The organism is Lentzea rhizosphaerae, from assembly GCF_042649515.1.
Lineage (GTDB): Bacteria > Actinomycetota > Actinomycetes > Mycobacteriales > Pseudonocardiaceae > Lentzea > Lentzea aerocolonigenes.
The window spans coordinates 170,652-226,892 of sequence record NZ_JBHRZI010000003.1; the positions used below are offsets into that span (position 1 = coordinate 170,652).

The following is a 56,241-nucleotide window of genomic DNA, read 5'->3' on the forward strand; positions in this document are numbered from 1 at the left end:
TGGCCGCGGCGGCACTGGAGTTCTTCGCGCCGGGCAACTTCACCGGTGTGCTCGTCGGTGACGCCGAGCAGCTCAAGCCGAAGCTCGCCGCGCTGGGCGGGGTCTCGTTCCAGTGACCTTCGACCTGGCATCGCTGCCCGCGCTGTCGCGGTTCGTGGTCGACCGGTGTGAGCCGTTGCGCGGCGACGACGAGAAGCTCGCCGCGCTCTGGCCCAAGGCCCGGATGATCGTTGTCGACACGCGTGGCCGCACGCTGGTCGCGGACCGGGGCACGCGGCTGGCCGACCGGCCGGCCGTGGACTTCGGCGACCAGCCGCCCGTGAACGCCGTCCTGCTGGGTGAGCAGGACGGCGTGGCGTACTTCGCCGTGCTGATGCCCGCCGAGTCCGACGACCAGGTTCCGGTCGGTCGTTCGTGGGTCGCGCCGGAGCTGACGGACGAGCCGCAGTGGCTCGACCTGCGGCAGGCCGGTGCGACGCTGGACGACATGTCGGCCGGGTTGTTCACGACCGCGGCGGCGTTGTTCCAGTGGCACCGGCTCGGCAAGTACTGCGCCAAGTGCGGCGCCAGGACCGTGCTGGAGAAGTCGGGCTGGCTGAGTGTCTGCTCCGGGTGCGGGCGGGAGGAGTACCCGCGGACCGACTCCGCGGTGATCTGCCTCGTGCACGACGGGGCCGACCAGGTGCTCGTCGCTCGCGGGCCGGAGTGGCCGGAAGGCCGGTTCTCGGTGCTCGCCGGGTTCGTCGAGGCCGGGGAGTCCCTGGAGGCCTGTGTCGCGCGCGAGATCTTCGAAGAGGTCGGCGTGACCGTGAAGGACATCCGCTACCTCGGTTCGCAGCCGTGGCCGTTCCCGCGGTCGTTGATGATCGGCTTCGAGGCCGTCGCGGATCCGGCCGAGCCGTTGCGGCCCGCGGAGGGCGAGATCGCCGAGGCCAAGTGGGTGTCGCGGGCCGACGTCCGCAAGGCGATCGAGGAACCGGGGAGCGTTCCCGGGCTCGGGCTCGCGGGTGGCGCGTCGATCGCGTTCCGCATGCTGCAGAGCTGGTCCGGCGCGGCCTAGGGTCACGGCACCGGGTTGCGCCGAACGGCCTAATCCGGTGTGGTCTGGGTATGAGCAACCCGGAGCTGGAGGCGCGCAACGCGGCGTTGCGCGGCCAGGTCGACACGATGCTGGCGAACCTCGAACGGCAGACCGCCGAGCTGAAACAGGCGCAGGCCGAGGCCATGGCCAAGGTCGGCCGCGCGACCTCGCAGGACGGCCTCGTCGAGGTCACGGTCAACGCCGGTGGCATCGTCACCGGCGTCACGTTCGCCCCGGCCGCGTTCGAACGCAGCACCCCGGAGAAACTGGGGCAGAGCGTCGTGGCGACGATCCAGCGGGCCGCCCTGGTCGCGCGCGAGCAGGCCGACGCCGTGCTCGCGCCCTACCAGGAGAACGTTCCCGACCTGCCGGACCTCTTCCCCGGCATGCCGTCCCTCAAGGACCTCATCCCGGCGCCGCCGCCCGTCGTGCCGCCGGCCGCGCCGCGCCAGGACGACGACGAGCCGCCGGAGTCCTTCATGGACCGTCGCGGGAGCCAGTGGTGACGGGCTTCGAGGTAGACCCGACGGCGTTGCGCTCGGCGTCACCGAAGTTCTCGGCGGCGGGCGACAAGCTCCAGACGGCGTGGGAGGCGCTGCGCGGCGTGCTCGACGCGAACAACGGCTGCTGGGGCGGCGACGACGCGGGCAAGGAGTTCGAGAAGTCGTACGTGCCGATCGCGGACAAGGCGCGGCAGGCTTTTCCCGCGCTCGCCGAGGGCATTCACTCGATCCGGGAAGGTCTGGACGCCTCCGCGGACACCTGGGAAGCCGCCGACAAGGGTGGCGCTCGGTCGCTGGGAGGGAAGTGAGCCGTGGGCATCGAGATTCCAGGTGCCGTCCAGTGGCTCACGCCGATCGTGGTCGGCGCGGACTGGCCCGAGGGCGACGAGACGAAGCTGTGGGCGATGCGGGACGCGTGGGCAGCGGCCGCGAAGGCCGTCGGCGAGGTGCTCGGTGACGGCAACAGCGCGTCGACGGCCGCACTGGGCTGCATGAGCGGGCAGACCGCGGAGAAGTTCGAGGAGTACTGGAAGAAATACACCGAGGGCGACGCCTACCTGGTCACCCTGCAGCAGATCTGCACCGACCTCGCCGCTGGGTGTGACAACGCGGCACTGGGCATCGAGTACACGAAGCTCAGCATCATCGCCGCCCTGATCATCCTGGCCGCGCAGATCGCCGCGATGATCGCCTCGGCGGTGGCCACGTTCGGCGCGTCCACCGCGGGCATTCCGATTGCGCAGGCCGCCACCCAGATCACCGTCCGAATGATCTTCCAGCAGCTCGTCCGGCAGATCATCATCAACGTGATCATGAACGTCGGCGTCGACGCGCTCATCCAGGGTGGTCAGCTGGTCTTCGGCGAGCGGAAGTCGTGGGACGTCAGCAAGACCGTCGACGCGGGCATCGCGGGTGTCGCCGCGGGTGTCGCGGGTGGACTGGTCGGTGCGGGCAGCTCCGCGCTCGGCAACACGTCGAAGAACTTCTTGCAGGCCGCAGGCCGTGGTGCGGTGGAGGGTGCCATCTCTGGTGCGGGTGGCAACGTGCTGAACAACGTGGCGCACGGCAAGGTCTCCGCCGAGGACTTCGGCTCGGCGATCCTGTCCGGCGGTGTCTCCGGCAGCGTCGGTGGTGCGGTGGGCGGCATGCAGAACAGGCACGAAGGCCTGTCGAACACCTGGGACACCGGCACTCACACCGATCCCGACACCGGCGTCGTCACGACGAGCGGGCAGAACACGCAGGGGCACACCTACACCACGCCCGAAGGGTCGACCACGCGCGCCAACACCGAGGGCAACCCGTACCACGGCGGATGGGGCTCGGAGAACGCGAGCAAGATCCCCGGCGACGGCGGACCGAACAACGTCAACGACCCCGAGGACAGCGACTACCAGGTCAAGTCCTCGGCGAACCCACCGCGCATGGTCGGGCGGCTCGACCTGCCCGATCCTCCGAAGCAGGGCTAGCGCCAGGGCCGCCAGCCGGGAATCGGGGCGTGATCGGCGCGGGTCTCACCCCAGTCCCGGCTGCCCGGCGGCAGCGCGTTGTGCTCCGCGACCCGCATCCGGCCGCGCACCCGCCACCAGTCGGCCAGCAGCCACGCGGTCAGCGTCACCGAGATCAGGATTCCGATCCACGCATCGGCGCCGACGGCGAGGAACATCCAGGCGTACTGGCCGGTGAACGCCGCTGCGAACAGCCGCCACCCGATGCCGGCGGGCGCGTAGGTGCCCCTGCCCATTCCGACTGTCCGCCGCACTGCCCACTGACGCAGCACTCGCCACTCGTCGACCGAGGTCAGGGTGGGCAGCGTCGGCGTTCCTCGCCTGGAGCGGATCAGCTCGGCGAGCTCACCGGCCCGCGTCACCGGCAGGATCCACTGCTGCGGCCGCGCCACCAGACGCAGCAGCGGGTTCTGGCCGACGAACGCCGTGGCGCCAGTGGGTGCAGGCCACTGGTACACATCCGGCGCAGAGCCTGGCTGCGCGAGCGTGACGTCACCGAGCCACACGGCTTGAGCGGGGACACCGGGCGCCTGCGCCCTGCTCGGCCTGTGCACCAGGCGATCCCGCTGCACGTACAGCGACGCGCCGTCGCGCAACGGCACCCGCACCTCGACGCTGCGGCCGAGGTTGGCGCCCAGCCGGAACATCCGCCCGCCGAGGTGACCGAGCACCGGACACAGCACGAGCAGAACGGGGATCCAGAGGAATCTGCCCATGCCGATCAACCAGACCACGCTGACGGGCACCGAGAGCAGAGCCACCCGGCCCCAGGTCCGCGGCACGTTCCGGTTGAGCACCCACACCAGCCCGGCGACACCTGGGACGGTGACCACGATCCACGGCACACCGGGCGTCGTGATCAGTGCAACCGCAGGCAGGACAACGGTTCCTGCCAGCGCGAGCGTTGCGCCGACCAGCCAGCGCACCGCGAGTGGTGGCCCGGTGAGCGACACGGCCGGCCCGTCGACCGGGGTGGTCCGCTCCCCGGCCGGCGGTGGGGCCTCGCCGACCTCGTCGAGGTGGCCGGCGGTCTGCACGGCGGGGGTGGAGTGGACCTCGGGCAGGCCGGAGACCCGTGATCGCACGAGGGCGACGAACTTCTGCGGGGTCTCGACCGGCAGGACCTGTTCACCCGTCGTCGTCCGCAGCACCACGACGTCACCGGACGGCACGGGAAGCCCGCGTCCGTCGGTGAGCGTGATCCACGGCGCCTCGCCGGGCACCGCCTGCCGCGTGCTGATGCCGAGGAGGTCGGTGAACCCGTAGGAGAGCCTGGTCGGTCCGCCCGACGCCATCCGCCCGCCGCCGGACGACGCCGTGATCTCCAGGCCGCTGCCCGTCACCTCGACGGCGTCGTTGTACCAGCTCGGCCTCGGGTCGACGCGGAACTCGAACAACACCTTGCCCGGTGCGCGCTTCGACACCAGGTGCGCCAGGTACGTCGCGGCGAACGGAAGTCCGAACAGGATCGGCACGTTGACCGCGGGCGACTTGCTGCCCACGACGATCACGGCGGTGATCGCGGCGACGGCCGACACGGCCAGCGCGACGAATGGCCAGTGGTGCGGTTTCACGGCCCCATCCTGGCGAGGACGCCCGCCGGACGCATCACGTGGTGATCCTGGAGATGTAGCCGTCCGGGCGGACGTCTGCTTCGAGGCCGTCCAGCACGATGCTGGTGCCCAAGCCGGCGGACAGGTCGAGGCCGGGAACGAAGGTGCCCGCGAGCGGGTGGTCGCAGCCCGTCTCGTAACGGATGTCGGTGCCCTGGACCATCGCGGAGATGCGGCGTCTGACCTCCGGCAGCTCCAGCAGGTCGCTGAAGAGCGAGTACAGCTCGCGGGCCTGCGGGTCGGGGCGGGTGAGGGCGACCTGGGCCATGGTGTTGCGCAGCACGCGTTCCGCGACCGGGTGGCGTTCGGTGGTGTAGGTGTCGATCAGCTCGGAGTCGCCGGTCGCGAGCTTCCAGCCGAGGTTCAGCGCGTCGTGCAGGCCGAGGTTCAGGCCCTGGCCGCCGAACGGGGAGTGCACGTGGGCCGCGTCGCCCGCGAGCAGGACGTTGCCGCGGCGGTAGGTGGCGGCCTGGCGGGTGTTGTCGGTCCAGACCGTGGCGGTGTGGACGGCGGTGATGCGGACGTCGCGGCCGCTGACCCGGCGCAGCGACGCTTCCAGCACCTCGCGGGTGGGTTCGCGGGTCTCGGGAGGACCGTCGTACTCGATCATCATGATCCGGCCCTGGAGCGGACCGGAGGCGTAGACGCCGGTGGGCGTGCGGTTCCAGCCGCGGTCGAGCTCGCCGTCGAGGTCGACGATCGCCTGGTAGCCGGTGAGGCTCGGGCCGGTGCCGGGGAAGTCGATGCCGGCGAGCTTGCGGACGGTGCTGCGGCCGCCGTCGCAGCCGACGACGTAGTCCGAGTCGAAGTCGAGGCTGGTCACCTCGACACCGCGGTGGATCGTCACGCCCAGTTCCAGGGCGTGGGCTTCGAGAACGCGTTCCAGGGCCTGCTGGCTCAGCACGACCAGGTCTTGACCGTCCAGTTTGAACAGTCCCGCGAAGTGGCCGGTGCTGGCGCGGTACCAGGCGAGGCGGGAGGTCTCGGCCTCGCTCGCGGCGGTGATGGCCGGGCCGAGGCCGCGCATCGCGAGCATGTCGAACGTGCGGCCGCTGATCATGTGGGCCTTGATGGTGTCGGCCTGAGTGGTGAGGCGTTCGAGCACGGTGGTGCGGACGCCCTGCAGCGCCAGTTCGCAGGCGAGCAGGAGACCGACAGGGCCGGCGCCGACGACGGTGACGTCGGATGATGTTTTCATGCACAACATTTGATGATGAAAACATCGCGGTGTCAAACCTGTTTTAGGATGAGGTGGTGACGGAGCCGATCTACTCGTGGCTGTACGTGCAGCAGGGCGTCGACGCGGTGAGGGCCGCGATGGGACGCCGCATGGAGGCCGACGCCGGGTGCTCGCTGCTGGAGCACGTGGCGCTCTACCAGCTGCACCACAACGGCGGGCGGCTGAAGATGCTGGAGCTCGCCGAGCTGCTGGACGTGAGCCCGTCCGGAGTCACGCGGCTGATCGAACGGCTGGTGAAGCGCGGCTGGGTGACGCGCGAGCAGCCGCCGGACAACCGGCGGCTCGTCTACGCCGTGCTCACCGAGGAGGGCGAGGAAGCGTGTCTCGGCACCACGGCGCGCGTGTACCGGGCGTCGCTCGCCGAGGAGTTCACCGGGTTGCTGAACGACCGCGACCTCGCCGACCTGCGCCGGATCGGGCGCAAGCTGCTCGAGGGGCACGGACGGTGGGACGTGAAGCGGTTCGCGCCGTCAGAGGAGTGACGGCAGCACGTGCTCCTCGGTGACCATCAGGCCGGTCGTGGCCATCGTCTCGGCCAGGTCCGGGTCCCAGCTCGCGTTCTCCGGGCGTGAGTTGAGGGTCGGCAGCTCCACGCCGCGGGCGATCAGCGTGGCCACGGCCTCGCGGTAGTCGTTCGCCGACATCCGCCACGCCGTTCCGCCCGTCCAGGCGAGGACCTCGTTGGTGGTGCGGATGCCGTCCGGCGTGAAGTCGTTGTGGCACCGGACGATCTTGCCGTCGAGGTGGTGCTTCGCCTGTGCCGTCAGGCCGTTCGGCAGCACCACCAACGGTCCGGGTACACCGGACTCGAGCAGGCGCGGGCTGCGGACGACCGTGATCTCCCGTGCTTGCAGGGTGTCGTTCAACGTCAGGTAGCCCTGGGAGGTCAGCACCGGGTGGCTGTACGCGTCCGGCAGCACCCCGGCGCGTTCCCAGTCGGTGCCGGCGAGCCGCAACGCCTGCCGCACGACGCGGGTGAGCGGACGGCCGTCGTCGAGATCGTTGCCCGCCAAGGCGAACCGGGTCGTCCACTGCCGTGGTTCACCCGTCAGCCTCGCCAGGATCGACGCCGCCTGGTTCGCGATCATCGGCAACGCGGGCTGCGGGATCTTGCCGTACCTGCGCACGTGCTCGATCCACTCGGCCGCCCAGGGCGCGTGCAGCAGGCCGTGCTCGCGCAGGGCGAACCTCAGCACGGCGTCCGCGGTGGACGCCTCCTCGGTGCTGGACATCCCGACCGGCTTGCCGTGCACGGACTCCAGGACCTCGGGCAGGGTGCTGCCGTGCGCGCGAACGTGTTCGTCGAGACGTGCCAGTGAGATCTGGCGACGCGCCGGGTGCGCGACCGGTTTGCGGAGGAGCTCGCCGAGCGCGGTCGCGGTGCGGGCGTCCTCGACGCGGAAGCTGAACGCCGAGCGGCCGCCGCCCTCCATCGTCTCGCGGGCGAGGCGCCAGAACTCTGCCAGCTCAGGGCGGTCGAACTCAGTCACGACCTCAACTTAGGCCTTGACTTCCCGTCGCCGTGAGCGGACCGTACCTAACCATGAGCGCCGCACCTAATCGTGATAGGCAAGCCGAACGGCGTGAGGCCACCCGAAGAGAGATAGTCGACGCCGCGTGGGAGATCGCGCGCCGCGACGGGCTGGCCGCCGTGACGTTGCGCGAGGTCGCGGCCATGATCGGCATGCGCTCGCCGTCGCTGTACTCGCACTTCGACTCGAAGAACGCGATCTACGACGCGATGTTCGGCCAGGCCTGGACGCTGTTCCTGGCCGAGGCCGAGAAGAACTTCCGCGACCTGCCGGAAGCGCCGCGCGAGGCGTTGCTGGCGATCGTCCGCCACTTCTACGACTTCTCGGTCACCGACGTGGCCCGCTACCAGCTGATGAACCAGCGCTCGATCCCCGGCTTCGTGCCGTCCGAGGCTGCCTACGCGCCGTCGGTGCAGGTCATCGATCTGCTGCAGCGGACGTTCCACCGGCTCGGCATCACCGACGGCGCTGACGTCGACCTCTTCCTCGCCCTCGGCGGCGGGTTGCTGGAACGGCAGCTCGCCAACGAGCCCGGTGGCGACCGCTGGCTCCGTCAGCTGCCGCGCGTGATCGACATGTTCGCTGACGACCTCGACCTTCCCGGACCTCCGCTGAGGAGCACGACATGACTTCCGCACTCGCCACCAGACCCAGAAGCTCCGCGCTCGACCGCGACATCGCGGTGCGCCTCGCCGAAACCGAGTACGGACGGGTCGTCGCGCTGCTCGACGACCTCGGGCCTCAGGACTGGGCCAGGCCCACCGACTGCCCGGGGTGGGACGTGCGCGCGATGGCCGCGCACATGCTGGGCATGGCGGAGATGTCCGCGTCCATCCGCGAGAGCCTGCGCCAGGTCAAGGCGGCGGAGAAACGCGGCGGCGTGTTCATCGACGCGCTGACCGAGCTCCAGGTGGCCGAGCGCACGGACATGTCCCCGGCCGGCATCACCGCCCGCTACGCCGAGGTGGCCCCGCGCGCGGTCAAGGGACGGCGCCGCATGCCGTGGTTCGTGCGCAAGCAGAAGATGGGCCAGGCGCAGCAGATCAACGGCCGCGACGAGACGTGGACGCTCGGCTTCCTCGGTGACGTGATCATGACTCGCGACCCGTGGATGCACCGGGTCGACATCTCGCGGGCCGTCGGGGCACCGCTGGTGCTCACCGCCGACCACGACGGCGTGCTCGTCGACGACGTCGTGCGCGAGTGGGCGCAGCGGCACGGCAGGCCGTTCACCCTGCACCTGACCGGTCCGGCGGGCGGCACGTGGGGCGAGGGCGGCCCGGTGCTGGAGTTCGACGCGGTCGAGTTCTGCCGCGCGCTCTCCGGACGCGGCAGCGCCCCGCTGGACACCGAGGTGCCGTTCTAGGGAACGATCCACTCAGGACGGCCGTACCCATCGGTCGCGAATACGGGCATCCGGGGCATCCTCGGCGACACGTGAGGCGTCTACTGGGACATGAAGAAAATTCGACTGCTCGCCGCAGGGGTCACGGCGGCGGTCACGGCAACTTTCCTGGCGCCGCTGCCCGCAAATGCCGACCCCCGGGCTGAGATCGCCTCGGACGCCCAGGCGGCGTTCGCCGTGTTCGACCGCAAGACCGGACGTACGACGATCGCCTGGGACGAGCACAAGCAGTACCGCTCGGCGTCGGTGGTCAAGATCCTCATCGCGCTCGACTACCTGGAAAAGCGCGGCCCTGACGCCGAGATCCCGCAGGCCGACCTGGTGCGGCTGGAGCCGATGCTGAGGTCGAGCGACGACAACGCGGCTTCGGAGCTCTGGGTCCAGGAGGGCTGGGAGAAGATCGTCGAACGCATGGTCGTGAAGCTGGGGCTCGAGGACACCGCACCGCCGGTCAACGTCGGGTTCTGGGGCTACACGGCGCTCAGCGCGGCCGACGTCGTCAAGATCTACCGATACGTGCTCGACCAGGCACACCCGAAGTTCCGCGATTTCATCATGGGCAACCTGCACCAGGCGACGAAGTGCGCGACCGACGGCTTCGACCAGTCGTTCGGCCTGCCGAGCGTCGTTCACGGCGAGGTCGCCTACAAGCAGGGGTGGTCGCGCTTCGGTGACACGCCGCCCAGGCCGTGCGTCGAATCGCGGAAGCCGCAGAAGACCTACCCCGGTGTCGCCAAGGACGGTCCGGTGGGCGAGGGCCTGCGTTCGGCCGCCGACGTCGACCTGACGCGTCCGGCGATGCACACCACCGGCACCTACGGGCGCCACGACCGCAAGATCATGGTCGTGCTCACGCTGGAGCCGGTGGGCACCACCTGGGACGTCTCCGCCGATCGGATCACCAGGCTCACGCGCGCCGTGCACCTGGCGGACCGCATCCTCGACTGATCCGGTTGAAACGATGAACGGCGCTTTTGTCCACCTCAGGTGCACAAAAGCGCCGTTCATCGCGGGCGTCTAGGGGTCGATTCGGTCCAGGGCGGCGCCGTCCCAGGTGGTTTGGGTGCAGGCGACGCCGCGGCCGTTCTTGGGCCGCAGCACGTCGAAGATGTGCATGCGCGGGATCTTGTCGGACACGCCCCAGCCGCTCGGCCAGGTGATCACCCAGTCCATGTCGAGGTCGACCAGCAGGCCCAGCATGCGCGCGATGGTCGGGTCGTCGAGCCGTTCGAAGGCCTCGTCCAGCAGTACCAGGCGCAACGGGTCGAACTCGTCGCTCACCGCGTCGTAGAAACTCGCCGCCGCCGCGAACAGCGTCACGTACGAGATCAGCCGGGTCTCACCGGACGACAGCTGGCGCAGTCGCCGTTCGCGCGGGTTGCCGTCGGGGCCGGTGTCGGCGACGGTCACCGTGAACTGGTGCCACGTCCGGTAGTCCAGCGCCCGCGACAGGATCTCCGCGTAACCGCCGGAGTGCGTGTCGCGCTCGTTCTCGATCCGCTCGGTGAAGACGCGGCGCAGCGTCGCGTCCTGCTCGGGCGTGCGTTCGCCGAACGGCAGCCGCACGAGCGCAAGCGCTTGCCTCGTCTGGTCGTCGAGCGCGCTGGACGACTTCCAGGCGAGCTTCACGTGCACGCCCTGGCTGGACCGGGCCTGCGAGAGCACCTCGTTCATGCGCTTGGTGAGGTCCTCGGCGACGGTGATCTGGCCGCGCAGCCACTCGGCGAGGTCTCGGATCAGGTAGTCGGCGAAGATGCCCTGGTACTGCTCGTCGAGGAACCCGCGCTGCTCGGCCAGCTTCGTCGTGACCTGACGGGCGGCGACGGCGACGGGTTTCGCGCCCTCCTCGCCGGTCACCGTCACGGTGAGCAGGCCTGCGTGCTGCTCGGCGGCGATGTCGTGGCTGCCGGCGAGCGCGGTCTGGAGGGCCTGCAGCTTGGCGATGACGGTGGCCTCGGTGCCGCCGCGCCGATCAGGAGTCTCCGCGATGGCTTGGCGCGCCAGAGCTTCCTCGGGAGCCTCGGGGAACGCCGCTGCCAGCAGGCCAGGTGCGCGCACCGTGGCCTGGAAGTTCGCGGAAGCGCGTTCCAACGCCTCGGAGGCGTCGGCGATCTGCGTGGAGTTGGTCTCCAGCAACGCTTCCAGCTTCGCCGCCTGCTCCCGCGCGGTCGTGATGCTCTCGCGCACACCCTTGAGGTCCTCGCGCATCTTCTTGCGCGACTTCTCCAGCTGCGTGAGCTGCTCGCTGATCTCCTTGGCCTCACCTCCGACCGCGTCGGTCAGCTCGGCGAGCGTCCCGGCCTGGGCCGCGTAGTCGACGCACCGGGTGTCGGCGTCGGCCTCGGCGGTCTGCCGGTCGGCGACGGCCTCGTGGTAGCGGTGCGAGGCGTCGGTGAGGTCGGAGATCGTGCCCTGGCAACGCCTCTTCACGGCGTCGCCGAGCAGGTCCGCGGTCCGCTGCGCCTCGCTCGCGGCCGCCTGGGCCTGCCGGAGTGCCTCGGTGTCCGAGGGCAGTCCGGCGTCGCCTGCTTGGCGGGTCAGCTCGCTTCGCGCCGCTTCCAGCCGTGCGTTCGCGTTCTCCAGGGCGTCCCGCAGCTCGAACGTGCGCTGCTGCGCCCGTGCCGCGGACTCCTCGGCGGCCTGGACGCGGCTGTGCTTCGCGATCAGCTCGCCGTCACCGGGGAACGCCGCGAGGTGCGCCTCCCACGTGGCGACGTGCTCGTGGGCGCGGGCCAGCTCGTCCTCCGCGGTGCCGAGCTGCGCGCGCAGCTCGGCCAGTTCCTCTTCCAGAGCCGCGATTCGACGACCGCGGGCGGCCTCTCGCGCGCCCGCACCGATGAACTCGGCCTCGGGCTTGACCCAGCGGCCGGTCAGCACGCCCGTGCGCCAGTCGCCCGTGGTGGTCATGTCGTCCAGCGACACCGCGCGCAACAGGTCGGCGACGAGCGACTCCGGCACCGGCGACCCTTCCACCGCCGGCACCAGGAACTCGGCAAGCGTTGGGCCTTCAACGGCTTCCCGCGGAACGGCCAGCACGTCGTCGAGCTCGCCGCCGTGCGCCGTCACCCACGCGTCGAGCAGGCCGCTCGCCTGCAACGCCGCCTCCAGCCCCGCGCGTTCCGGATCGGTCAGCGAAGGTGCGAAGTCCACCAGCCGGTAGAACGGGGCGCCCTTGGTGGTGTCGCGGGATGCCGACGTGTACTGACCGGGCACGGGAACGCGCTCGTTGCCCGAGCGCAGGCCGACCAGTTCCTCGTCGAGCGTGTCCAGGCGAGCGCGCAGTTCGGTGCGCTGTTGCGTGAACGCGTGGGCAGCGTCGCGGGCCGCCTGCACGAGAGGCCCTGCCCACTCGCGAGCGGTGGTGCTCAACGTCTTCGCGGCCGCGGGATCGGCGGTCTGCGGCAGGACCAGGGTCTCGGCGGGACGTTCGTCGAGCAGCGGACCGCTCGACGTCCAGACCTCGACCTGCTCCAGCCAGGTCTGCACGACCTCGGCCAGCTCCTGCATCTCCTGGTTGCGCAGCGCGGTCGCCTCGGTCGCGCCGTGCTGGGCGTCGCGGGCTTTCTGCCGCAACGACTCCACCTCGCGCTGCTGCGAGTCCAGCCCGATCGCCTGCTCGTGCAGCGACAGCGCGAGCGCACCCCGTTGGCGCGCGAGGGAAGCGATGCCCGAGGTCTGGTCGACGACGGACGTGAGCGCGGCCAGCACGTCCTCCGTCGCGGCGGCGGGCGGCACGCGGCGTTCGATCGGCAGCGGCCCGGCCTCGGGATCGGGCTTGGCCCGCACCGAGTCCGTGGTCACGGTCGCCTCGGCGGGCGGGACCTGCGGCACGTCCGGCGCGAGGTCGGCGTCCATGCCGGCCAGGCGCAGGTGCTCGCGCAACGGGTCGCTCAACGCGTCGGCGGCGCTCAGGTCTTCCGCGAGCCTTCGCAGCAGCCGCAGCACATTGTCGACGGCCGCGTCCTCCTGGGCGCGCTGGCGGTGAGCCGTTTCGAGAGCGGCGACGGCGGAGGAACGCTTCTCCGCCACCAGGTTCTCGCGCGTCTTGAGGTCCTGGAGGTCGCGGAACGCGGGCAGTTCCTTCAGCGCCGCGATGGTCTCCTCTGCCTGCTGCTCGCCGGTCTCCATGTCGACGAGTGCCTGCTCGGACGCCGCGCGCTCCATCCGCGTGAGGTCCAGCTCCTGGGTGAGCTTCGACTGCTCGCGTTGCAGCTTCGCCACCGACTTCTCGGCGGTCTCCAGCCGTTCCGAAGCTGACCGCAACCCGCCGAACGCGTAGTCGCTGTAGGTCTTGAGGAACGTGCTCAGCGCACTGTCCGCAGAGGACAGTCGCACGATGTTCTCGCGGATCGACTCCAGGTCGTCGAACGACGTCGCGAGCTGCTCGACCATCGTCTGGTCCAGCGGCGGCAGTGCGTCGCTCAGGATCTGTTCGAGCTGCCCCTCCAGCACCTTCAGGCCGACGTCCGGGTTGCGCAGCGTCCGCTGGAGGTGCAGCAGGTCGCCGTACCGGGCCGCGGGCACGCCGTAGACGCTCTCGGCGATCTTCGCGCGGAACGCGGGTTCCTCGAACATGCAGTCCGCGCCGATGAGGTCACGCAGCTGCGCGGGGCCGTGCGGGACGCGTTCCGGGCCGGCGAGCTGGAGCTCCGTGCCGACGCGCATCGGCGTGACGAAGCGCCACGAGTCCGTGATGGCCTGCGAGGTCTTGGACGCCTTCACACCGAGACCGCACGTCAGGTACTCGTTGCCCGAGTGGTCGGCGGCCTCGCGGATCAGCTCGACCCACGCGTAGCCGATGCGGTTCGGGCCGCCGTCGTAGTCGTCCAGCATGAGACGCCGGATGCTGACCGTGTCGAAGCCCTTGGAGCCGAGCTGGCGCAGGTCGCCGTCCAGGCACAGCGGCAGCAGCAGCTCCAGCGTGCGGGACTTGCCGGAACCGTTGGTGCCCTGGAAGATCGCGCGGCCACCGGAGAAGTCGAACGTCTGCTCGGTGTACTGCCAGATGTTGACCACGCCGCCGCGGTGCAGCCGCCACCTGCTCATGACACGTTCTCCTCGTCGAACAGGGACCAGCTCGGCACTTCGGGCACGACAACGGGTTCCGGTTGTTCTCGTTCGGGATCGCCGTCGGGGGACGGCAACCAGCGGTGCGCGGCCGCGCTGATGGACCAGCCTTCGTCCGTCTGGACGGCCAAGCCCATGCGGCGCAACAACTCCGTCACCTCGGCGACCAGCCGGTCGAGGTCGTCGGTGAACTGCTTCGACCACGCGGCGGGGTAGTCCTCGACCAGTGCGGCGCAGACCTCGCCGATGCGTTCGGTGGTCACGACGTGCCGTGCGGGCGGGTCTTCCTCGTCGCCCTCGACCAGGTCGGGGAGCGCGAGAAGTGCGATGCGGGCGACCGTCGAGACGCCGGGGAACGACAGGTCGGTCAGGAAGTCCTCGGGGTCGGCGGCGAGCACGCCCTCGACGCGGCACTCGGTGTAGAGGCCGAACGCCTGCTCCAGCAACGCGGTTTCCTTGCGCTGGTTGCGGCGCAGCCACTCCGCCTGGTCGTCCGGCAGGTCCGCGTAGAGCACCAGCGGCGTCTCGACGAGCTTGCGCCGCACGGCGTGCTCGACGCCGCGCGGGCCGGGGCGGGCGGCCAGTTCGACGAGGTGAGCGGGGTCCTGGGCTTCACCGACCGGACCGGTGACGAGCTGGCCCAGCAGGTCGGTGTCGATCGTGATCAACGCTTCCTGCGGGATCATGTCCTGCGCGACCGAACCCTCGGTTTCCTGCAGCACGCCAAGGGAAACGAGGTGGCGCAGCGCTGCCGTGAGCGCACGTCGTTCGGTGACGTCGTCCGGTGCGTCGATGCCTGCTTCCACTGCGGCGGAACGGATGTCGGCGACGAGTCGGCTCAGCAGCGTCTGGCGGCCGATGCCCGTGAGGACCGCGAGGGTGAGCGCCAGGTACGCGTAACCGCGCGGGGACATGCTGAGCACGCCGCGGGTGTCGTCGTGGCCGGGGCCGGACTTGTAGAGGCGCGCGAACCGTCGTTCGACGACGAGCCGGTAGCCGAGCAGGCCGGCGAACAGGTCCTGGAGGGTCGCCCGGTGCCGGTAGACGAGGCTGAGCAGTTCGCCGTCGGGGCCGTCGCTGCGCAGCAAAGGCCTGCGCAGCAACGTTCGCGCGCACCGCACCACGTTGGCGGCGTCGATGTCGGAGAGGTTGTCCAAGTGGTTCATTGCTTCAGTGCCACCGTCGCGTCGTGCAGGGTGAGCGTCCCGGCGGCGGACTTGATCTGTGTCGTGGTGCCGTGGGCGATCTCGAGTTTGAGGCCGCGCACGGGATCGCTGGCCGATCCGCTGTCCTGCGGCGAGTCGCGCTGGGCCATCGCGAGCGTCAGCAGCTCGCAGAAGACCTCCAACGCGCCGTGCGTCAGCGTGGTGTTCTCCAGGTTTCCGGCGGCCTTCGTCAGTTCCGCGACGTGCCGCGCGCGGATCTCGTCGGCCTCCCTGGCCTCCGCGAGCAGCGACTGCTCGGTCATCGGGTCGTCGAGGATCCGCGACGGCCGGCCGCGCGCTCCTCTGTCGCCTCTCGTGCGTACCGAGACTGTGACGTCGCAGACCGGTCCGTCGCGCCACGGGGTGCGCTCGTTGTCCGAGTCGTGCTCCGGCGCGGGGGAGAGGTGGCGGGCGCTGTAGAGGCCGAACGCGGCCGCGTAGATCTCGTGGGCCTGTTCGCGCGTCGAGTTGTCGAACCAGCTCGCGAGCTTCAGCAGCTCGGCGCGGCGGCCGGGCAGCAGGCCGCCGCCGGAGGTCGCTCTTTTGACGCTGGCCAGAAGGCTGCCGATCGCGCGGGCCGTCGCTTCTCGGAGCGCAGTGACCTGGCTCGGACGGCCGGGGCGGTCGACGAACCAGTCCGTGAGCTCCTGCCAGTCCTCGGGGGTCCGGCCGCGGGCGCGTTCGACGCTGGCGCCGAGGTCGGTGCTGAGCAGCCTGAGCAGTTCGGAGCGGGCCCTGGTGAGGCGGGCCAGGGCTTCGGCGATCGGGGGCGTGTACTTCAGGACGTCCTCGACGACCCGCTGGATGTACTCGACCAGCAGGTTCCGGAAGCCCGCGATCTCGTCCGGCGCCAGGTGGTTCCGCGTCACGACCTGGCCGAGGTAGGCGTAGAAGTCGCGCACGGTCGCGGCGAGCTCGGCGTGCTGCAGGAACAGGGTCGTGACGCGTTCGGCGAGGAGTTCCTTGGTCTTGTCGCCCTCGTTGAGCAGGGCAACTGAGAGGGATCCGCCGAGCTCGTTGAGGCCGCGTTCGATGGCGGGGAGGAGCTCCCTGGACACCTCGCGGGCGCCTTCGGGGACCCGGAGCAGCTCGTCGACGTCGCGTTGGACGCGGACCGCGAGCTTCGACACCTGGTACCGGACGCTGCCGTGCTGGAACTCGGCGATGCTGGCCGCCACGACCTCCCTGCGCCCCTGGACGAGGTTGCCCCACTCGACCAGCTGCTTGAGGCGGTTGATGACGTTCTCGATGCGGCTCTCGCCTGCTTCTACGCGGCCTTCTCTTTCCTGACCCGCCAGCGCGCCCGCGACCTCGCCCGCACTGAGATCCGCGAGCAGCGTGGAGGTGAACAGCCGCATGATCGCCAGGTACGTGCGCTGGTGATCGCGCGCGTCCAGATAGGCGTACAGCTTCAGCCGCTTGTGCTCCACGACCGGCCACCCTAATGCGCGCGGTGTTGTGATGCGGCGCTACCGTGCCTACAGCGAGCTGGGGAGGATGCCGTGGGCGCGGGGCGCGCGTTGGGGTTGTTGCTGGGCGTGGCCGCGGACGCGGTGTTCGGTGATCCACGCCGATTTCACCCGGTAGCGGCATTCGGAAGCTCCGCCGCGGCCCTGGAGAAGCGCGTGTACGCGGACTCCCAGGCCGCCGGCGTCGCGTACTCGGCCGTCCTGGTCGGCGGCACCGTGGCCCTCGGCGTGGCCGTGGAACGCGTGGCCCGCCGCCACTGGCTGACCCAGGCGCTGGCCACGGGCGTGGCGACGTGGGCGGTGCTCGGCGGCCGTTCGCTGGCCGTGGAGGGCACGTCGATGGGCCGTGAACTGGCGGAGGGCGACCTCGACGCCGCGCGGGACCGCTTGCCTTCCCTGTGCGGCCGTGACCCGTCACGTCTGGACACGTTGGGTTTGGCCCGCGCGACCGTGGAATCCGTGGCGGAGAACACATCCGACGCCGTCGTGGCGCCGTTGTTCTGGGGCGCTGTCGCCGGCGTTCCGGGCCTGCTGGGCTACCGCGCGGCCAACACGCTGGACGCGATGGTCGGCCACAAGTCCCCGCGCTACCAGCGTTTCGGCTGGGCCTCCGCACGCCTGGACGACCTGCTGAACCTGCTGCCCTCCCGCTTGGCCGCGCTGCTGACCGTCGGCGGCGCCCCCGTGGTGGGCGGATCGGCAACGCAGGCGCTGGAAACGTGGCGCCGCGACGCCTCAGCCCACCCGTCACCCAACGCGGGCCAGGTCGAAGCGGCGTTCGCCGGGGCGTTGGAGATCAGGCTGGGCGGCCGGACCGTCTACTCGCACGGCGTCGAAGAGCGCCCGGTGATGGGCCACGGCCGCAACCCGGACTCAGGTCACGTGACGCGAGCCGTGGAGCTGTCCCGAGTCGTCGGCTTCGGCGCCGGCGTCGTCAGCGCCTTCATCGCTCTCTTCCGCAAGTAGCTCGGCGATCGACTTCTTGCGCTTGGTTCCTTCGTGGAGCACGCCACCCGGCCGCGCCTCGCGAATGGTGAAGTACAGCCAGCCGCCGACCGCCATGACCCCGAACGCGATCCACTGCAGCGCGTAGGAGAAGAACGGCCCGGACTCGATCCGGGGCAGCGGCAGCACGTCGAGCGCACCCGGCTGGTTCTCGATCAGCTGGTAGTAGCCGGGCTCGATGTCGTTGCCGACGGCCTTGTTGCTGATCGAGTAGATCTGTTTCCGGCCGTCCTGCTCGAACGCGGGCTGCTCGTTCGACTCGTTGGGCCTGGCGAGCCCGATGAGCGTGACCTCGCCGGTCGGCGGTGCGTCGAAGTTCGGCGGCTTGATGCCGTTGACGGGCCTGACGTACCCGCGGTCGACGAGGACGGTGTGGCCGGTGGTCGTCCTGAACGGCGTGATGACCTCGAACGCGGCCTCGCCCTGGACCGTGCGGAGTCTGGCGAGGGCTTCCAGTTCGGGGACGTAACGGCCCTTGAGCTCGACCTTCTGCCACTCGTCGTGCTGGGCGCCGAACGGCACGGGGTCGCTCTTCAGCGACTTGGTGATGGCGGAGTTCTGCGCCTGACGCTCGTCGTTGCGGCCGAACTGCCACGGCGACAGGAAGTAGATGCAGGCACCCGCGAACACCCAGACGGCCAGGGTCAGGGCGAGCCAACCCGGCTTGAGGAGGAACTTGAACCGCACGTCTTCACGGTAGTTGCGTGAGCTGGACCTCGTGGAACTGGGTCACGACCAGCCGCGGGTCGATGCGGACAGCTCATCCGCCGCAGCACGTCGAAGCCGGTCGTCCAGACGCTTGTACTCGATCAGCGATGTGGCTTCGACTTCGGAGTCTTCGCCGCGCCTGATCGTGCCGGCCTCCAGCAAGTCGATCACGTACGCGCGGGACACGTTCAGCAGGTCAGCGGCCTGCTGAACCGTCAACTGAGGATCTGCGCGCACACGGTCAGCATCGGTCCGATCCGCTGCGGGCACAATGCGTTATCGGCTGAGCTGGACCTCGTGGAACCGGGTAACGAACCCCTCACCCTCGGGGCTCGCCGCCATCACCCCGACCTTGGTCTCCACCCCGGGCGGGAAGTAGGCCTTCCGCAGCACGTGGACCGGCGGCTCGCCGTCCACCCCGTACCGCACCCACACCGCGTCACCCTTGCGCTCCGCCGACACCGTGAACCGCTCGAACGGCGAGACCAGCGCCAGGTTCCAGTCCGAGAACCCGCGCGTCACGACTGTGCTGGCCTGCTGCTTCCCGTCGAACACCTCGACCCCGGCCTTGATCCAGTTCTCGCCGTCGGCCAGCAGCCCGACGCCGGCGTGGTCGTACTGCGCCGCGTACTCGCCGCTGAAGGTCGCCGTGATGGTGAAGTCGCCGGTCAGCGACACCCCGAACAGGTGGCCGTTGTCGCGGATCACGCCGTTGCCGGTGAGGCGCCAGAAGTCCGACGACGGGTCGGCGTGCACGGTCAGGGGGTCGGTCGACCACTTCTGCGGCTCGTTCAGCCAGGTCCAGCCGGTGAGGTCCATGACGATCATCCTCGCAAAGCGGCTCGGGCGGCGGCCACGGCCTGCGCGCGGTATCCGCCGCCGAACAGGACCGCGTGCACGAGCAGCGGGAACAGCTGGTGCAGCGGCACGCGTGCCTGCCAGCCGTCGGCGAGCGGTGCCACCTCCTGGTAGGCGCCGAGGACGTGGTCCAGGAACGGGCAGCCGAAGAGCTGGAGCATCGCGAGGTCGGTCTCGCGGTGGCCGCCGTGCGCGGCCGGGTCGACCAGCCACACCTGGCCGTCGGCGCCCCACAGGACGTTGCCGCTCCACAGGTCGCCGTGCAACCGCGCGGGTGGTTCCGGCGGGCCGGTCAGCGACGTGATGCGTGCGCACACCTCGCTCACGTCGATGCCCGCTCGCCGGGCGTACGGCTCGATTCGCTGTGATGCGAACCACTCGGGCCACGACGGCGCGGGGTCGTTGACCATCGGGGCCGTGCCGATGGTCGCTTCACGGGGGCCGCCGGGCGGGGGAGCGCCGAACGCGGGAGCGCCGGCGAGGTGCAGAGCGGCGAGACGGCGTCCGAAGGTCACGGCTGCCTGAAGATCTGGCGTGCCGTGCGGGATTTCGTCAATGACCAGCAGACCGTCGTCCGCCGAGTGCACGAACGGAACGGGCGGGTCTCCTTCGACGCGCAACCACCGCAGGCCGGCCGCCTCGGCAGCCGTGGCCTGCGGTGACTGCTGCTTCGTCCTCACAGCTGCTCGCGCACCCACGCGATCAGCCCCGGCATCGCCGCCTCGATCATGACCAGCACGTCCGTGAACCCCGTGTCGTCGCCGTAGTACGGATCCGGCACGTCCACGCCGTCGGCGTCCGGGTCGAACGAACGGAGCAGCCGGACGCGGTCGGGATCGGCCATCCGGCGCAACGAGCGGGCGTGGCCGGTGTCGAGGGCCACCAGCAGATCGGCGTCCAAGTGCAGCTCGGAGACCTGGGCGGCGACGTGGTCCGTGGGGTATCCGTTGTCCGCCAACGTCTTCAGCGCGCGGGGGTCGGCCGGGTCGCCGACGTGCCACCCACCGGTCCCCGCGCTGGACACGGTGACGAAAGACGACAATCCTTCCCGCGACAGCCATTCGCGGAACACGAGCGCGGCCATGGGGGACCGGCAGATGTTGCCGGTGCAGACAAAGGCGACCTTCACGCGCCACACGGTAACGCTCAACCGCTGTCGCAAGATGTACGGACAAACGACATGGAGGCCGCCCATGCAGACAGGTACCGACGTGCCCCCGCAACGGGAGATCATCGGGTGCACCGACGCCCTCGGGCGCCGTCGTGCGTTCGAGGTGTACCTCAACGAGAAGGGTCGCGTCTGCTTCCGCACCCCGCCCGGTGAGTCGGCGCAGCTCGACGCGTTCCAGCTGGACGAGCTGATCAGCCACCTCACCGAGCTCCGCCGCTACATGCAGTGACGCGGTGCTCTGAGCTGGTCGCCTAGTATCTCGGCGATGACCAGCCCAGACCTGCGCCACCACGGTGACGTCGACGCCGCACCAGGCCTCGCCGACTTCGCCGTCAACGTGCGGGTGCCGCACCCGCCCGGTTGGCTGCGCGACCGGCTGGCCGCGGCGCTCGACGGACTCGGGCGTTACCCCTCGAAGCAGGCCGAAGAGCGCGCGCGTGAGGCCGTCGCACGCCGCCACGGGCGCTCGCCTGACGAGGTTCTGCTGCTCAACGGTGCCGCCGAGGGCTTCGCGCTGCTGCCGAAGCTCTCGCCGCGCTGTGCCGCGATCGTCCACCCCGGCTTCACCGAGCCCGAGGTGGCATTCCGCGACGCCGGAATTCCGGTGGAACACGTGCTGCTCAGCGGCGACTTCCGGCTGGGTGACGTGCGGTCGGACGCCGACCTCACCGTCATCGGCAACCCGACCAACCCCACGTCGGTTCTGCACGAGGCCACGAAGCTCAAGACCCTGCCCGGCCGCCTGGTCGTCGACGAGGCGTTCATGGACGCGGTGCCGGGCGAACCGGAGTCGCTCGCGCACGACCCGCACGTGCTGGTGCTGCGCAGCCTCACCAAGACCTGGGGCCTCGCGGGGCTGCGCGCCGGCTACTTCCTCGGCGACCCCGAGACCCTCGGAAAGCTCGCGCACGGCCGTCCGCACTGGCCCGTCGGCAGCCTGACGCTGGAAGCGATCACCGCCTGCTGCGAGCCGGAGGCGCTGGAGGCCTCGAAGCGGTTCGCGCTGGAGGGCGCCACCCACGCGGCGTACGCGTTGGAGCAGCTCCAAGACCTCGTCGTTATTGCACCGAACGGGCCGTTCCTGCTGGTCAGGGCGCCGAGGGGTGCACGGGAAGCGTTGCGGGACAAGGGGATCGCGGTGCGGCGCTGCGACACGTTCCCCGGACTCGACGACACGTACCTGCGCGTCGCGATCCGGCCGCCGGAGGAGTTCGCGGTGTTCGTGGACGCGCTGCGGGTAGTGATGGAGGAACTCGCGTGAAGCTCGCCGACGTGATCGCGGTGCTGGAGGCCGCGTATCCGCCGAAGACCGCCGAGCAGTGGGACGCGGTGGGCCTGGTCTGCGGTGATCCGCAGGAAGAGGTCACGAAGGTCCTGGTGTGCGTCGACCCGACGTCGTCCACTGTGGACGAGGCGGTCGAGGTGGGCGCGCAGCTCGTGCTCGCGCACCACCCGCTGCTTCTGCGCGGTGTCAACGGGGTTCCCGCCGACGACCCCAAGGGCGCGTTGGTGCACAAGCTGATCCGCAACGGTGCCGCCCTGTACTGCGCGCACACCAACGCGGACAGCGCGCTGCCCGGTGTGTCGGACGCCCTCGCGAAGGCCATCGGCCTGAACGTCACCGGACCGCTCGAACCGGCGGAACCGTCAGGCGACACCGGCGCCGGCCGCATCGGCGAGCTGGCGGAGGCCGAACCGCTGAAGGTCTTCGCCCAGCGCGTGGCCGACGCGTTGCCCGCGACCGTGCAGGGCGTGCGGGCGGCGGGCGACCCCGAACGCCTGGTCAGGCGGGTCGCGGTGTGCGGCGGCGCGGGCGACAGCTTCCTCGGCCTGGTGAAGAGCGCCGGGGTCGACGCGTACGTGACGGCCGACCTGCGGCACCACCCGGCGAGCGAGCACGTCGAGTCCGGCGGCCCCGCGTTGGTCGACGTGGCGCACTGGGCCAGCGAGTGGCCGTGGTGCGAGCAGGCGGCGGAGATCCTGCGCGACGCGTTCGGCGGTAGGGTCGACGTACTCGTCTCCACCCGCCGGACCGATCCGTGGACCGTCGGCGCGGCGAGTTCAGCAGCAGGAGGACATGCGTGAAAGCCGATCCCGCAGTGCAGCGCAGGCTGCTCGACCTCGCCGCGGTCGACGCCGAACTGGCACGTGTCACGCACCGTCGCCGCACGCTGCCGGAGATCGCGGAGATCGCGGACGCCGAGCAGCAGGTGCGCACGAAGCAGGACGCGCTGGTGGCCGTCGAGACGACGCTCGGTGACCTCGACCGCGACGTGAAGCGCCAGGAGACCGAGATCGACCAGGTCCGCGCCCGCGGGGAGCGCGACCGCAAGCTGATGCAGTCCGGTTCGGTCGGCGCCAAGCAGCTCACCGACCTGGAGCACGAGCTGGCGACCATCCAGCGCCGCCAGGGCGTCCTGGAGGACGACCTCCTGGAGCTCATGGAACGCCGCGAGGCCGTCGAGGCCGACGCCTCCTTCGCCCGCGTCGAGCTGGACAAGGCCCGCGAGACCCTGGAAGGCGCGACCGGCCGCCGTGACGCGGCCCTCGCCGACCTGGAGTCGACCGAGACCAAGCGCACCGCGGACCGCGCGTTGATGGCCAAGGGCTTCCCGGACGACCTGCTGAAGCTCTACGACCGTCAGCGCGAGCAGCGCGGCATCGGCGCGGCCCTCATCCAGTCCCGCCGCTGCGGCGCGTGCCGGATCGAGCTGGACCGCAGCGCCGTGTCGAAGCTCAAGGAGGCGGCGGCCGACGAGGTCGTGCGGTGCGAGGAGTGCGGCGCGATCCTGGTCCGCACCACGGAGTCGGGTCTTTAGAGTCTTCGTAACGGCGGACGGAACTCTGCGATCATCCCGTCGTGACAGCCGGTAAGAGTCGGGCGTGGTGGGTGGCCGGCGGTGCCGTTGTCTGCGGCGGCGCCGTGTGGGCGTTGCTGCAGTTCGGCGTCCCGGTGTTCCTGTCCGACCAGAACCACCCGGCCCGGCCGGCCCTGGAAGCGTCGAGCTGGATCGCCGGCATCGCCAGCCTGCTCGTCGCCCTCGTGGCGTTGATCGTGGCGCTGCGCCAAGGCGGCTCCAGCACCCCGGCAGCCACCCACGGCGGAATCGTCTTCACCGGCAACGTCACCGGCGGCTCCGGCTCAGGCCCGACCACCGGCGTTCACGTCGAACACCCACCGGACCCTCCCTCGCCGGCGCGGCCCCAGCCCTAGCCACGCCGGCCACGCCGAGGGCCTCGTTCGCCGGCAGCGTGACCGGTGCAACCGCGGTAGGCGTCGTGCAGGGCGACCTGGTCTTGGGCGGAGCAGCGGTCCCGGACGTGTCGTCCGTTCAGGTGTCGCCCGCGTTGAGCAGGTTCCCCGCCAGCACCGACCAGTTCGTCGGCAGGTCCACCGAACTGCAGCGCCTGGACGACGCCCTGGCGCACTCGGGCCGCGCCGCCGTCGTGGCGGTGCACGGCCTGGGCGGCGTCGGCAAGAGCACGCTCTCCTCCGAGTTCGTCCGCCTGCACGCTCGCCGCTACAGCGTCGTCTGGTGGATCACCGCCGACTCGCCGACCGCGATCGACACGGGCCTGGCCGACATGGTGACCACCTTCGCCCCTCAGGCCGCGGACCTCCCGCTGGAGCAACGCACGGAGCTCGCCGTGCAGTGGCTCGCCACCCACGACGGCTGGCTGCTGGTGCTCGACAACCTGACCACGCCGGGCGACGTGGCGGGCCTGCTCGAACGCGTCCGCTCCGGCGCGGTCCTGATCACCAGCAGGCAGGGCACGGGCTGGCGCGGCGTGACGACCGTGTCGTTGGACGTGCTGTCGCCACAGCAAGCCGAGGAACTGCTCTCCAAGATCGTGCGGCTGGACTGGCCTTCTGCGGACTTGACCGGTGCTCCGGAGTTGTGCGAGGAGCTGGGCTGGCTGCCGCTGGCCGTCGAGCAGGCTGCCGCGTACATCGGCCAGGCCCACATCACGCCAGCCGACTACATGCAGCTGCTCAAGCGCTATCCAGCCCGGATGTTCACCGCGACCGCCGAGGGTGGCGATGCCCAGCGCACGATGGCACGGGTCTGGCGCGTGACGTTGGACCGCCTCGTGGACACCCCGATGGCCGGACGATTGTTGCGGCACCTTGCTTGGTACGCGCCGGACGGCATTCCGCGTTCCTTCCTGTCGTCGCAGTTCGAGGAGCCGGACCTGACGGAGGCGCTGGGCAGGCTGGCCGCGCACAGCATGATCACGCTCGGCGCTGACACGATCTCGGTGCATCGACTGATCCAGGCGGTCTCCCGGACGCCAGACCCTGATGATCCTCATCGGTTGCCGGAGGACGTCGCAGCGTCCCGCGATGCCGTCTGGACTTGCCTCGCGGACGTCCTGGATGGCCATGGGCCCGAAGACCCTGCGGCCTGGCCTGTCTACCGGCTGGTTCTGCCCCACGCCCGAGCGATCTTCAACCACACGAACGCGGACGGTGATCCCCGGACGGCTTGCTGGGTTCTGAACGAGCTGGCCGTCTACGTCGCTAGCCAGTGGGATGTTCTGACATCCGTCAGCTACAAGGTCCGTTCCCTGAGCGGTTATGAACGTCTCTGCGGCACCGAAGATCCGCACACGCTGATTCTGCGGAACAACCTGGCATTGGACTACAAGTCGATGGGTGATCTGGACCAGGCGATCCCCCTGTTCGAGTCGGTCGTCGCTGACTCCAGGAGAGTGCTGGGTGCTGACCACCCGAACACGCTGACCGCGCGCAGCAACCTCGCAGGTGGTTACGAGGACATCGGTGACTGGGCCAAAGCGATTCCGCTGATGGAGTCCGTGCGTGCTGATCAGGCGAGGGTGCTGGGTCCTGATCATCCGCAGACGCTGCGATCGATGAACAACCTGGCATGTGCCTACCTGGCGGCTGGTGATCTGGTCCAGGCGATTCAGCTGCTCGAGACCAATTTTGCTGACTACGAGCGGGTTCTGGGGGTCGACCACCCGAGGACGTTCTTGGCGCGAAGCAACCTGGCCTGTGTGTACTCAGAGGTCGGTGAGCCGGATCGCGCTGCTCTCCTGCACGAGGCGGTCTTGCACGCCCGGAGTCGGGTGCTGGGATCGGAACACCCGGACACGCTGACGTCGGCCGTGAACCTCGCGACTGCTCAAGCGTCGGTCGGCGATGCGGAGCGAGCGATTCCGCTGCTGGAGTCGACCCTCGCAACCTGCGAGCGGGTGCTGGGGCCTGACCACAAGTTGACCGGAGTTGTGCGTGACCGTCTGAGCAAGGTTTTGGAAAAGTTTTAGAACCCGCTCAAATCCCAGGTGAGCGGCTTTTAGAAGCCGCTTGAGCTTTCTTTCAGTCACCCCCGCCAAGCTTCTCTCATCGCAAGGAACAAACCGATGAGAGAAACTGGTGGGGGAAATGAAGAACGTTCTCGGTCGCATCATCGCAGCCTCGCTCATCACCGGAATCGCGTTGACCGGCAGCCAGATGGCCGCCTCCGCGGGTGAGCTTCCGGCCGGCGCCGACCGGATCGCGATCCTCCAGGACGGCACGCTGTCGGCCAAGGAAGGCAGCCTCTTCTCCTCCTGGACCACGCTGCAGGGCGACGTGCAGAAGTTCGAGGTCGCGGGCAACCTCGTCGGCGCCCTGAACACCGACGGCACGCTGCACGTGAAGGAGGGGTCGCTCGGCGCCACCTGGACCGAGCAGGCCCGGAACGTCAAGGACTTCCGCCTGTCGAGCAACCGCATCGCGGTCCTGCGCACCGACGGCACGCTGGCCGTCAAGGAAGGCGTGTTCGGCGCGTTCGTCGAGCAGGCGGCGAGCGTCACGGACTTCGAGGTGACCAACAACCGCGTCGGCATCGTCACGACGGACGGGAAGGCGCACGTCAAGCAGGGTGACCTCTACTCGGCGTGGACCCAGCAGGCGTCGGGCGTCAAGGACCTCGAGCTGACCGGCACCCGCGTCGCTGTCCTGCGCACCGATGGCACCGCCGCGGTCAAGGACGGCCTGACCGGCGCGTTCGTGGAGCAGGCGAGCGGCGTCGGGGACCTGGAGCTGTCCGGTGACCGCATCGGCGTCGTGTCGGACGGCGGGGAGGCCCTGGTCAAGGAGGGCCTGTTCGGTGCCTGGTCGCAGCAGGCGTCGAACGTCAAGCACCTGGAGCTCGCCGGTGACCGCGTCGCCGTGCTGTTCACCGACGGCACCGCGGCCGTGAAGGCCGGTTCGCAGTCATTCGTCAACCAGGCCTCCGGTGTTCAGCAGATCGGCCTCGCCGCACCCTCCGCGTGAATCAGAAATCCCGTTCAAAAGCTTCCTCGAAACTCTCCCGAGCAATTCCGGCAAGGAGCCGATGATGTCCACGATCAAGAACGTTCTCGCCCGACTCACTGCAGCGACACTCGTCACCGGAATCGCGCTCACCGCGATGCAGACCAGCGCCTCCGCGGGTGAGCTTCCGTCCGGCAACCACCGCATCGGAGTGCTCAGCAACGGCGCTCTCCAGGTCAAGGAGGGAAACCTCTACGCCAGTTGGGTCCAGGAGATGGGAGGTGGGGTCGAGAAGTTCGACATCGCCGGTGACCGCATCGGTGTCCTCACGACCGACCACAAGCTCTTCGTCAAGCAGGGCAACCTCTGGGAGAGCTGGACCGAGCAGGCCCAGAACGTCAAGGACTTCCGCCTGACCGGCAGCCGCATCGGCGTGCTGCGCGACGACTCCACCGTCGCGGTGAAGGAAGGCGACCTCAACGCCACGTGGGTCGAGCAGACCAGCGGCGTGAAGGACCTGGAGCTGTCCGGCAACCGCATCGGCGTCGTGTTCGACAGCGGCCTCGCCACGGTGAAGGAGGGCACCCTCCACTCGTCGTGGGTGAACCAGATGGACGGCGTCGCCGACCTGGAGCTCTCCGCGGACCGCGTGGGCGTCCTGCGCACCAACGGCACCGTCGCGGTGAAGGAGTCCAACCTCTGGTCGAACTGGGTCGAGCAGATCGGCAACGTCAAGAAGCTCGAACTGTCCGGCTCGATGATCGGTGTCGTCACGAACGACGGCCTGGCCACGGTGAAGGAGGGCAACCTCTACGCGACGTGGGTCAACCAGACCTCGGACGTGGCCGACCTCCAGATCGCCGGTGACCGGATCGGCGTCCTGACCACCGGTGGCGTCGTGACCGTCAAGGAGGGCGGCCTCTACGGCTCGTGGGTCAACCAGTACGGCGGCGCGCAGAGCTTCCGGCTGGCCGCGGCCACCTCGAACCAGGGCGGGCAGCACGTCTCGCAGCAGGACATCGTCAACATCTACGGTTCCGCCTACGCCACCGACACCGTGGCGGCCGGCCTGCCGGACCTGAACGCGGAGATGCAGGCGGCGGGCATCACCTCGCCGACGCGCAAGGCGGCGTTCCTCGCGACCCTCAAGCACGAGAGCGGTTTCCGCTACAACGCCGGTGAGGCCGGCAACGGCGCCGTCTACAAAGGACGCGGCTTCATCCAGCTGACCGGTGACTTCAACTACCGCGCGGCGGGCAACTACCTCGGCCACGACTTCCTGAGCCACCCTGAGGACGCCGCGAAGGTCGAGTGGAGCGCCAAGATCGCCCGCTGGTACTGGACCGTCGCCCGCAACATCAACGCCTCCGCGGACGCCTACGACATGGGCGGCGTCGGCCGTGCGATCGGTTACTCGTACGACCTCGACCCGACCGAGTCGCTGAACCGTTGCGCCTCCTACAAGAAGGCCCTCGCCTACTTCAACGGCGGCTCGCTCCCCGTCGCCGAGAGCTCCATCAAGTGCACCCGCTGACCCCCTTCCCCCTGAGCCTCCAGGAGATCACCATGTCCACGACCACCGCCAAGCGCACCGTCACCGCCGTCCTCGCCGCCTCCGTCCTCGCCCTGCTCGGCATCATCCCCGCCAGCGCCGACACCCGCACCGACGTCCGCGACCTCGCCGCCGCGAACCTCGGCAAGGGGGTCTGCAGCACGAACAGCCTGGGCGGTCAGGGATTCATGGACAGCTGCTACTACAAGCACGCCTGGTGCGCCGACTTCGCGAGATGGGTCTGGGGCAGCCGCGGCCTGAACGCCGACCGGCTCAGCGCGGCGGCGGGCAGCTTCTACCTCTACGGCCAGCAGAACGGCACGCTGCACACCGACTCGAACTACGTCCCGCAGATCGGTGACGCCGTGGTCTTCAACTACTACGGTGCCGGCCGGGCCGACCACGTCGCTCTCGTCGACGCGGTGAACTCCAACGGCACGATCCGCACCATCAACGGCAACTTCGGCAGCACCCCGACCACGTCCTCGGTCCAGTTCGCCACCGGCGGCGGCCGCGTCGGCCAGTCGGTCGCCGGCCAGACCATCTCCGCGTTCATCAGCCCGGTCGGGGCCGGAACCACTCGTCCGACCGTCTCCCGCATCGGCGTCCGCTTCAACGACTCCTCGGTGCACGTCAAGGAGGGCAACCTCTACGACGGCTGGCTCAACGAGTACAGCGGCGGTGTGGTGAAGTCCGAAGTGGACGGTGACATGATCGGTGTCCTGACCACGTCCGGTGACCTGTTCGTCAAGCAGGGCAACCTCTACGAGACCTGGTACAACCAGACCGGCGGCGTGAAGGACTTCTCGCTGGAGTCGTCGAAGGGCCGCGTGGGCATCGTGCGCACCGACGGCACGGTGGCGGTGAAGGAGGGCGGTCCGCAGGGCTCCTGGGTCGAGCAGATGGGCAACGCCAAGGAGGTCGAACTTTCGGGCGACTACCTGGGTGTGGTCAGCAACGACGGCACCGCGTACGTGAAGAAGGGCAACCTCTACGAGTCCTGGACGACGCAGCTCGGTGACGTCGCCGACCTGGAGATCGCGGCTGACCGGATCGGAGCGCTGCGCACCAACGGTTCGCTCACCGTCAAGGACGGCGGCCTCTACGGCTCGTGGGTCGAGCAGACCAGCAACGTCAAGGACTTCGACCTCTCCGGCGACTACATCGGTGTCGTGTTCAACGACGGCCTGGCCACGGTGAAGCAGGGCACCCTCTACGCGGGCTGGATCAACCAGCTGGGCTCCGCGAAGGCCATCGAGGTCGACGCCAAGGCCGGACGCATCGGCGTCCTGACCGACAACGGCGCGCTGACCGTGAAGGAAGGCGGCCCGTACGGCTCCTGGGTCAACCAGACCAGCGGCGTCGCGGACTTCCAGCTGACCAACTACTGATTCCAACCGAACTGATTCCAACCGAACGCGAAGAGGGGCCGTCACCGCGACGGCCCCTCTTCGCGTGGGCCGAATGCCCTATTGCGTGCACGGCGAGCGGCGCTACGTTCGAGTGGCAGGACCGCTTCCGGCGAAATGGGGATGGAGCCGAGCGGCAGTTGTGCGGGCCTCTGCGCGTCCGCACCTGGGGGAATCGGGGGAGCCCGATGAGGGCTACTTGTGCTGTCTTGCTCACGGGCGTGCTGGTGCTGTCCAGCGCGCCCTTCTCGGCGGCCGCGGCGGCCGCGATCGACAGACCCGTGGCCGAGCTGTTCGGCGCCCAGCCGAGCTTCGGCATGGCGGGCGACGGGGTCAACACCGCCACCGGCAACGTCACGCGCACGTCGGTCGACCTGCGCTTCGGGCCGCTCGCGCTGACTCGCACCTACAACTCGCTCGACCGCTCCGACCGTGCTCTCGGCGTGGGCTGGAGCACCACCTACAGCGCGCATCTCGTGCTGGGTGATGACGGATCGGTTGCATACCACGGGGACGACGGGCGGGTACTCACGTTCGTGCCCGGCGACGGTGGCGGTTTCCGGCGGCCGCAGGACCTCGACGCGGATCTGCGGCGCGAGGCCGACGGCCGTTTCTCGTTGCGGGACAACCGGGGCGGCAGTTGGACGTTCGACACCTCCGGCAAGCTGCAGGAGGTCGCGGCCGAAGGCGAACGGACGTCGCTGGGCCGCGACGGGGAGGGCAGGCTGACGTCGGTCGCGCACTCCGGTGGCGAGCGGCTGACCTTCGCCTACGACGCGGGCCGCCTCACGAAGGTCGAGTCCGGTGACGGACGCGCGGTGAAGTACGACTACTCGCCGGAGGGCAGGCTCGCCGCCGCAACGTCACCGGAAGGTGCGGTGGCGCGGTACGAGTACACGCCGGCCGGACGTCTTTCGGCCGTGTTCGACGCCGAGGGCAGGCGCGTCGTCGCGAACGTCTACGACGAGCGGGATCGCGTGCGGCATCAGGACTTCGTGGCAGGGGGAGGAATCGACCTCGCCTACGACGACCCGAACGCCATCACGACGGTCTCCAGCACCAGCAACGGTGCCCGCGCCGTCTACCAGCACTCCAACGCCGGCCGGTTGGTCAAGGCCACCGACCCGGCCGGCAAGTCGGTGAGTCAGTCGTTCGACGACAACGGCCGGCTCGTCGAGGTGGTCGCGCGCGGCGGGGCGAAGGTCCAGCTCGGCTACGACGGACGCGGCAACGTCGTGCGGCGCACGACGGGGGAGACCACGACGTCGTTCTCCTACGACGACCGCGACCGTCTGACCAGCGCGACCGACGCGGGGCAGGGCACCACGCGGTACGAGTACGCGGGCGAGAGCCGGGTCCCGTCCGCGGTGACCGACCCCAACGGTGCCACGACCAGGAACACCGTCGTGGACGGGCTGATCACCGAGACCGTGGACCCCGCCGGCAGCAAGACCGCGTTCGGCTACGACGCCGGACGCCGGCTCACCTCGGTCACCGACGGCCTCGGGCAGGCCACGAAGTTCGGCTACGACGCCGCCGGACGGCGCACCAGCACGACTTCGCCGCAAGGCCGGGTGTCCACAGTGGAGTACGACGTCGCCGGCCGGATCACCGCGCAGGTGACCCCGTCCGGCAAGGTGACGCGCAACCGGTACAGCGGATCCGGGCTGCTGCAGGACACGACCGATCCCGCCGGCGGCGTCACGGCCCACGCCTACGACGGCGCGGGTCAGCGCATCGCCACCACGGACCCGTTGGGGCGCAAGAGCACCTTCACCTACGACGGTGACGGCAACGTCGCGACGAGCACCGATCCGGGCGGCGCGGTGAGCAAGTACGGCTACGACCAGTTCGGCCGGCTCAGCACCTCGACCGCGCCCACCGGTGCGGTGGTGCGCTACTCCTACGACGCCGACGGCAGGCAGTCCGAACGCGCCGAGCCCGCCGGCACCGTGGTGACCGGCTACGACGACCGCGGCAACGTCATCTCCACCACCGACGCCGCGGGACGGACGACGCGGTACGCCTACGACGCCCGCAACCGCGAGATCAGCCGCACGGACCCGACCGGGGCGGTGTGGCGGACCGGCTACGACGCCGCCGGGCACGTGACGTCGCGGACGGACCCGCTGGGCGCCGTGACGAAGTACGAGTACGACGCCGCCGGCCGGCTGACAGCCGTGATCGACCCGCTCGGCAACAGGACCGAGTACCGCTACGACGCGGCCGGACGTCTGACCGAGACCCTCGACCCCGAGGGCGGTGTCACGCGCAACACCTACGACGCCGACGGGCGCAGGGTCGCGCAGACCACGCCCGCTGGACTGATGACCCGCTTCACCTACGACGCCGACGGACGGGTTCTGACCGTCACCGGCCCGCGGGGCGGCGTGACGAAGTACGAGTACTCCGCACGGGGTGACCTGATCACCACGACGAGCGCCACCGGCGCGGTCCGGCGCACCGAGTACGACGCCGCCGGGCAGATGATCGCCGCGGTCGACCCCAACGGCGGCCGCACCGGCTACGGCTACGACCCGGCGGGGAACCTGACCTCCCTGACGGACCCGAAGGGCGCGACCACGAAGTTCGCCTACGACTCGGCTGGCAGGCAGACCTCGTCGACGGATCCGCTGGGACGCACCACGAAACGCGAGTACGACGCGTCCGGCAACCTCGTCGCGGTCACCGAACCGGACGGCAAGGTGCTGCGCATGGAGTACGACGCCGTCGGTGAGCTGGTCAAGCGCAGCGCGGGCGACGGTTCGGTGGTGTCCTTCGGCTACGACGCGGCCGCACGCCGCACGTCCATGACCGACGGCACCGGCAAGCACGAGTACGGCTACGACGCGGCCGGCCGGCTGACCACCGTCACCGAGCCCGACGGCGCGAAGTTCACCTCGTCCTACGACGCCGCCGGCCGCAGGACCGCGGTGCAGTACCCGGACGGGCTGAAGATCGACTACCGGTTCGACCGCAACAGCAGGCTCGTCGGGTTGAAGGACCCGAAGGCGGGCGAGGTGAAGTACGCGCTCGACGCCGACGGCAGGCTGGTCGCGGAGGACCTTCCGGGCAAGTGGGCGCGGAAGTACGCCTACACCGGAGGTCTGCTGACGCGGTACGAGGAGTCGGGGCCCGGCAGCTCGGCGCGGGTGACCGCGTTCACCAGGGACGCCGACGGCCGCGTGCTCACGGAGACCGAGGGCAGGGGCCACGACCTCGACGCCGAGGGCAACCCCGTGCGCGAGTACCGCTACGACCCGGCCGGGCAGCTGCTTTCGGTGGGCGGCAAGCACGTCGAACCGCTGCGGGCCACCTACGACCCGGCGGGCAACCGCACCAGTGTCGTGCGCGGCAAGACCACCACGAAGCTCACCTACGACGCGGCCGACCAGCTGACCGCGGCCGAGACCGGCGACCGGCACACCGACTACTCCTACGACTCCGTGGGCAGGCTGCTGGAGAGCCGGGCGGGCGAGAAGTCCGACCGCGGTGAACGGACCACGTTGACCTACAACGGTTTCGGCCTGCTGGTGGGGTCCGCGACGACGCGGCACCACAAGACCGAGCGCACGCAGGCGACCTACAACGGTGACGGCCTCTTGGTCGCGCTCACGCAGTCCGAGGGCGACCAGGACGACAGCGGCAAGCGCCAGCGCACGTCCCGCTACCGGTGGAGCGTGGGCGACCCGGTGCCGCAGGTGCTGACCCAGCGCGAGGACGGCCGGCAGGAGGACGGGAAGAACGAGGAGGCGGACTTCGTCTACGGCTACGGCCGCGTGTTCGCGGACACCCGGCACAAGTCGGCCACGTTCTCCCGCGACGCGTACGGCTCGTCCGTCCGAACAGGACAGACGCACGACTGGGTGCAGGCCGACGGCTACGACGTCTTCGGCGCGCCGCAGAAGGGTGAGGACGCGGACACGTCCAAGCCGGACACGCCGAAGTTCGGCTACCGGGGTGAGCTGGCGCTCGGGCAGGCCGTGTACCTGCGGGCGAGGTTCTACGAGACCGGAACCGGCCGGTTCCTCAGCCGCGACCCCGTGGCGACGAAGGCGGGACAGGCCAACCCGGTGAGCGCCTACGTCTACGGCAACAACGACCCGGTGAACTTCACCGACCCGCTCGGCGAGTGGGCGATCACCGACGCGTTGTTCCGCGCGGTGGCGGCGATCCTGGCGGGCCTGACGCCCAACTGCCCGCCGTCGACCAACGCGATCACCAGGCACGACAAGTGCTTCCAGAACCACGTGTACCGCACCAGGGGCTACATCCCGGAGGACTGCCTCGACGCGGACTACAGCTGCCTGGACGCGCTGTGGCACGGCCGCCAGCCGGAACGGGCCTCGCAGGCGTTCACGATCCACGAGCTGAACGTGCGGCGGCAGAGCGTCTGGGACAACTTCTGGGACAACAGGGGTTTCAGCACGACGATCAGCGAGAACGTCGACTGGGAGGTCGGCCCGCCGGACAACTACATGGACACCTTCCGCATCGACATCGTGACCGAGGAACGCAACATCTACGAGGTCAAGCGCTGGCGCGGACCGGCGACCACGACCGAGGTCAACGCCCAGCTCGGGCACTACCAGTACCTCGCGTTCTGGTACGACAACGTGCACTTCGACCGCGGCCGGGAGCTGATGGACTGGGCGGACACGTACCACGTCAGCGAGGGCTTCTGGGACTTCCTGACCGGCGGCAAGACGATCTACGTCTGGGGTTTGGAGAACCCGGCGGGCCACATCTACTTCGAGGAGAAGGACAAGACCCCGGAGCGGGTGCGCAGCAAGGTGTGGCGGCAGAAGTTCGAGGAGGGGTTCCCGATTCCCGTGCCGATCCCGATTCCCGTCCCCGTGCCGGTCCCGGTGTAGGGCAGGATCGGCACGTGGCGATCGTCGTGCGGCAGGAAGCCAGGGCGGAGTTCGGGTCGGCGGACACGGTTCTCGTCGAGATCCGTTCGGACTCTCCTGCCGCACGAACGGCGGTGGAGCAGTTCGCCGGCGACCTCACGGGGCTGGGCGCGAAGTTCGTGTCACCCCCGTTCGCCGTCCCCGGCGGCCACCTGCTGATGATCGACCCCGGCGCCGCCGACCTGCGGCAGGCGCCGGACGTGATCACCGAACGCCTGCGCGAGGCAGGCGTGGAGGACGCGGTGCTCGCCGTGCCCACGCGCATCGGCGAGCGCTACGAGACGATCCAGGCGCTGGCTCCGGCGGCACGGGCGTGGCTGCGCGCACCGCTGGCCAGACCGTTCGGCGACGCACCGCGGACACCGCCGGTCTGGCTCGCGGGCCTGGTCCACGAGTGGACGGGCCCCGATGCGCTGGCAGTGGTGGTGTCGGCGGAGATGCCCGCGACGGAGGAAGCGGTGGCCGCGGCGGTGACGTCCGGAGCGCCCACGGCGGTGGTGGCGAGCGACTTCGCGACGTGGGTGCGGGCAGGCGCGGTGACCGGCGGCTTCGGCCACCTCACCCCCGGCGCGACCCTCACGGCGTCCGGGGACGTGGCGGCCGACCTGCGCGCGCAACGCGACGTGGTGCTCGCCCACGCCGACAGGCTGGCGTGGGCGGGCGTGTCCGCGGTGCCGGACGCGCGTGACCTGCTGTCGGCCGAGCTGCCGGCGGAGGTCGGGAACCTGGCCGACCTCGTCGTGCCGGACGTCATGTGGTGCCAGGTGCTGTCCGCCGGTCACGTCGAACGGCTGGGAGGTCCTCCCTCGGGTGCGCGGCGGCTGGACGGTGACCGGTGGGAGCTGGTCGTCGGGGAGCCGGAGCAGTGGGTGCCCGGCCACCCCGATCTGCAGCGGGTCAGGGCGCAGGCGCGAGACCTGCTCGGCGCCTGTCTGGTGGACGCCGACGAGGCGTTCTCGCTCGCGCGGCAGCGGATGGTCGAGGCCAGGGAGCGCGACGACGAGGGGTTCTTCCCGCAGGGGCGGCGCCCTCGGAGGTGACGGTCAGGCCTGGCAACGGCGTCCGGGTTCCGGCACCGCCAGATCCACGAGGTAGCGGTCGACGACCTCGTCGACGCACTCCGAACGCAGGTAGGCCGTGTGTCCCTCTCCCTCCCAGGTGAGCAGGACACCGTTGCCGAGGGCGGCGGTGAGGTCGACGGCGCCCTGGTACGGCGTCGCCGGGTCGTGCAGTCCGCCGATCACCAGCACCGGTGACGCGGTGGCGGCGGTCGGACGTGCCAGCGGGTGGCGCGGCACGTCCCAGAACCGGCAGCCGAACAGCCCTCGCGCCTGATACCCGCCGAACAACGGGAAGTCCTCACTCCACCGCGTCGCGGTGCTCATGATCTGCTCGTCCGTCAGCACTGCGGTGCCGTCGTTGCACCCGATCACGAACGACGCGTCGGCGGCGTTGGGGAACGTGCCGTCGTGCCGGCCGCTTCCCGCGTCCGCCAGGTCGAAGAACCCGGTGCCGTCTCCTCGACGAGCCAGGCGCAGAGCGTCTTCGAGTGGCTGCCACCGGGCGTTGTCGTAGAGCGCGGACATGACGCCGAACAACACCGTTCCGCCCTTCGTGCGGCGGTGGTCGGCAGGATTCTCGTGGGTGAGAGGCGTGGTTCCGGCCTGGGCGACCACCTCGGTGAGCAGGGCCCGCAGGTCACCGAGCTCCGCGCACGCCGACCGCGTCCCGGATCAGATCCACGTCGCGCGCGGTGGCCTCGGTGTTGAAGAACTGCGCGGAGTCGCCCAGTTTCTCCTTGCAGGAGACGGCGGTCCGGCGGCTGTCGCTCTCGGACTCCGCGCGGCCGGCAGGGGTGCGCATGTCGCCGTTGAAGTCGATCAGGCGGTCCAGGTCGGTGTCGCTGGTGCAGCGGACGGGCGCGGACTCGCCGACGCCGCGCGGGTCGAAGCCGATGACGTCGAACCTCTTCAGCAGGCTCTCCGAGGCCCTGGCCGCGAACGACGCGGCGAACTCGATTCCGGCGACACCGGGTCCGCCGGGGTTGAGGACCAGCGACCCGATCCGGCCGGTCTGTTCGCGGTGGCGGACGCGGACGAGCTTGAGCGAGATGATCTTCCCGGTGGCGCCGTGGTCGAGCGGCACGGCCAACGTGCCGCAGCCGACGTCCAGGTGCTCCGCGAGCGCGGGCCGCCGGTCGCAGTCGGTCCACGTGATCGCGGGAGGGGCGTGCGCACAGCCGCTCACCGGGAACGCCAGCAGGAGCCCCGCGACGATGGTCCGGAACATGCGCTGAGAGTGTCACCATTGGACGATGGGCGCAGCGGGTGAGGAGGCCGGCGTGAACGCGGAGAACACGGCACCGAGGATCGCGGCGGGCCTCGCGGTCCTGTCCGGACTCGGGTTCGGCCTGCCCGCGGTGTACGGCGCCGTGCACCTCGCGCGGACCGGCGAAGTCTGGCAGTTCATGGGATTCCCGACGTACGGGCACGGTCCGTTCGAGAAGATCGGCGTCCCCACGACCGTGCCGCTGCTCGCCGGGTTCGCGGCCGTCTGCGGCGCCGAGGTGATCGCCGGCGGCCTGCTGTGGCGCCGCCGCCGGGCCGGAACGAAGCTGTCGCTCGCGTTGCTCCCGTTCGAGGTGGCGTACTGGCTCGGGTTCGCGCTTCCGGCAGGGCCCGTCCTCGGCGTCGGGCGCACGCTCGCCGTCCTCGCGGCGCGGAAGTCGTCCCGCGGCGAATGAACCGGAGAACCGCGATCCTGTCCGGCGTCGCCGTCGTGTCGCTGGCCGCCGCCGGGCTGTTGAGGTTCCGCGACGAACGGCTGCCCGGCCCGATCAACGAGCAGTCGCTGCCGTCGGTGCCCGCGCCCGACCTGACGGCCGAGCCGGTCGAGGTCGTGTACTGCGCGGGCTGGGACGCCGCCACGCGTGCCCCGGTCCTGCCGATGTCCGAAGCGGTTGCGCGTGCTCAGGACGCCGCGGGTGGTCAGTATGCCGCGGTCCTGCTCGTCGGCGGGGTGGCGCGGGCGGTCGTCGAGGTGTGCTGGACGGCCCACCACGCCGAGGTGTGGCACGTCGACTCGGCCGGTCGCCGCTACCGCGGTGTCGCCTACCGCCGGTGGCCGGACGGGCGGGTGCGGCTGTTCGAGGTCCGCGGCTGGCGCTACGAGGGGAAGGACACGCCGGAGTTCGCCGGCGAGAGGCCGACGGTGCGGGCCCGCGTCCACCGTGCCGCGACGGCGGAGATCGAGAACGTCGCGGTGTCGGCGGAGCTGCCCGGCGGGAGCACGTTCCAGACCTCGCGCAAGGACTGGCCCGAACCGGTGCGGCCGCCGGACGACGTCGCGGTTCCCCAGGTCGGCGGCTGGCCCGACCTGGCGGGACTGACCGGCCCGGTCACCACCCGTCCCGGTCCCGACGAGGTCCCCGCCACGTTCCCCTGGCGCCCACCGCAACCGTTGCGCCCACGCCACATCGAGAAGAACGTCACGGACGGCGCGCGCTTCCGCACGCGGGAAGGTCGTGTCCTGACCGTGAAACGGACTCCCGCGGGCACGATCCGGTTGCCCAGCGGCAAGCTGCTCGTCGGCGACCCCCACTGGTTCGACGCCGAGTCCAAGCCGCTGGCCGAGGCACCTCCACCCGGTGAGTACGCCGTGGAGGTGTTCGGGCTGACGGAGAACGGGGCCGAGCTGACGACGGCCGCGTGCCGGGTGACCGTGACGGACGCACCGGTCACGTCGTGGCACCTCGCGTTGCGCGACGGCGACCACGAACTGGACCTCGGCGACGGCGAGTACTTCGGCAACCCGGTCGACACCGCCACGCTCGCACTGGTCGACCAGACCGGTGCGACGGCCTACGACGAGGCCGCCATCGCGGCCGCCTCCGCCGGTGAGGCCCGCCACCACAGGCTTTCCGACGGCAGAACCGACCTGATCGTCGTGCCGGGCTGGAGCGACGGCGCGTTCCCGGTCTGGCTCGGGCGCACCGCGGACGGAGCGATCGGCTGTTTCGTGCTCGACTTCCACGCGCCTGAGCTGGCCACCGCCGAACCCGCTTGAGCACGTCTCCGCATTGTCGGATCTGGACAGTTCGGCGATCTACCTTCGACGAATTGTCCACTGTTCCTCACGGTGGTGGCACTTCCAGACTGATCCACAGCCAGTCTGTCGCTCTCGTCGAGGGAAGGAGGGCCGATGTCGCAGGACCTGCAACCCTCATTGCGCAAGCGGCACCTCAGCATGATCGCGATCGCCGGGGTCATCGGCGCCGGGCTGTTCGTCGGCAGCGGTGCCGCGATCGGCAAGGCCGGACCCGGTGTGCTGCTCTCCTACGCCGCCGCGGGCCTGCTCGTCGTGCTGGTGATGCGGATGCTGGGGGAGATGTCGGCGGCGAACCCCGACACCGGCAGCTTCTCCGCCTACGCCGAGCGTGCGATCGGCCCGTGGGCGGGCTTCGCGATCGGGTGGCTGTACTGGTGGTTCTGGGTCGTCGTGGTCGGCATCGAAGCCACCGCGGGTGCCGCCATCGTGCATCGCTGGGTGCCGGGCGTGCCGCAGTGGACGTGGGCGCTCGTGCTGACGATCGTGCTGACGCTGACGAACCTGTACTCGGTCCGGTCTTTCGGCGAGTTCGAGTTCTGGTTCGCCGGCATCAAGGTCGCGGCGATCACCGTGTTCCTGGTGCTGGGCGTGCTGGCGATCGGCGGCCTGCTGCCGGGCTTCTCCTCGCCGGGGATGTCGAACCTCACCGGCCACGGCGGCTTCTTCCCGTCGGGCTCCGGTCCGGTCTTCGCCGCCATGCTCGTGGTCGTCTTCTCGTTCTTCGGCGCGGAGATCGCCACCGTCGCGGCGGGCGAGTCGGCCAACCCCGTGCAGGCCGTGCGCGCCGCGGTGAAGTCGGTGGTGTGGCGCATCCTCGTCTTCTACATCGGCTCGATCGCCGTGGTCGTCACGCTGCTGCCGTGGGACGACGCCAACGTCGCCAAGAGCCCGTACGTGGCGGTGCTCGACACCCTCGGCCTGCCCGCGGCCGCGGTGGTCATGGACGTCGTGGTGCTCACGTCGGTGCTGTCCTGCCTGAACTCGGGCCTGTTCACCGCGTCCCGGATGATCTTCTCGCTGTCCAGGCGCGGCGAGGCCCCCGCGACCCTCGGCCGGGTCAGCCGCCGGGGCGTGCCGACCGCCGCGGTCCTCGCGTCCACCGTCGTCGGGTTCGCCACGGTGGCGCTGAACTACCTCTCGCCGGACACGGTGTTCCTGTTCCTGGTGAACTCCTCGGGCGCGGTGGCGATCTTCGTGTGGCTGGCCATCGCCGTGTCCCAGCTGCGGATGCGGCGGCAGCTCGAACAGCAGACCCCCGAGCAGCTCACGTTGCGCATGTGGGGCTACCCGTACCTGACCTGGGTGACGATCGTCGGCATGGTGGCCCTGCTCGTGGGCATGCTGTTCGACGCGGACGCCCGTTCCCAGCTGCTGCTCAGCCTGCTGGTCGCGGCAGTGGTGGTGGCGGTGGGTGTCGTGCGCGGCCGCCGAAGCGCACCGCGACCCGTGACGGTGCCGGAAACGACGTGACTGCGGGCCGGGGCTCGCACCTCGCTCGCCGCGAGCCCCGGCCTGTTTCTCAACGCAACACCTGGCAGCCCGTCTCGTTGCCCTGCGTGTCGAAGCCGCACATGTGAGTCGCGCCGGCCTGGTCGGTGAAGAAGATCCCCGTCGTCTCGTCCCAGGACACCACGATCGTGGCGCCGCTGCCGTAGCGGCTGTCGCTCACGCGCACCCAGGGCGAGAACTCGGGGCTCGAACCGACCTGCCTGGTGCGGTACAGGTACCCGTCATCGGCACGGATCACGACGTCCGAGCCGTCCCGCCGTCCGTGATACACGGCGGCCGGAGGAAGGCTGGTTTTCGGGCTGTTCAGGGAAGTCCACTCGAGGCTGTAGAAGCTGCTGGTCACGACCTGACCGTCCGGCGTCGTGCCGAAGAACCGGGTGCCCAGCCGCGCGTCCGTCGCGCCCACCAGGTGGTTGCCCGTGAAGGTGCCGCCCCGGTTGAGGAACCTGCTGCCTCCCGGAGCGTCCGCGAAGTGCTGGTACACGACCGCGCCACCGCCCTGGCGAATCGTCAGCTGGGCACCGCGGTTCAACGAGAACGGGGCGCCGGACGTCGGACGGCCGCTCAGTTCGCTGCCACCGAGGTTCTCCCACGGCGAGAACGCGCCGTCGAAGGTGACCTGCCCGCGATACGACAGCTGTCCCCCGGACACCCCGTAGATCCCGACGGCGTCGTCCTTCGTGTAGGGGACCACGGTGATACCGGACGGCATGTTCCCGCCCAGGTCCTGGAACGCCTTCCAGGTGCCGTTGGCGGATGTCTTGCTGGTGAAGTAGACCTTGCCGTTGTTCTTGACCGCGGCGAGCGACACACGGCCGCCTGCGTGATCGACGACGGCCACCGGCAGCTGCGCGAACCCGGTCGACCCGGTCACCGCGGTGTCCCGGTAGGCACCCGTGCTGGACTTGGCCCGCTGGATCACCTTGCCGTTCTTGACGAAGAAGTGCTGGAACTCGTTGGTCCCCGTCTGGATGACCGCCGGCGGCTCCGGATTGACGGCGGCCGTGGCCGTGGTGGTGCCGGTGACCAGTCCGACGGCCACCGCCGCGGCGATGAGCGTTGATCTCACGTGATCCCTCTCTGGGTCGGGTGCCCGCGGAGCTTTCCGGTGGCCGCTTCTCTTCGGCTTCCACTCGGCTTCCACGACCGCCGGACCGGAGATCAGGCGTCGATGACGCGGGCGTCGAACGTCCAGCCCTGCTCCGCACGCCCCGTCGCGGTCCACCGCCCGCGACGGACATGCACGTGCTGGCCGAGCGAATCATCGGACTCCCAGCTTCGTGTCGATCTGCTCGGCAAGTCAGGAGCCGGCGCTGACAGGTGTACGATGCCTAGCAGCTCTATGCATAAGGCAGTTAGGGGGTCTCATGAAGGTCACCAAGGACCTCGTCGCCGCCTCGGCCACCCCGATGGTGCTGGGCATCCTGGCTGAGGAGGACAGCTACGGCTACGCGATCCTCAAACGGATCAACGAGCTGTCCGGGGGAGAACTCGACTGGACCGAGGGGCTGCTGTACCCGTTGCTGCACAGGCTCGAGCGGCTCGGGCACGTGGAGTCCTACTGGCAGTCGGTCGCGGGGGAGCGGCGCCGCAAGTACTACCGCGTCACCCCCGGCGGCCTGGCCGAGCTCGCCGAGCAGCGCCGTCAGTGGGACACCGTGGTCGACACGCTCAAGGGCCTCTGGCGCGACTCCAACCAGTTCGCCGTGATCCCGACGGAGGCCCGCGCATGACCGAAGACCTGGAAGCCCAGTTCGCCGAGTGGCGGCACTACGTCCGGAGCCGTCCGGAACTGCGGCAGTCCGACGCCGAAGAGCTCGAGGACCACCTCCGCGGCTCCGTCGACGAACTGGTGGCCGCGGGCCTGCACACCGACGAGGCGTTCCTGGTCGCGGTCAAACGCATGGGCAGCCTGGACGACCTCTCCCGCGAGTTCGCCAGGGAACACTCGGAACGGCTGTGGAAACAACTGGTGCTGGCCGGCGAACCAGGCAGCCCGGCCACCGCTTCCCAGTCGCGCCGCGACCTGCTGGTCATGATCCTCTGCGCGCTGGGCGCGGCCGTGTCGATCAAGGTGCCGGAGCTGTTCGGTCAGCGGTTCGAATCGGACGGTGCGTTCTACGCGCCCAACATCGCCCTGTTCGCCCTGCCCTGGCTGGCGGGTTTCCTGGCGTGGCGCAGGCGGGCCTCGACCACGGTGATCGGCGCGCTGGTGGCGTTGTTCGCGGTCGGCGCCGTGGGAGCCAACGTCTACCCGCTGGGCGACGAGTCCCAGTCACTCGTGCTCACCACGATCCACCTGGTCATCGCACTGTGGTTCGTCGTCGGCGTGGCCTACGTCTCCGACGACCTGCGCTCGTCCCGCCGCCGCATGGACTTCGTGCGGTTCACCGGCGAGTGGTTCGTCTACTACGTCCTCATCGCCCTCGGCGGCGGCGTGCTGACCGGCCTCACGTTCGGCACCTTCGAAGCCATCGGAATCTCCCCGCAGAACTTCGTGGCGCAGTGGCTGCTGCCGTGCGGCGCGATGGCGGCGGTGGTCGTGGCCGGCTGGCTGGTCGAGGCCAAACAGAGCGTCGTCGAGAACATCGCCCCGGTCCTGACAAGGCTGTTCACGCCGCTGTTCACCGTGGCGCTGCTGGCGTTCCTCATCGCGTTCGGCTTCTCCGGCAGCGGCATCGACGTCGAGCGGGAGGCCCTGATCCTGTTCGACGTCCTGCTGGCCGTGGTGCTGGCGCTGCTGCTCTACTCGATCTCGGCCCGCGACCCCCTGGCCCCGGCGGGCCTGTTCGACAAGCTGCAACTCGCACTCGTGATCAGCGCGCTGGCCATCGACGTGCTGGTGCTGCTGGAGATCACCGGCCGCATCACCGAGTTCGGCACGACCCCGAACAAGGCGGCGGCACTGGGCGAGAACGTCCTGCTGCTGGCCAACCTGGCCTGGTCGGCGTGGCTACTGCTCAGCCTCGCGCGCGGCCGCACCCCGTTCGCGGCGCTCGAACGCTGGCAGACCGCGTATCTGCCGGTGGTCGCCGGGTGGGCGTGGACCGTGGTGCTGGTGTTCCCGCCGTTGTTCGGTTACCTCTGATCAGGTTCCGAAGCGCGACAAAGCGGAGGGGCCGTCGGTGAGACGTCCCTTCCGCGTGTTCAACCGGCAACGTCCTGCTGCGTGGCTGGAACACGATCGACATACTCCAGTGTGGACGGTGAGATTCGTTGAAGCCGTTGGACACACGGATTGCGGCGGTTGATCCGAGGATCGTGGGATTCCGCACGTCGACGCTTGCCGCTGTGTGCCGCCGAGCACGTCCGCAGTGGTCATCGCTGCAATGCAACGGTGCGGATCGTCAGTTGATCGCAAGGCGGCTGGAACGTTTGCGATCGGCGCCATCGGGTTGGGTACGAGTGCTGCTGCCTCGGCGGTGCCCACCACGCCGGGCACCGCGCCTCCTACCGGGATCACCGCCGAGGTGGTGACGATCAATGGATCCGCGCGCCCAGGCATGGCCACGAACGGCTTCTGCGGCCGGCTGCGCACCGCACGAGCTGGAAGGTGTGTCCAATGATCAACACCCTTGTCGCCGTTGCCGTGGCGATGTCCACGGTCGCCCTCCCAGCGGCGGACAGCCCACCGCCCGGTGCGGTCACCGTCGAGGTGGTCACCGTCAACGGGTCCGGCTGTCGCCCCGGCACAGCCGCGGTAGCCCCGTCACCGGACAACGCAACCCTTCACGTGCTCTACAGCGACTACCTCGCGGCGGTCGGTGCCGGTACCAGGCCGACGGACTACCGGAAGAACTGCCAACTCAACCTCCGGGTGAACGTGCCGCAGGACTTCACCTTCGCCATCGGCCAGATCGACTACCGAGGCTTCGCCCACCTCGAACGCGGCGCTACCGGCACACAACGAGGGACCTACTACTTCGCCGGCATGCCGCAGGTGACGAACAAGAGTCACACCTGGCAAGGCCCGCTGGACGACAACTGGCAGGCCACGGACACCATCGACACACCCTTCTACCGGCCGTGCGGCGTTCCGGGGAATCTCAACATCAACACCGAGCTGCGGGTCAGCGCCGGCACGTCGGATCCGAAGACGACGAGCTACCTGGCGATGGACTCGACCGACGCCTACATCGCCACGGTCTACCACCTCGTGTGGAAGCGCTGCCCCTGACCGGAAGGTGACCAGGCTCGGCGAGCCGGAAGCACTGCAGAGACTCCACGAGAAGTGGAACACGGAAATCGTCCGCCCTGTCGCCAGGCAACATTTCAGGCAGCACCTCGCCGACTCACTCAACCAGGAATCATGGCCGGACGACTGCTGTGCTCGGCTGCGCAGCTGACGGGCAGAGGGGTTTCACATGGGCGAGTTCGTGGCGGCTTCGGCATTCGAGACCGAGGACGTGGTTGCTGTGCTGACCGCGGTCAGCAGCTTCCTCACGGCGCACTCCTGGCCAGCGGTACCCGTTGAGGACGCGGAGTCTGCGGCCGCCGACGAAGTCCAGATCTTCCCGCCGACGAACGGCTGGACGGTGGTCCTCTGGCCGCACTACTTCACCGAGGTGGCCGCCGCAGAACACATGAGTCGCGAGCTCGGCGTGCTGACCAGCACGGCACGTATCTACGACGGCGACTACTGGACCCATTCGCTGCTGCGAAACGGCGTGACGCTGGACCGGTTCGCCTCGATGCCGGACTACTTCACCGACGATGTGGATGAAGTCGTCCGCCTTGTTGCCAAGTACGCAGGTCGGTCTGAGGTGATCGCCGATGCCACTGGCTGCCCGGTCGAACAGCTCGCCCCCTACCTCGTGCGGATCGGGGAGGACGAGGACAGCGATGATGAGGTCGAGCCGGCCAGGGCGAAGGCCTTCCCCGACGACGAGTTCGAGTTGGACTCGCCCTGGGTGTTCGTCGACTTCTGGCGCCGGTTCGGCCCGTACTACCCGGAGGACCTGTCGCAGTACGCGGCGCGGCTCCGTCTGGCACCTGGATGGCTGGACAAGCTGCCGAGCGGAGATCCGGAACTCTGAACCGACGGCCGCACGAGGCAGGACCGGCTCAGATAGCTGCCTTCCCGGCGAGGGGTTGGACGTACGTCACGTACTGGCCGTACTTGACGTACGTCAACCAGCGTTGCATACTCGATGTCAAGGTCAACGGCAGCTGCGCAGTCGAGGAGCACCTGTCGCAGTTGGTCGATCTGGGGAGGGCATCATGAGCGCTGCCGTGCACTTTGAGAGCTACAGCGAAGGCCGGGCCAATCTGAAGACGTTGCTTGACGCGGCGGAGCAAGGGCGCGTCGCGACGCTGCGGCGGGACCGCCACACGGCGGTGGTTGTCGACAGTGATCGCATGCGGCATTTCCTGAGTTCGGTGGTTCCCTCGCATGCTTCTGTCGTGCCGGAGAACGGCGGCTGGTCCGTGTTCATTCCCGGGTTGCCTGTGTCGGCCGATGGCAACAGCTTCGACGAGGCAATCACCGAGATGATCGATGCTCTTCGGGAGTACGCCGAGGATTGGCAAGCACGCCTGCGCGATGCACCCAACCACCGCGAGAACTGGGGCATTGTCGCATTGATCGCGCTGAGTACGGACGAGCAGCTTCAAGCTTGGCTGGTGGGCTGATCGCCGGTGACCTGGCCTGAGCCCACTCGAAGCGACCACAACAAGTTCTGCGAGGTTGAAGGGTGGGAGTTGGTACGCGACGCTCGCGGGCGCGCCGTCTCCCATCACGTCACATACGAACTCAACCTGCCTGATGGTCGTATTCTGCGCACTCGCGTTTCACGGCCTGTCAACCGCGACGGATACGGGCCGAGCTTGTGGAAGTACATCCTGCGCGACCAGCTCGACGTCGACGAAGCTGAGTTCTGGTCTTGCGTGCGTGACGGGGTAGTCCCGTCTCGTGGCGGTATTGAACCGCCGCCGGAGGCGATTCCTGCCCAACTTGTCCACCTGCTCATCAGCCAGGTCGGGATCCCTGAAGTCGAGGTCATGCGGATGACCAAGGAGCAGGCGATCGAACGCGCAAACAGGTACTGGACCGAAGGTGAGTGACACCAGTCCCGCAGCTGAGTAGGACGACGGTGCCGCTCGACGTGGCAACCTCCAGGGCGGGATTCGTCCGCTATCCGCGGTAGACGTTGTCGCGGTGCCAAGCGAAGTACGGCTGCGAGCTGGTTCGGTGTGCTCCGCAGGGACGTCCGTGCAGCTGGTTCAGGTGATCGCGCAGCCGGCCGCGGAGCCCGTCCTCGAACCAGGAGAGAACGCGACCGGTGTCGTCCACGGTGATGTGGCCGGATTCGAACAGGCTGTCGCAGCCGAACTTGCAGGCGAGCATCGCCACGTTGGTCAGGTCGTTGCGCTCGTCGTCGGTGCACAGCGACCGCTTCTTGATGTGGGCGGCGACGAGGAAGTCCCCTGGGTAGTCGTGCCCGCACAGGTCACAGGGTGCGGCGGTGCGACCGCCGAGCAACAACCTGCGCAATTCCCTCTGCTCCTTGCGGGTCGTGACCTGCGCGCTGCCGTCGAGCACAGTGAACTTCCGGATGCGCACTGGGAACTTCGGGTCGTGCAAGGTGACGATGGCTGGCCGGAGAGAGACGACTGTGCCGGGAATGGTCGCCAATACAGCTCCGACGAACGAGGAACGGTGCCCGAGCTCGTCGACGGTCACGAGTACAGACCCCTGCGCGTGCAGCTTCTCCAGACCGGCCTCGACATCGGCGATGTCGACCCACTGCCCCAGAGGCGATCGGTCGGTGGTCACCAGTACCTGCTTCTGCTTGACCTCGACGATCGTGTTCACGCTGCCGGTCACCGTCTCGATGGGATCTCCGATGAGCGAGCGCAGCAGAGCCGACGCGTCCGGTGCCTTGCCGCGGTTCGCCGCTTTCGCCAGGTCCGCAGCCAGACGGTCGGCGTCGTCGGCGGCGTATCCGGGTACTCGCAGCCTGAGCCGAATCTGCTTGGTGGCGTTACCGTCCGGGTTCCTGCCGATCTTTCCCTGTGCGCGTCCCAGCTTCTTGCGCAGCGCCTCCATGTCTCGCACCGTCGCCAGCACGACCGGCACTTCGACGATCGTGCGTTGCGTCTCGGGCAGATCCTGGACCTTGGTGGAGTCGACGACTCCGCTCTGTAGCGCTGCACCGCGCTCGCGAAGTCGGCGGAGCAGTAGCTCCAGGGCGAGGTTGTACTGGTGGTTGCGGGGGTGAGGACTTCCGTTGACCCTTGCCGCCCGAACTCTTCATGACCAACGCGAGATGGTCGCCGTCCGGTTCGATCTCGAACTCCGCGTTGAGCTCGGCGCCGGTGTCGTCTGTTGCGCGCATGGCCCATCATCGGCGCCTGCTGCAACCGAGTTACCGCGGGCACGCCTCACTGGTCGGACACCGTGAGACTCGGGGCCGAGTTGTCGTACGACGAAGCAACGAGGTTGTCTGCGGCGCCAAACAGGGCGGATGCTCGATGTGAGCATCCGCCCTGTCATTAGCGAACGTGTCCGAGAGGGGACTTGCTCTCTATCTCTGCGCCTCGATCTGTAGGGCGCGGCTGATCGGCGGAGATAGCCATCGTTCCCGCCGCGCCTCACGGCTCCAGTCAGAGGGACAAATGCTGAGCGACGCTATGAGCCAGCCGCATTCTTCTCGACGGCTGAGCGTTTCTTTACTGAGCCGCTCCTGGTCGAGTTCTTGATTTCCACGACGTTGTCAGAATCGCGACGTTCGATCGCGCTCTTCGCGCTTTCTGGCAGCGAATCGAACAGTGAGTCTACCTGGCGTGGGCGAGAAAGAACGTGGTGCACAACCAAGTTCAACAGCGCGAAGAGGGCCGGTACGGTTTCGGAGTCATCGTCGAGCAAGATTTCGCCTGGGTGTACTGCGTTGTTTCCAACAATGCGAAGCACATCCATGGCTTTCCTGGCTGTCGGTTCCAATCCTCTCGCGACCAGCCGCCGAATTTTCTCATTGATCGACTTACTGCCTGGCTCCAGGGTGTCGATGAGCGTCTGCAGGGCTAGACGGAGCAGCGCGGCGGCACTGCGAGGGGAGACCGACAGTACGGCTTGGGCCTCCTCGTAGATGGCGCGCACAGGCTCGGGCATGTCAGCGTTTGGCTTCGGTCCAAGCTTTGCGCTCTCTGGCCAGATCAGACGCTTGTCGTGTGTCCACAGTGCTGCATGATGGCAATGGCAGCACTCGCTCCAGGACCACTTCCAGAACAAAGCCTTGTTTGTGGCGCCCCAGCTGTTTACTTCCGCCCAGCTCTGTACCGCGTACACGCCGCAGTATGGGCAGTCAAAAGCGCTCGCGCCGTGTTTCGGGGAACGGTCTGTTTCCGTCTCTGCTGTCACCAGAGCCTCACTGTTCGATACATGCGATACGCATCCGACGATACATGGCGTGTCATCCAGTTTTCACTGTGCACACGGTCCCTTGGGGAACAGGTGACCATACACCATCCCTGATTCGGTGTTGCGGAACGGTACGGTGTCGCCTCATCGTGTCGCGACCCGTCCTGTCCATGCGGGCTCGTCTTGCCCAGCGAACGGAGAGGTCTACCCGCTACGTGGGCGAGTTAGGTGTGGCTATTGCGACTCGGCGGGTGGAAAGCACACCACGCGCACGGGGGATGCACTACCTGCGCGCCACTGAACAATGGTGCCGGGCTCGCCCGCGCTAGACGGGTACCCGCTTAACGTCTACTTGCCGCAAGCTGCGGCGATGGACTGGTTCGACACGTGGACGAACTGTTCGACCAGCGAACCTCGAAACCACGGTTTCCGCTCTCGTGGCGTCCCAGAAGGAAGCGGGCAGCGTCACGAGGCGGAAGGAAAACTACGTCGATTCCAGGACACGATCGAGCGGCCGCTCAAGCGGAGCTGAGTGGAACTTCAAGGCGCACCGGCCGGACTGCCCGCCGAGGGGTGCGCGATGATCGACTCGCTCGGCCACGTGAAGAGTGTGATCCATCGAGGTAATCGGACGAACCGCAACGTCTGTACGAAGCGCTGGATGTGAAGATCACCTACAACGCCAAACAGGGCGAACGCTCAAAGTGAGCATCCGCCCTGCAGGGATTACACCAGTGTCCGAGAGGGGACTTGAACCCCTACGCCCTTTCGGGCACTAGCACCTCAAGCTAGCGCGTCTGCCATTCCGCCACCCAGACTGATGGGATCATCATACAGACCCGTCCGGGCCCCCTGAACGCGGGGCTACGATCGCCGCGTGAAGGTCATCGTCGAGGCCGACGGCGGGTCGCGGGGCAATCCCGGGCCGGCCGGGTACGGCGCGGTCGTCCGGGACAAGCTCAGCGGTGAGACGCTGGCCGAGCGCAAGGGGTTCGTCGGGGTGGCGACGAACAACGTCGCCGAGTACCAGGGGTTGATCGCCGGGCTGCGGGCTGCGCAGGAGCTCCAGGCCGAGACCGTCGACGTGCGGATGGACTCCAAGCTCGTCGTCGAGCAGATGAGCGGGCGCTGGAAGATCAAGCACCCCTCGATGCAACCGCTCGCTCGTGAGGCTCAGGCCCTTGCGCGGACGTTCAGGGCCGTCACCTACGAGTGGATTCCCCGCGAACGCAACCGGCAGGCCGACCGGCTCGCCAACGAGGCGATGGACCAGGAGACCAAGGGTCAAGCGGAGGGGGACAAGCAGCCGCACTGGAGTGGGGCTGTCGGTGAGCCCACGCGGCTGATCCTGTTGCGGCACGGGCAGACCAAGCTCTCCATCGAGCGGCGCTACTCGGGGCGTGGTGACCACGTGCTCACCGAGCTCGGGCTGGAGCAGGCCGCCAAGGCCGCCCAGCGTCTCTCCAAAGTAGACGACATCGCCGCGATCATCTCGTCGCCGCTGCAGCGGGCCGTGCAGACCGCACAGAAGCTCGGGGACGCGACGGGGCTCGAGGTGGTCACGCACCAGGGGCTCATCGAGACCGACTTCGGCACGTGGGAGGGGCTGACGTTCGCCGAGGCGGCGCAGCAGGACCCCGAGGTGCACCGGCGGTGGCTCGGCGACACGAGCGTCCGGCCGCCGGACGGGGAGAGCTTCGACGAGGTCAACGCGCGGGTGCGGAAGGCGCGCACCGAGATCATCGCCCGGTACGGCGGCAAGACACTGGTGCTGGTCAGTCACGTCACGCCGATCAAGACGCTGCTCCGGCAGGCGCTCGACGTCGGGCCGCAGTTCCTCTTCCGGATGCACCTCGACCTGACCGGCGTGTCGATCGCCGAGTTCTACCCGGACGGGCACGCCTCGGTGAAGCTCGTCAACGACACCTCACACCTCAGCTGACCTTGCGCAGCCGCGGCGTCAGCGCCGTCGTGAACCGGTCGGCCGCCGCCTCCAGCGCCGCGGCCGCGCCGGGTGAGTCCACGTTCTGGTCGAGCACGAACTCCCCGCGCACCACCTGGTCGGCGCCCTTGGCCGCGAGCAGCGGGTGCAGCGCGTAGTCCATCGCGACGAGGAAGCCCTGGTTGCCGCCCGTCGCCAGCGGCAGCACCGCGCGCCCGCGCAGCGCCTTCTTCGGCAGCAGGTCCAGCAACGCCTTGACCAGGCCGCTGTAGGCCGCGCGGTACACGGGCGAGGCGACCACGACGCCGTCCGCGGAGAGCACACCGCTCACGGCGTCGGCGATCTCGGGGTCGCGCAGGTCCTCGGTGAGCAGCGACAACGTCGGCAACGACCGCACGTGGAGCACCGACACGCGGTGCCCGGCCGCGCGGAGGTGCTCCTCCACGAACGACACGACGACGCCGGTCGGCGCGGCGGGGGACGGCGCGCCGGAGATGATCAGCAGATCGGACATGACAAGGGCTCCCTGAGGTTGCGGACGGGGCAAGCGCTCAGCGGAGGCAACACAGGCTGGCTGCCACGCGGCCGTGGTCGACGTGGCGACGTCGTGTCATGGGACTGAGTGAACCAACGTCCGGACCACTGGACAACCAGTTCCAGCCGCTGGGATATCCTGGTGGGCGCGGATGAGTCGGCAGGGCGGCCGCGGCAGGAGACTGTCGAGGAAAGTCCGGACTCCACAGGGCAGGGTGGTTGTTAACGGCAACCAGGGGCGACCCTCGGGACAGTGCCACAGAAAGCAGACCGCCTCGCTTGTCGAGGTAAGGGTGAAACGGTGGTGTAAGAGACCACCAGCGCCCCAGGTGACTGGGGCGGCTAGGTAAACCCCACCCGGAGCAAGGCCAAGAGGGCACGCGAGTGCCTGCGCGAGCGTTCGAGGGCGGCCCGTCCGATGCTCGCGGGTAGGCCGCTAGAGCCTGTCGGCAACGGCAGGCCCAGATGGATGGCCGCCAAGTGGGACGCGAGTCCCATGAACAGGATCCGGCTTACATGCCGGCTCATCCGCCCCGGCACTCCTGAAAGGACGGTGCCGGGCCTGCCCGCCCGGCACCGTCCTCGTGGGATCAGAACGACGCGACGTTGAGCAGAGGCTCGTGCGTGCCGTCCGGATCGGTCGAGGAGTTCCAGTTGCTGGTGCCCGCGGCCTGCAGAGCCGACTTCACGGCCGACGGAGACGCGCTCGGGTGGGTCGCCTTGTACAGCGCCGCCGCACCCGCGACGTGCGGGCTGGCCATCGACGTGCCCGAGATCGTGTTGTAGCCGCCGCCCTTCCAGGTCGACAGGATGCAGACGCCCGGAGCGATGACGTCCACGTCAGCGCCGTAGTTCGAGAAGTCGGCGAACGTGTCGTCCACGTCGGCACGGCACGTCGAAGCCGCTCCGCCACCCGGCTGGCCGTTGAAGTCGGCCAGCGCGCTGACCGTGATGACTTCCGCGTAGGTGGCCGGAACGAAGGTCGACGAGTTCGCCGCGCTGTTGCCGGCGGCCACGACGTAGGTCACGCCGGCGGACACCGAGCGGCAGATCGCCTCGTGCATCGCGTCCTTGTTGGACCCGCAGGCGCTGTCGCTGCCGGAGCCGCCGAGGCTCATGTTCGCGACCTCGATCTCGTTCGCGTGCGCGGTCACGTAGTCGATGCCGCAGATGATCGCGGAGAACGAGCCGCTGCCCTGGTTGTTGAGCACGCGGACCGGCCAGATCCTGGCGCCGGGGGCGACTCCCACGACCCCGTTCCCGTTGTCGAGCGCGCCGATGGTGCCCGCGACGTGGGTGCCGTGGCCGTTGCCGTCGTCGGCGCTGCGGCCGGTGGAGCAGTTCTTGGCGCCTGCCGTGTTGACGTTGAGGTCGGGGTGGTCGAGGTCGACGCCCGTGTCGATCACGGCGACGTCCACGTTCACGCGTTCGTCGGTGCCGTTGATCTTGGCGGTCGGGCTCTGCTCGGCGTCGATGCGGTCGATGCCGGTGGGCAGGGTCTGCGCGGCGATCGAGGCCACGCCGTCGGGCTGCACCAGGGCGACCCGCGGGTCACGCGCGAGGCGTGCCGCGGTCGTGGCGGTCATGCGTCCCGAGTAACCGCGCACGGCGGACTCGTAGACGTTGTCGACGGTGACGCCGAGAAGGCCGGTCACGCTCGACACGCTCACGCCGTCCTTCAGCAGGACGATGTATCCGCTGGTCTGGGTGTCGGCACTGGCGGGAGCGGCGGGAACGGCGGCAGCGAGCAGGACGGCTGCGAACAGGGCCTGGACGGTGGGTCGTCGCATGTCTCTCCTCGAGGGGCAGGAGCAGGGATCACGATGTTCTCACCCGAACGGGCAGAAGCGTTAGTACTTTCGGGTGTAAATCGGTGGGCGCATCCGCCTGTATTGATGAACGGGTGCTGACTCACCTGGAGTGCGCTCGCTGCGGTCTGCGCCACGACGCCGACACCGTCCAGAACCTCTGCCACGAGTGCGCGTCACCGCTGCTGGCCCGCTACGACCTCACCAGAGTCGGCCGTCCCACCAGCGAGAACAGCCTCTGGCGCTACCGCGACGTGCTGCCGGTCCGCGCTCCCGACCCCGCCTTCAGCCTCGGCGAGGGCATGACCCCGATCGTCGGGTTGCCCGCGCTGAGCAGGGCTCTCGACGCGAAGATCCTGATGAAGGACGAGTCGCTCATCCCGACCGGCTCGTTCAAGGCCCGCGGCGCGGCTGTCGGGGTCGCCAGGGCGAAGGAGCTCGGCGTCGAGGGCATCAAGATGCCGACCAACGGCAACGCGGGCGCCGCCTGGGCCCTGTACGCGGCCCGCGCGGGCCTGCGCAGCGTCATCGCCATGCCGGAGGACGCTCCGCTCATCACCCGCGAGGAGGTCGAGGCGAGCGGCGCCGAGCTGCGGATCGTGCCGGGCACGATCGCCGACGCCGCCAAGGCCGTCGCCGACGTCGACCTCTTCGACGCCTCCACGTTGCGCGAGCCGTACCGCATCGAGGGCAAGAAGACGATGGGCTACGAGATCGTCGAGCAGCTCGGCTGGCGCGTGCCCGACGTGATCGTCTACCCGACCGGCGGCGGGGTCGGCCTGATCGGGATTCACAAGGCGCTGCACGAGATGCGCGAGCTCGGCTGGATCACCGGTCCGATGCCGCGGCTCGTCGCCCGTCCAGTCCACGGGCTGCGCCCCGATCGTCAGGGCGTTCGAAGAGGGCGAGGCGGAGTCGGTGTTCTGGCAGGACGCCTACACCGACGCGTTCGGCATCAACGTGCCGAAACCGTTGGGGGACTTCATCATCCTGCGGGCGATCAGGGAAACCGGCGGCACCGCGATCGCCGTCGACGACGAGCAGATCGAAGCCGACCGCGCCGAATGTGCCCGCCTCGAAGGCGTTTTCCTGTGCCCGGAAGGCGCCGCCACGATCAGCGCGGTCCGTGCCCTGCGCTCGAACGGCTGGCTCGCGGCGGACGACGAGGTGGTCGTGCCCCGCCGCCCACCGCATCCGCCCGATCGCGGTCGCGAGCAACAACTCCGCCCGGCCGCTCGTCTCGTCCGAACGAATCCGCAGCACCGCCAGCACCGGGAACAACGCCGCCGTCCCGCCCAGGCTGATCAGCACCATCCACAGCAGCGAGTCCCCGATCTCGCCGGACCCGTACCGCCGCAGGAACTCCTGCATCAGGGGCCCGTCGACCGTGCCGTGCATCCCGGCGGCCACACCACCCATCGCGGCTCCGGCCACCGCGAACGCCACCGTCCACCCGATCACCTGCGTCCGATGCACCCGCCACGGCAGGCTGACGTCCCCACCGGCAGGCCCGGGCCGCGCGGCCAGGAGACCGGCCCCGAAGTCGCGGCGCAGGTTCAGCCAGAACGCGAGCGCGCTCAACGCCGCGGCGGCCACGACCGGCACCACGAACACCCGGGCCTGTGCGAACGCGAGGTGGCTCCACCCGTTGGGCGAGAACCAGCGCAGCCACAGCACCCCGCTGCCGTCCGCCGCGAACCGCACCCCGTACGTCACGCCCAGCACGCCGCACGCGATCAGCCTCGCCGTCGACGACCGTTCGGTGAGCTGTGCGGCCACTCCGGCCACGCCCGCGAACACCAGGCCCGGCGCGGCCACCGCGGCCCCGAACCGCAACCCGCCGATCGCGGCTACGAGGGCGCCGGTCAGCAGGGAAGCGCCCACGGCCAGGGCGAGCGCGGAAGCGAGGGGAGTGAGGCGGGAGATGGGCGTGGAGCGCAGGAGTTCGTGGCGGCCGGACTCCTCCTCGGCCCTGGTGTGCCGGATGACCGTGAGGATCGCCATCAGGGAGGTCAGGGTGAACGCGACGTCGGCGATCTTCCACCTGATCAGGCCTGGGAGCGTCGGGTCGGTGAGCTGGCCGGTGAACGCGGTGAGCGCGGCGTTGCCCGCGACGTCGTGAGCGAAGGCGAGAGCGGATTCCGGGGTGGGGAACATCCGGGTGTACTGGCCGGTGACGCTGAGGACCACGCCTGCGATCAGCACGATCCAGGAGGTCAGGACGATCCGGTCGCGGCGCAGCAGGAACCGTAACATGGTTCAGAAGTTACACAGGTTTCACAAAGTTGTGAAGTCTGATCTGTAACGAAGACCGCCAGTCAATCGAGCTAGTCGGCAGTGGTGAGGGAACGGCCTGGAGGGCAGATGGAACCTTCTGGCGACGAGACCGTCGATGGCCGAGCTGGCGAGAACTCGATCATGGTTGATCCGAAGTTCGCTGCGGAGATCGCCCTGGCGGAGTACAAGGCTCTGCGCGACGAGATCCTCAAGAAGATGGACCACAGGACGTCGCTGATGGTCTGCTCGGTGACAGTCAGCTCCGCTGTGCTCGGTTTCGGGGTCGAGAGGCGGAACGGACCGCTCCTGCTCGTCTCGCCGTTGATCTCCGTGCTGCTGGGCATCGTCATCCTGTTTCACGGAGCTCAGATCGGACAGGCTTCTGAGTACCTGCGCAGAACGTTCGACGTCCCGCTGTCCGGAGGGGCCCGAGGCGTGGAGGGGTGGCACATTGCAACGGCCGACCCCAGGAACCGGCTTCGTCAGCGAATGCTGCCGTACTACTTTCCGTTGATTCTGATTGCGATCGCCCCAGTGTTCGTGGCCGTTCCTCTGGCGCTCGCGAACCCGGACTGGGTCGTGTGGGTGATCCTCGCCGTCGACGGCGGGCTGCTCGCGATCTACCTGGCCCTGCTCGTCAAGTACCGCCACAGGAGGTAGGCCCTCAACGCTTGGCCGGCCGCCCCGAAGGCATCCGAAGAACGGGCCGAAACGGCTCCCCCGCGTTGTAGAGCTCCTCCAACTCCGTCACGTAAGCCAACACGGCGGGATTCACGATGTCCGCCAGCGACCGCACCCCCGCCTGAGGCTCATACGACGCCAGATACGTCGCCGCCGCACGAGCCCGCTCCAGCACCGACCTGTCGAAGTTGATCGTCCGCTGGACCCGGCGCCGGGATTGCGGGCCCTCCCCGGTAGGCTGATCCACGCCTGGAGCACTAGGGGAGGCTGTGATTCCGTCCACACTTCCGTCCGGCACGAGGTCAGGTTCGAGCATCGGCGAATCTCCTCGGAGTCGTCGCTCCGGAGCGCGCCCGCGGAGGGGTCGCGAACCGGCCGATCAGGGCGTTCACATGAGTGGACACGTGCGCATGTTTGAGACGCACGCACTGTGTGTGACCAGGGCGTTCGCAGTCGGGTGAACCTTGCCAGCGACGGAGAGAATCTTGAGCCGGGTGTTCCCCACTGACCTCTCCTCAGTGAT

General features: G+C 69.2%; 52 protein-coding genes, 1 tRNA gene, 1 other RNA gene and 1 pseudogene (1 of these 55 cut by a window edge). 35 read left to right on the forward strand and 20 right to left on the reverse strand.

Annotated features, from left to right (window positions below; genetic code table 11):
• The 5 genes in view from ACFOWZ_RS01255 to ACFOWZ_RS01275 are tightly spaced (at most 50 nt apart) and all read left to right on the forward strand, a layout consistent with a single transcriptional unit that may run on beyond the window.
• Positions 1-116: the 3' end of a M16 family metallopeptidase gene (locus ACFOWZ_RS01255; RefSeq protein ID WP_382367312.1), read on the forward strand. 1,291 nt of this gene lie to the left of the window's left edge; the window shows 116 of its 1,407 coding nt (coding positions 1,292-1,407); its start codon lies off the left edge, out of view; its stop codon occupies positions 114-116.
• The gene (gene nudC / locus ACFOWZ_RS01260) at positions 113-1,060 is read left to right on the forward strand and encodes an NAD(+) diphosphatase (protein WP_382367314.1); all 948 of its coding nucleotides are present in this window, start codon (positions 113-115) and stop codon (positions 1,058-1,060) included. Before ACFOWZ_RS01255 ends, nudC begins: the two co-directional genes overlap by 4 nt.
• 50 nt (positions 1,061-1,110) lie before the next feature.
• Positions 1,111-1,587 (forward strand): YbaB/EbfC family nucleoid-associated protein, encoded by a 477-nt coding sequence (locus ACFOWZ_RS01265; RefSeq protein ID WP_382367316.1) that lies wholly within the window; start codon positions 1,111-1,113, stop codon positions 1,585-1,587.
• Positions 1,584-1,892: a WXG100 family type VII secretion target gene (locus ACFOWZ_RS01270; protein WP_382367318.1), complete on the forward strand. Its 309-nt coding sequence runs from the start codon at positions 1,584-1,586 to the stop codon at positions 1,890-1,892. Before ACFOWZ_RS01265 ends, ACFOWZ_RS01270 begins: the two co-directional genes overlap by 4 nt.
• A 3-nt stretch (positions 1,893-1,895) precedes the next feature.
• Positions 1,896-3,053, forward strand: coding sequence for a WXG100-like domain-containing protein (locus ACFOWZ_RS01275; RefSeq protein ID WP_382367320.1), 1,158 nt, complete (start codon positions 1,896-1,898; stop codon positions 3,051-3,053).
• Here ACFOWZ_RS01275 and ACFOWZ_RS01280 read toward each other — a convergent pair.
• Together ACFOWZ_RS01280 and ACFOWZ_RS01285 are read right to left on the reverse strand one after the other, a co-directional pair.
• The gene (locus tag ACFOWZ_RS01280) at positions 3,050-4,666 is read right to left on the reverse strand and encodes a hypothetical protein (protein WP_382367322.1); all 1,617 of its coding nucleotides are present in this window, start codon (positions 4,664-4,666) and stop codon (positions 3,050-3,052) included. The two genes, ACFOWZ_RS01275 and ACFOWZ_RS01280, sit on opposite strands and share 4 nt — an antisense overlap.
• Before the next feature lie 34 nt (positions 4,667-4,700).
• The gene (locus ACFOWZ_RS01285; protein ID WP_382367324.1) at positions 4,701-5,903 is read right to left on the reverse strand and encodes an FAD-dependent monooxygenase; all 1,203 of its coding nucleotides are present in this window, start codon (positions 5,901-5,903) and stop codon (positions 4,701-4,703) included.
• A 56-nt stretch (positions 5,904-5,959) separates the two neighbouring features.
• Here ACFOWZ_RS01285 and ACFOWZ_RS01290 point away from each other — a divergent pair, with 56 nt between their 5' ends.
• Positions 5,960-6,427 (forward strand): MarR family winged helix-turn-helix transcriptional regulator, encoded by a 468-nt coding sequence (locus tag ACFOWZ_RS01290; protein ID WP_382367326.1) that lies wholly within the window; start codon positions 5,960-5,962, stop codon positions 6,425-6,427.
• Here the strand turns inward: ACFOWZ_RS01290 and ACFOWZ_RS01295 are convergent.
• Complete coding sequence (locus tag ACFOWZ_RS01295; RefSeq protein ID WP_382367328.1) at positions 6,416-7,435, reverse strand: DUF2399 domain-containing protein; 1,020 nt, start codon at positions 7,433-7,435, stop codon at positions 6,416-6,418. The genes ACFOWZ_RS01290 and ACFOWZ_RS01295 overlap by 12 nt on opposite strands.
• Before the next feature lie 53 nt (positions 7,436-7,488).
• Between ACFOWZ_RS01295 and ACFOWZ_RS01300 the strand changes: the two genes are divergently transcribed.
• The 3 genes from ACFOWZ_RS01300 to ACFOWZ_RS01310 all read left to right on the forward strand — a co-directional run bounded on the left by ACFOWZ_RS01300 (position 7,489) and on the right by ACFOWZ_RS01310 (position 9,830).
• Positions 7,489-8,106 (forward strand): TetR/AcrR family transcriptional regulator, encoded by a 618-nt coding sequence (locus ACFOWZ_RS01300; protein WP_382367330.1) that lies wholly within the window; start codon positions 7,489-7,491, stop codon positions 8,104-8,106.
• Positions 8,103-8,843: a maleylpyruvate isomerase family mycothiol-dependent enzyme gene (locus tag ACFOWZ_RS01305; RefSeq protein WP_382367332.1), complete on the forward strand. Its 741-nt coding sequence runs from the start codon at positions 8,103-8,105 to the stop codon at positions 8,841-8,843. The genes ACFOWZ_RS01300 and ACFOWZ_RS01305 overlap by 4 nt, the downstream gene beginning before the upstream one ends.
• 90 nt (positions 8,844-8,933) lie before the next feature.
• Positions 8,934-9,830, forward strand: a complete 897-nt coding sequence (locus ACFOWZ_RS01310; RefSeq protein WP_382367334.1) for a hypothetical protein — start codon at positions 8,934-8,936, stop codon at positions 9,828-9,830.
• A 69-nt stretch (positions 9,831-9,899) separates the two neighbouring features.
• Here ACFOWZ_RS01310 and ACFOWZ_RS01315 read toward each other — a convergent pair whose 3' ends face one another.
• From ACFOWZ_RS01315 to ACFOWZ_RS01325, 3 genes are read right to left on the reverse strand one after another with little or no spacing between them, the layout of a single operon-like run.
• Complete coding sequence (locus tag ACFOWZ_RS01315) at positions 9,900-13,928, reverse strand: TIGR02680 family protein (RefSeq protein WP_382367336.1); 4,029 nt, start codon at positions 13,926-13,928, stop codon at positions 9,900-9,902.
• Positions 13,925-15,115 carry a TIGR02678 family protein gene (locus tag ACFOWZ_RS01320; protein ID WP_382367338.1) on the reverse strand — a complete coding sequence of 397 codons (1,191 nt, stop codon included), beginning with the start codon at positions 15,113-15,115 and terminating at the stop codon, positions 13,925-13,927. The genes ACFOWZ_RS01315 and ACFOWZ_RS01320 overlap by 4 nt, the downstream gene beginning before the upstream one ends.
• Entirely contained in the window at positions 15,112-16,584 is a 1,473-nt protein-coding gene (locus ACFOWZ_RS01325; protein ID WP_382367340.1) for a DUF2397 domain-containing protein, read from the reverse strand. Before ACFOWZ_RS01325 ends, ACFOWZ_RS01320 begins: the two co-directional genes overlap by 4 nt.
• Before the next feature lie 72 nt (positions 16,585-16,656).
• On the opposite strand from ACFOWZ_RS01325, the gene ACFOWZ_RS01330 reads away from it, so the two are divergent.
• Positions 16,657-17,589 (forward strand): cobalamin biosynthesis protein, encoded by a 933-nt coding sequence (locus tag ACFOWZ_RS01330; RefSeq protein ID WP_059362930.1) that lies wholly within the window; start codon positions 16,657-16,659, stop codon positions 17,587-17,589.
• Here the strand turns inward: ACFOWZ_RS01330 and ACFOWZ_RS01335 are convergent.
• Genes ACFOWZ_RS01335 through ACFOWZ_RS01355 form a run of 5 tightly spaced genes read right to left on the reverse strand, consistent with a single transcriptional unit; the run spans position 17,497 to position 20,278 of the window.
• A complete protein-coding gene (locus ACFOWZ_RS01335; protein ID WP_382367342.1) occupies positions 17,497-18,315 on the reverse strand; it encodes an SURF1 family cytochrome oxidase biogenesis protein in 819 nt (272 codons plus the stop codon). The two genes, ACFOWZ_RS01330 and ACFOWZ_RS01335, sit on opposite strands and share 93 nt — an antisense overlap.
• A gap of 42 nt (positions 18,316-18,357) precedes the next feature.
• A complete protein-coding gene (locus ACFOWZ_RS01340; protein ID WP_382367344.1) occupies positions 18,358-18,555 on the reverse strand; it encodes a hypothetical protein in 198 nt (65 codons plus the stop codon).
• Between the two features lie 57 nt (positions 18,556-18,612).
• Entirely contained in the window at positions 18,613-19,155 is a 543-nt protein-coding gene (locus ACFOWZ_RS01345) for a DUF1349 domain-containing protein (protein WP_382367346.1), read from the reverse strand.
• A gap of 5 nt (positions 19,156-19,160) precedes the next feature.
• Entirely contained in the window at positions 19,161-19,874 is a 714-nt protein-coding gene (locus ACFOWZ_RS01350) for a fructosamine kinase family protein (RefSeq protein ID WP_382367348.1), read from the reverse strand.
• Entirely contained in the window at positions 19,871-20,278 is a 408-nt protein-coding gene (locus ACFOWZ_RS01355; RefSeq protein WP_382367479.1) for a low molecular weight protein-tyrosine-phosphatase, read from the reverse strand. Before ACFOWZ_RS01355 ends, ACFOWZ_RS01350 begins: the two co-directional genes overlap by 4 nt.
• A gap of 109 nt (positions 20,279-20,387) precedes the next feature.
• Between ACFOWZ_RS01355 and ACFOWZ_RS01360 the strand changes: the two genes are divergently transcribed.
• The 11 genes from ACFOWZ_RS01360 to ACFOWZ_RS01410 all read left to right on the forward strand — a co-directional run bounded on the left by ACFOWZ_RS01360 (position 20,388) and on the right by ACFOWZ_RS01410 (position 35,541).
• Entirely contained in the window at positions 20,388-20,594 is a 207-nt protein-coding gene (locus ACFOWZ_RS01360; RefSeq protein ID WP_030472678.1) for a hypothetical protein, read from the forward strand.
• A 36-nt stretch (positions 20,595-20,630) separates the two neighbouring features.
• Positions 20,631-21,626, forward strand: coding sequence for an Rv2231c family pyridoxal phosphate-dependent protein CobC (gene cobC, locus ACFOWZ_RS01365; RefSeq protein WP_382367350.1), 996 nt, complete (start codon positions 20,631-20,633; stop codon positions 21,624-21,626).
• Positions 21,623-22,450, forward strand: coding sequence for a Nif3-like dinuclear metal center hexameric protein (locus ACFOWZ_RS01370; RefSeq protein WP_382367352.1), 828 nt, complete (start codon positions 21,623-21,625; stop codon positions 22,448-22,450). Before cobC ends, ACFOWZ_RS01370 begins: the two co-directional genes overlap by 4 nt.
• Positions 22,447-23,184, forward strand: coding sequence for a zinc ribbon domain-containing protein (locus ACFOWZ_RS01375; protein ID WP_382367354.1), 738 nt, complete (start codon positions 22,447-22,449; stop codon positions 23,182-23,184). Before ACFOWZ_RS01370 ends, ACFOWZ_RS01375 begins: the two co-directional genes overlap by 4 nt.
• A gap of 41 nt (positions 23,185-23,225) precedes the next feature.
• Positions 23,226-23,579, forward strand: a complete 354-nt coding sequence (locus ACFOWZ_RS01380) for a hypothetical protein (RefSeq protein ID WP_382367356.1) — start codon at positions 23,226-23,228, stop codon at positions 23,577-23,579.
• Positions 23,580-23,617: 38 nt separating this feature from the next.
• Positions 23,618-25,654 carry a tetratricopeptide repeat protein gene (locus ACFOWZ_RS01385; RefSeq protein ID WP_382367358.1) on the forward strand — a complete coding sequence of 679 codons (2,037 nt, stop codon included), beginning with the start codon at positions 23,618-23,620 and terminating at the stop codon, positions 25,652-25,654.
• A 118-nt stretch (positions 25,655-25,772) separates the two neighbouring features.
• Positions 25,773-26,648 (forward strand): hypothetical protein, encoded by an 876-nt coding sequence (locus ACFOWZ_RS01390; RefSeq protein WP_382367360.1) that lies wholly within the window; start codon positions 25,773-25,775, stop codon positions 26,646-26,648.
• 64 nt (positions 26,649-26,712) lie between these two features.
• On the forward strand, positions 26,713-28,161 hold the full coding sequence (locus ACFOWZ_RS01395; RefSeq protein WP_382367362.1) for a glycoside hydrolase family 19 protein: 1,449 nt from the start codon (positions 26,713-26,715) through the stop codon (positions 28,159-28,161).
• A gap of 32 nt (positions 28,162-28,193) precedes the next feature.
• The gene (locus ACFOWZ_RS01400; protein WP_382367364.1) at positions 28,194-29,570 is read left to right on the forward strand and encodes a CHAP domain-containing protein; all 1,377 of its coding nucleotides are present in this window, start codon (positions 28,194-28,196) and stop codon (positions 29,568-29,570) included.
• Between the two features lie 206 nt (positions 29,571-29,776).
• Positions 29,777-34,462 carry a DUF6531 domain-containing protein gene (locus ACFOWZ_RS01405; protein WP_382367366.1) on the forward strand — a complete coding sequence of 1,562 codons (4,686 nt, stop codon included), beginning with the start codon at positions 29,777-29,779 and terminating at the stop codon, positions 34,460-34,462.
• Between the two features lie 14 nt (positions 34,463-34,476).
• Positions 34,477-35,541: a hypothetical protein gene (locus ACFOWZ_RS01410; protein ID WP_382367368.1), complete on the forward strand. Its 1,065-nt coding sequence runs from the start codon at positions 34,477-34,479 to the stop codon at positions 35,539-35,541.
• A 3-nt stretch (positions 35,542-35,544) separates the two neighbouring features.
• On the opposite strand, the gene ACFOWZ_RS01415 is transcribed toward ACFOWZ_RS01410, so the two are convergent.
• Together ACFOWZ_RS01415 and ACFOWZ_RS01420 are read right to left on the reverse strand one after the other, a co-directional pair.
• Positions 35,545-36,177, reverse strand: coding sequence for an alpha/beta hydrolase (locus ACFOWZ_RS01415; protein WP_382367370.1), 633 nt, complete (start codon positions 36,175-36,177; stop codon positions 35,545-35,547).
• A gap of 22 nt (positions 36,178-36,199) precedes the next feature.
• Positions 36,200-36,790, reverse strand: coding sequence for an alpha/beta fold hydrolase (locus ACFOWZ_RS01420; RefSeq protein ID WP_382367372.1), 591 nt, complete (start codon positions 36,788-36,790; stop codon positions 36,200-36,202).
• A gap of 25 nt (positions 36,791-36,815) precedes the next feature.
• Between ACFOWZ_RS01420 and ACFOWZ_RS01425 the strand changes: the two genes are divergently transcribed.
• The 3 genes from ACFOWZ_RS01425 to ACFOWZ_RS01435 all read left to right on the forward strand — a co-directional run bounded on the left by ACFOWZ_RS01425 (position 36,816) and on the right by ACFOWZ_RS01435 (position 40,078).
• Positions 36,816-37,244 carry a hypothetical protein gene (locus ACFOWZ_RS01425; protein ID WP_382367374.1) on the forward strand — a complete coding sequence of 143 codons (429 nt, stop codon included), beginning with the start codon at positions 36,816-36,818 and terminating at the stop codon, positions 37,242-37,244.
• On the forward strand, positions 37,241-38,566 hold the full coding sequence (locus ACFOWZ_RS01430) for a DUF4241 domain-containing protein (RefSeq protein ID WP_382367376.1): 1,326 nt from the start codon (positions 37,241-37,243) through the stop codon (positions 38,564-38,566). The genes ACFOWZ_RS01425 and ACFOWZ_RS01430 overlap by 4 nt, the downstream gene beginning before the upstream one ends.
• A gap of 135 nt (positions 38,567-38,701) precedes the next feature.
• A complete protein-coding gene (locus tag ACFOWZ_RS01435) occupies positions 38,702-40,078 on the forward strand; it encodes an amino acid permease (protein ID WP_382367378.1) in 1,377 nt (458 codons plus the stop codon).
• A gap of 49 nt (positions 40,079-40,127) precedes the next feature.
• Here ACFOWZ_RS01435 and ACFOWZ_RS01440 read toward each other — a convergent pair whose 3' ends face one another.
• Positions 40,128-41,186 (reverse strand): hypothetical protein, encoded by a 1,059-nt coding sequence (locus ACFOWZ_RS01440; RefSeq protein WP_382367380.1) that lies wholly within the window; start codon positions 41,184-41,186, stop codon positions 40,128-40,130.
• Positions 41,187-41,484: 298 nt separating this feature from the next.
• On the opposite strand from ACFOWZ_RS01440, the gene ACFOWZ_RS01445 reads away from it, so the two are divergent.
• From ACFOWZ_RS01445 to ACFOWZ_RS01470, 6 genes are all read left to right on the forward strand, one after another.
• Positions 41,485-41,850, forward strand: a complete 366-nt coding sequence (locus tag ACFOWZ_RS01445) for a PadR family transcriptional regulator (protein WP_382367382.1) — start codon at positions 41,485-41,487, stop codon at positions 41,848-41,850.
• Positions 41,847-43,205 (forward strand): permease prefix domain 1-containing protein, encoded by a 1,359-nt coding sequence (locus ACFOWZ_RS01450; protein ID WP_382367384.1) that lies wholly within the window; start codon positions 41,847-41,849, stop codon positions 43,203-43,205. Before ACFOWZ_RS01445 ends, ACFOWZ_RS01450 begins: the two co-directional genes overlap by 4 nt.
• Before the next feature lie 474 nt (positions 43,206-43,679).
• On the forward strand, positions 43,680-44,294 hold the full coding sequence (locus tag ACFOWZ_RS01455) for a DUF4360 domain-containing protein (RefSeq protein ID WP_382367386.1): 615 nt from the start codon (positions 43,680-43,682) through the stop codon (positions 44,292-44,294).
• Between the two features lie 187 nt (positions 44,295-44,481).
• Positions 44,482-45,153: a hypothetical protein gene (locus tag ACFOWZ_RS01460; RefSeq protein ID WP_382367388.1), complete on the forward strand. Its 672-nt coding sequence runs from the start codon at positions 44,482-44,484 to the stop codon at positions 45,151-45,153.
• Positions 45,154-45,337: 184 nt separating this feature from the next.
• Complete coding sequence (locus ACFOWZ_RS01465; RefSeq protein WP_382367390.1) at positions 45,338-45,748, forward strand: type II toxin-antitoxin system HicB family antitoxin; 411 nt, start codon at positions 45,338-45,340, stop codon at positions 45,746-45,748.
• Positions 45,749-45,754: 6 nt separating this feature from the next.
• Positions 45,755-46,180 carry a cytotoxic translational repressor of toxin-antitoxin stability system gene (locus ACFOWZ_RS01470; protein ID WP_382367392.1) on the forward strand — a complete coding sequence of 142 codons (426 nt, stop codon included), beginning with the start codon at positions 45,755-45,757 and terminating at the stop codon, positions 46,178-46,180.
• A gap of 70 nt (positions 46,181-46,250) precedes the next feature.
• Here the strand turns inward: ACFOWZ_RS01470 and ACFOWZ_RS01475 are convergent, their stop codons facing one another.
• The 3 genes from ACFOWZ_RS01475 to ACFOWZ_RS01485 all read right to left on the reverse strand — a co-directional run bounded on the left by ACFOWZ_RS01475 (position 46,251) and on the right by ACFOWZ_RS01485 (position 49,294).
• Positions 46,251-47,195 (reverse strand): HNH endonuclease, encoded by a 945-nt coding sequence (locus tag ACFOWZ_RS01475; protein WP_382367394.1) that lies wholly within the window; start codon positions 47,193-47,195, stop codon positions 46,251-46,253.
• 552 nt (positions 47,196-47,747) lie between these two features.
• Positions 47,748-48,476 (reverse strand): DUF4145 domain-containing protein, encoded by a 729-nt coding sequence (locus ACFOWZ_RS01480; RefSeq protein ID WP_382367396.1) that lies wholly within the window; start codon positions 48,474-48,476, stop codon positions 47,748-47,750.
• A 735-nt stretch (positions 48,477-49,211) separates the two neighbouring features.
• Positions 49,212-49,294 (reverse strand) — tRNA-Leu (locus ACFOWZ_RS01485).
• 59 nt (positions 49,295-49,353) lie between these two features.
• On the opposite strand from ACFOWZ_RS01485, the gene ACFOWZ_RS01490 reads away from it, so the two are divergent.
• Positions 49,354-50,418, forward strand: coding sequence for a bifunctional RNase H/acid phosphatase (locus ACFOWZ_RS01490; protein WP_382367398.1), 1,065 nt, complete (start codon positions 49,354-49,356; stop codon positions 50,416-50,418).
• Here ACFOWZ_RS01490 and ACFOWZ_RS01495 read toward each other — a convergent pair.
• Positions 50,411-50,932 carry an NAD(P)H-dependent oxidoreductase gene (locus tag ACFOWZ_RS01495; RefSeq protein ID WP_382367400.1) on the reverse strand — a complete coding sequence of 174 codons (522 nt, stop codon included), beginning with the start codon at positions 50,930-50,932 and terminating at the stop codon, positions 50,411-50,413. The two genes, ACFOWZ_RS01490 and ACFOWZ_RS01495, sit on opposite strands and share 8 nt — an antisense overlap.
• Positions 50,933-51,105: 173 nt before the next feature.
• Here ACFOWZ_RS01495 and rnpB point away from each other — a divergent pair.
• Positions 51,106-51,483: RNase P RNA component class A (gene rnpB, locus ACFOWZ_RS01500), an RNA gene on the forward strand.
• A 59-nt stretch (positions 51,484-51,542) separates the two neighbouring features.
• On the opposite strand, the gene ACFOWZ_RS01505 is transcribed toward rnpB, so the two are convergent.
• The gene (locus tag ACFOWZ_RS01505; RefSeq protein WP_382367402.1) at positions 51,543-52,742 is read right to left on the reverse strand and encodes a S8 family peptidase; all 1,200 of its coding nucleotides are present in this window, start codon (positions 52,740-52,742) and stop codon (positions 51,543-51,545) included.
• Between the two features lie 113 nt (positions 52,743-52,855).
• On the opposite strand from ACFOWZ_RS01505, the pseudogene ACFOWZ_RS01510 reads away from it, so the two are divergent.
• The 3 genes and pseudogenes from ACFOWZ_RS01510 to ACFOWZ_RS01520 all read left to right on the forward strand — a co-directional run.
• A pseudogene (locus tag ACFOWZ_RS01510) lies at positions 52,856-53,563 on the forward strand (threonine synthase); the annotation flags it as partial.
• A gap of 115 nt (positions 53,564-53,678) precedes the next feature.
• On the forward strand, positions 53,679-55,013 hold the full coding sequence (locus tag ACFOWZ_RS01515; protein WP_382367404.1) for a hypothetical protein: 1,335 nt from the start codon (positions 53,679-53,681) through the stop codon (positions 55,011-55,013).
• Positions 55,014-55,178: 165 nt separating this feature from the next.
• A complete protein-coding gene (locus ACFOWZ_RS01520) occupies positions 55,179-55,697 on the forward strand; it encodes a hypothetical protein (protein ID WP_382367406.1) in 519 nt (172 codons plus the stop codon).
• 4 nt (positions 55,698-55,701) lie between these two features.
• Here the strand turns inward: ACFOWZ_RS01520 and ACFOWZ_RS01525 are convergent, their stop codons facing one another.
• Positions 55,702-55,965, reverse strand: coding sequence for a hypothetical protein (locus ACFOWZ_RS01525; protein WP_233442566.1), 264 nt, complete (start codon positions 55,963-55,965; stop codon positions 55,702-55,704).
• Positions 55,966-56,241: the final 276 nt, after the last annotated feature.

Excerpts from the sequence above, each read along its gene's own strand:
- ACFOWZ_RS01265 (WP_382367316.1), top strand. The coding sequence starts at position 1,111 with ATGAGCAACCCGGAGCTGGAGGCGCGCAACGCGGCGTTGCGCGGCCAG.
- ACFOWZ_RS01285 (WP_382367324.1), bottom strand. The coding sequence starts at position 5,903 with ATGAAAACATCATCCGACGTCACCGTCGTCGGCGCCGGCCCTGTCGGT.
- ACFOWZ_RS01300 (WP_382367330.1), top strand. The coding sequence starts at position 7,489 with ATGAGCGCCGCACCTAATCGTGATAGGCAAGCCGAACGGCGTGAGGCC.
- ACFOWZ_RS01305 (WP_382367332.1), top strand. The coding sequence starts at position 8,103 with ATGACTTCCGCACTCGCCACCAGACCCAGAAGCTCCGCGCTCGACCGC.
- ACFOWZ_RS01310 (WP_382367334.1), top strand. The coding sequence starts at position 8,934 with ATGAAGAAAATTCGACTGCTCGCCGCAGGGGTCACGGCGGCGGTCACG.
- ACFOWZ_RS01315 (WP_382367336.1), bottom strand. The coding sequence starts at position 13,928 with ATGAGCAGGTGGCGGCTGCACCGCGGCGGCGTGGTCAACATCTGGCAG.
- ACFOWZ_RS01320 (WP_382367338.1), bottom strand. The coding sequence starts at position 15,115 with ATGAACCACTTGGACAACCTCTCCGACATCGACGCCGCCAACGTGGTG.
- ACFOWZ_RS01345 (WP_382367346.1), bottom strand. The coding sequence starts at position 19,155 with ATGGACCTCACCGGCTGGACCTGGCTGAACGAGCCGCAGAAGTGGTCG.
- ACFOWZ_RS01355 (WP_382367479.1), bottom strand. The coding sequence starts at position 20,278 with ATGGCCGCGCTCGTGTTCCGCGAATGGCTGTCGCGGGAAGGATTGTCG.
- ACFOWZ_RS01360 (WP_030472678.1), top strand. The coding sequence starts at position 20,388 with ATGCAGACAGGTACCGACGTGCCCCCGCAACGGGAGATCATCGGGTGC.
- cobC (WP_382367350.1), top strand. The coding sequence starts at position 20,631 with ATGACCAGCCCAGACCTGCGCCACCACGGTGACGTCGACGCCGCACCA.
- ACFOWZ_RS01390 (WP_382367360.1), top strand. The coding sequence starts at position 25,773 with ATGAAGAACGTTCTCGGTCGCATCATCGCAGCCTCGCTCATCACCGGA.
- ACFOWZ_RS01395 (WP_382367362.1), top strand. The coding sequence starts at position 26,713 with ATGTCCACGATCAAGAACGTTCTCGCCCGACTCACTGCAGCGACACTC.
- ACFOWZ_RS01400 (WP_382367364.1), top strand. The coding sequence starts at position 28,194 with ATGTCCACGACCACCGCCAAGCGCACCGTCACCGCCGTCCTCGCCGCC.
- ACFOWZ_RS01405 (WP_382367366.1), top strand. The coding sequence starts at position 29,777 with ATGAGGGCTACTTGTGCTGTCTTGCTCACGGGCGTGCTGGTGCTGTCC.
- ACFOWZ_RS01420 (WP_382367372.1), bottom strand. The coding sequence starts at position 36,790 with ATGTTCCGGACCATCGTCGCGGGGCTCCTGCTGGCGTTCCCGGTGAGC.
- ACFOWZ_RS01425 (WP_382367374.1), top strand. The coding sequence starts at position 36,816 with ATGGGCGCAGCGGGTGAGGAGGCCGGCGTGAACGCGGAGAACACGGCA.
- ACFOWZ_RS01430 (WP_382367376.1), top strand. The coding sequence starts at position 37,241 with ATGAACCGGAGAACCGCGATCCTGTCCGGCGTCGCCGTCGTGTCGCTG.
- ACFOWZ_RS01435 (WP_382367378.1), top strand. The coding sequence starts at position 38,702 with ATGTCGCAGGACCTGCAACCCTCATTGCGCAAGCGGCACCTCAGCATG.
- ACFOWZ_RS01445 (WP_382367382.1), top strand. The coding sequence starts at position 41,485 with ATGAAGGTCACCAAGGACCTCGTCGCCGCCTCGGCCACCCCGATGGTG.
- ACFOWZ_RS01450 (WP_382367384.1), top strand. The coding sequence starts at position 41,847 with ATGACCGAAGACCTGGAAGCCCAGTTCGCCGAGTGGCGGCACTACGTC.
- ACFOWZ_RS01455 (WP_382367386.1), top strand. The coding sequence starts at position 43,680 with ATGATCAACACCCTTGTCGCCGTTGCCGTGGCGATGTCCACGGTCGCC.
- ACFOWZ_RS01460 (WP_382367388.1), top strand. The coding sequence starts at position 44,482 with ATGGGCGAGTTCGTGGCGGCTTCGGCATTCGAGACCGAGGACGTGGTT.
- ACFOWZ_RS01465 (WP_382367390.1), top strand. The coding sequence starts at position 45,338 with ATGAGCGCTGCCGTGCACTTTGAGAGCTACAGCGAAGGCCGGGCCAAT.
- ACFOWZ_RS01495 (WP_382367400.1), bottom strand. The coding sequence starts at position 50,932 with ATGTCCGATCTGCTGATCATCTCCGGCGCGCCGTCCCCCGCCGCGCCG.
- ACFOWZ_RS01505 (WP_382367402.1), bottom strand. The coding sequence starts at position 52,742 with ATGCGACGACCCACCGTCCAGGCCCTGTTCGCAGCCGTCCTGCTCGCT.
- ACFOWZ_RS01520 (WP_382367406.1), top strand. The coding sequence starts at position 55,179 with ATGGTTGATCCGAAGTTCGCTGCGGAGATCGCCCTGGCGGAGTACAAG.